Annotated in this window: 48 protein-coding genes and 1 tRNA gene (2 of these 49 running past the window's edge); 16 read left to right on the forward strand and 33 right to left on the reverse strand. The window is 72.3% G+C overall.

What is annotated here, in order from left to right; genetic code table 11:
* Positions 1–718, forward strand: partial view of a glycoside hydrolase family 16 protein gene (locus tag ABZU32_RS02720; RefSeq protein ID WP_354916186.1) — the 3' portion only. 707 nt of this gene lie to the left of the window's left edge; the window shows 718 of its 1,425 coding nt (coding positions 708–1,425); its start codon lies beyond the left edge, outside the window; its stop codon occupies positions 716–718.
* Between the two features lie 244 nt (positions 719–962).
* Entirely contained in the window at positions 963–1,604 is a 642-nt protein-coding gene (locus ABZU32_RS02725) for a YbhB/YbcL family Raf kinase inhibitor-like protein (protein ID WP_354916189.1), read from the forward strand.
* Between the two features lie 97 nt (positions 1,605–1,701).
* Here ABZU32_RS02725 and ABZU32_RS02730 read toward each other — a convergent pair whose 3' ends face one another.
* Both ABZU32_RS02730 and ABZU32_RS02735 read right to left on the reverse strand, forming a co-directional pair.
* On the reverse strand, positions 1,702–2,331 hold the full coding sequence (locus tag ABZU32_RS02730; protein ID WP_354916192.1) for a LysE family translocator: 630 nt from the start codon (positions 2,329–2,331) through the stop codon (positions 1,702–1,704).
* A gap of 392 nt (positions 2,332–2,723) precedes the next feature.
* Positions 2,724–3,581, reverse strand: coding sequence for a PHP domain-containing protein (locus tag ABZU32_RS02735; protein ID WP_354916195.1), 858 nt, complete (start codon positions 3,579–3,581; stop codon positions 2,724–2,726).
* Positions 3,582–3,807: 226 nt separating this feature from the next.
* On the opposite strand from ABZU32_RS02735, the gene ABZU32_RS02740 reads away from it, so the two are divergent.
* Positions 3,808–6,783, forward strand: coding sequence for an AAA family ATPase (locus tag ABZU32_RS02740; protein WP_354916198.1), 2,976 nt, complete (start codon positions 3,808–3,810; stop codon positions 6,781–6,783).
* A gap of 298 nt (positions 6,784–7,081) precedes the next feature.
* On the opposite strand, the gene ABZU32_RS02745 is transcribed toward ABZU32_RS02740, so the two are convergent.
* The gene (locus ABZU32_RS02745) at positions 7,082–7,480 is read right to left on the reverse strand and encodes a response regulator (RefSeq protein WP_354836616.1); all 399 of its coding nucleotides are present in this window, start codon (positions 7,478–7,480) and stop codon (positions 7,082–7,084) included.
* 814 nt (positions 7,481–8,294) lie between these two features.
* Here ABZU32_RS02745 and ABZU32_RS02750 point away from each other — a divergent pair.
* On the forward strand, positions 8,295–9,161 hold the full coding sequence (locus ABZU32_RS02750) for an NlpC/P60 family protein (protein WP_354916201.1): 867 nt from the start codon (positions 8,295–8,297) through the stop codon (positions 9,159–9,161).
* A gap of 637 nt (positions 9,162–9,798) precedes the next feature.
* A tRNA-Arg gene (locus ABZU32_RS02755) sits at positions 9,799–9,870 on the forward strand.
* Between the two features lie 381 nt (positions 9,871–10,251).
* Here ABZU32_RS02755 and ABZU32_RS02760 read toward each other — a convergent pair.
* From ABZU32_RS02760 to ABZU32_RS02800, 9 genes are all read right to left on the reverse strand, one after another.
* Positions 10,252–11,253 (reverse strand): GlxA family transcriptional regulator, encoded by a 1,002-nt coding sequence (locus ABZU32_RS02760; RefSeq protein WP_354916204.1) that lies wholly within the window; start codon positions 11,251–11,253, stop codon positions 10,252–10,254.
* Positions 11,254–11,371: 118 nt separating this feature from the next.
* Positions 11,372–12,586 carry a YbfB/YjiJ family MFS transporter gene (locus ABZU32_RS02765; protein ID WP_354916207.1) on the reverse strand — a complete coding sequence of 405 codons (1,215 nt, stop codon included), beginning with the start codon at positions 12,584–12,586 and terminating at the stop codon, positions 11,372–11,374.
* A gap of 403 nt (positions 12,587–12,989) precedes the next feature.
* Complete coding sequence (locus ABZU32_RS02770; protein WP_354916210.1) at positions 12,990–14,450, reverse strand: hypothetical protein; 1,461 nt, start codon at positions 14,448–14,450, stop codon at positions 12,990–12,992.
* A 15-nt stretch (positions 14,451–14,465) separates the two neighbouring features.
* The gene (locus ABZU32_RS02775) at positions 14,466–15,275 is read right to left on the reverse strand and encodes a hypothetical protein (RefSeq protein WP_354916213.1); all 810 of its coding nucleotides are present in this window, start codon (positions 15,273–15,275) and stop codon (positions 14,466–14,468) included.
* The gene (locus ABZU32_RS02780) at positions 15,272–15,979 is read right to left on the reverse strand and encodes a hypothetical protein (protein ID WP_354916216.1); all 708 of its coding nucleotides are present in this window, start codon (positions 15,977–15,979) and stop codon (positions 15,272–15,274) included. The genes ABZU32_RS02775 and ABZU32_RS02780 overlap by 4 nt, the downstream gene beginning before the upstream one ends.
* A complete protein-coding gene (locus tag ABZU32_RS02785; RefSeq protein WP_354916219.1) occupies positions 15,979–16,869 on the reverse strand; it encodes a hypothetical protein in 891 nt (296 codons plus the stop codon). The genes ABZU32_RS02780 and ABZU32_RS02785 overlap by 1 nt, the downstream gene beginning before the upstream one ends.
* Positions 16,866–17,702 (reverse strand): hypothetical protein, encoded by an 837-nt coding sequence (locus ABZU32_RS02790; RefSeq protein WP_354916222.1) that lies wholly within the window; start codon positions 17,700–17,702, stop codon positions 16,866–16,868. Before ABZU32_RS02790 ends, ABZU32_RS02785 begins: the two co-directional genes overlap by 4 nt.
* Positions 17,692–18,258: a hypothetical protein gene (locus ABZU32_RS02795; protein ID WP_354916225.1), complete on the reverse strand. Its 567-nt coding sequence runs from the start codon at positions 18,256–18,258 to the stop codon at positions 17,692–17,694. The genes ABZU32_RS02790 and ABZU32_RS02795 overlap by 11 nt, the downstream gene beginning before the upstream one ends.
* Entirely contained in the window at positions 18,258–19,145 is an 888-nt protein-coding gene (locus tag ABZU32_RS02800; RefSeq protein WP_354916228.1) for an LLM class flavin-dependent oxidoreductase, read from the reverse strand. Before ABZU32_RS02800 ends, ABZU32_RS02795 begins: the two co-directional genes overlap by 1 nt.
* A gap of 548 nt (positions 19,146–19,693) precedes the next feature.
* Between ABZU32_RS02800 and ABZU32_RS02805 the strand changes: the two genes are divergently transcribed.
* Positions 19,694–21,127 (forward strand): endo-1,4-beta-xylanase, encoded by a 1,434-nt coding sequence (locus ABZU32_RS02805; protein WP_354916231.1) that lies wholly within the window; start codon positions 19,694–19,696, stop codon positions 21,125–21,127.
* 182 nt (positions 21,128–21,309) lie between these two features.
* Here ABZU32_RS02805 and ABZU32_RS02810 read toward each other — a convergent pair whose 3' ends face one another.
* The 4 genes from ABZU32_RS02810 to ABZU32_RS02825 form a co-directional block, all read right to left on the reverse strand.
* Positions 21,310–24,771: a BTAD domain-containing putative transcriptional regulator gene (locus tag ABZU32_RS02810; RefSeq protein ID WP_354916233.1), complete on the reverse strand. Its 3,462-nt coding sequence runs from the start codon at positions 24,769–24,771 to the stop codon at positions 21,310–21,312.
* Between the two features lie 76 nt (positions 24,772–24,847).
* On the reverse strand, positions 24,848–25,990 hold the full coding sequence (locus ABZU32_RS02815) for a serine hydrolase domain-containing protein (RefSeq protein ID WP_354916236.1): 1,143 nt from the start codon (positions 25,988–25,990) through the stop codon (positions 24,848–24,850).
* A gap of 71 nt (positions 25,991–26,061) precedes the next feature.
* Entirely contained in the window at positions 26,062–26,649 is a 588-nt protein-coding gene (locus tag ABZU32_RS02820) for an NAD(P)H-dependent oxidoreductase (protein ID WP_354916239.1), read from the reverse strand.
* A gap of 275 nt (positions 26,650–26,924) precedes the next feature.
* Positions 26,925–29,063: an ATP-dependent RecD-like DNA helicase gene (locus tag ABZU32_RS02825; RefSeq protein ID WP_354916242.1), complete on the reverse strand. Its 2,139-nt coding sequence runs from the start codon at positions 29,061–29,063 to the stop codon at positions 26,925–26,927.
* Positions 29,064–29,143: 80 nt separating this feature from the next.
* Here ABZU32_RS02825 and ABZU32_RS02830 point away from each other — a divergent pair, with 80 nt between their 5' ends.
* Entirely contained in the window at positions 29,144–29,665 is a 522-nt protein-coding gene (locus ABZU32_RS02830) for an NUDIX domain-containing protein (RefSeq protein WP_354916245.1), read from the forward strand.
* Between the two features lie 115 nt (positions 29,666–29,780).
* On the opposite strand, the gene ABZU32_RS02835 is transcribed toward ABZU32_RS02830, so the two are convergent.
* Both ABZU32_RS02835 and ABZU32_RS02840 read right to left on the reverse strand, forming a co-directional pair.
* Positions 29,781–30,167, reverse strand: coding sequence for a YciI family protein (locus ABZU32_RS02835; protein ID WP_354841536.1), 387 nt, complete (start codon positions 30,165–30,167; stop codon positions 29,781–29,783).
* Between the two features lie 222 nt (positions 30,168–30,389).
* Positions 30,390–31,445: a ParB N-terminal domain-containing protein gene (locus tag ABZU32_RS02840; RefSeq protein ID WP_354916248.1), complete on the reverse strand. Its 1,056-nt coding sequence runs from the start codon at positions 31,443–31,445 to the stop codon at positions 30,390–30,392.
* Between the two features lie 519 nt (positions 31,446–31,964).
* Here ABZU32_RS02840 and ABZU32_RS02845 point away from each other — a divergent pair.
* Together ABZU32_RS02845 and ABZU32_RS02850 are read left to right on the forward strand one after the other, a co-directional pair.
* A complete protein-coding gene (locus ABZU32_RS02845) occupies positions 31,965–33,143 on the forward strand; it encodes an MFS transporter (RefSeq protein ID WP_354916251.1) in 1,179 nt (392 codons plus the stop codon).
* A gap of 64 nt (positions 33,144–33,207) precedes the next feature.
* Complete coding sequence (locus ABZU32_RS02850; RefSeq protein WP_354916253.1) at positions 33,208–33,993, forward strand: SDR family oxidoreductase; 786 nt, start codon at positions 33,208–33,210, stop codon at positions 33,991–33,993.
* Here ABZU32_RS02850 and ABZU32_RS02855 read toward each other — a convergent pair.
* A complete protein-coding gene (locus ABZU32_RS02855; protein ID WP_354916256.1) occupies positions 33,990–34,979 on the reverse strand; it encodes an FAD-dependent oxidoreductase in 990 nt (329 codons plus the stop codon). The genes ABZU32_RS02850 and ABZU32_RS02855 overlap by 4 nt on opposite strands.
* A gap of 359 nt (positions 34,980–35,338) precedes the next feature.
* Here ABZU32_RS02855 and tsaA point away from each other — a divergent pair, with 359 nt between their 5' ends.
* Positions 35,339–35,809 (forward strand): tRNA (N6-threonylcarbamoyladenosine(37)-N6)-methyltransferase TrmO, encoded by a 471-nt coding sequence (gene tsaA / locus ABZU32_RS02860; RefSeq protein WP_354841550.1) that lies wholly within the window; start codon positions 35,339–35,341, stop codon positions 35,807–35,809.
* A 162-nt stretch (positions 35,810–35,971) separates the two neighbouring features.
* Here the strand turns inward: tsaA and ABZU32_RS02865 are convergent, their stop codons facing one another.
* The 11 genes from ABZU32_RS02865 to ABZU32_RS02915 all read right to left on the reverse strand — a co-directional run bounded on the left by ABZU32_RS02865 (position 35,972) and on the right by ABZU32_RS02915 (position 48,385).
* On the reverse strand, positions 35,972–37,354 hold the full coding sequence (locus ABZU32_RS02865) for an aldehyde dehydrogenase family protein (protein ID WP_354916259.1): 1,383 nt from the start codon (positions 37,352–37,354) through the stop codon (positions 35,972–35,974).
* Entirely contained in the window at positions 37,354–38,463 is a 1,110-nt protein-coding gene (locus ABZU32_RS02870) for a phenazine biosynthesis protein (RefSeq protein WP_354841556.1), read from the reverse strand. The genes ABZU32_RS02865 and ABZU32_RS02870 overlap by 1 nt, the downstream gene beginning before the upstream one ends.
* 83 nt (positions 38,464–38,546) lie before the next feature.
* On the reverse strand, positions 38,547–39,242 hold the full coding sequence (locus tag ABZU32_RS02875; protein ID WP_354916262.1) for an FmdE family protein: 696 nt from the start codon (positions 39,240–39,242) through the stop codon (positions 38,547–38,549).
* Positions 39,239–39,853: a hypothetical protein gene (locus ABZU32_RS02880; protein ID WP_354916265.1), complete on the reverse strand. Its 615-nt coding sequence runs from the start codon at positions 39,851–39,853 to the stop codon at positions 39,239–39,241. The genes ABZU32_RS02875 and ABZU32_RS02880 overlap by 4 nt, the downstream gene beginning before the upstream one ends.
* Positions 39,840–41,276 (reverse strand): adenylosuccinate lyase family protein, encoded by a 1,437-nt coding sequence (locus tag ABZU32_RS02885; protein ID WP_354841565.1) that lies wholly within the window; start codon positions 41,274–41,276, stop codon positions 39,840–39,842. The genes ABZU32_RS02880 and ABZU32_RS02885 overlap by 14 nt, the downstream gene beginning before the upstream one ends.
* Positions 41,273–42,457, reverse strand: a complete 1,185-nt coding sequence (locus tag ABZU32_RS02890; protein WP_354841568.1) for a Glu/Leu/Phe/Val dehydrogenase dimerization domain-containing protein — start codon at positions 42,455–42,457, stop codon at positions 41,273–41,275. Before ABZU32_RS02890 ends, ABZU32_RS02885 begins: the two co-directional genes overlap by 4 nt.
* 591 nt (positions 42,458–43,048) lie before the next feature.
* Positions 43,049–43,660: a carboxymuconolactone decarboxylase family protein gene (locus ABZU32_RS02895; protein WP_354916268.1), complete on the reverse strand. Its 612-nt coding sequence runs from the start codon at positions 43,658–43,660 to the stop codon at positions 43,049–43,051.
* Between the two features lie 153 nt (positions 43,661–43,813).
* Positions 43,814–44,722: a carbohydrate ABC transporter permease gene (locus ABZU32_RS02900; RefSeq protein ID WP_354916271.1), complete on the reverse strand. Its 909-nt coding sequence runs from the start codon at positions 44,720–44,722 to the stop codon at positions 43,814–43,816.
* A 52-nt stretch (positions 44,723–44,774) separates the two neighbouring features.
* A complete protein-coding gene (locus ABZU32_RS02905; RefSeq protein WP_354916274.1) occupies positions 44,775–45,686 on the reverse strand; it encodes a sugar ABC transporter permease in 912 nt (303 codons plus the stop codon).
* A 200-nt stretch (positions 45,687–45,886) separates the two neighbouring features.
* Entirely contained in the window at positions 45,887–47,233 is a 1,347-nt protein-coding gene (locus ABZU32_RS02910) for an extracellular solute-binding protein (RefSeq protein ID WP_354916277.1), read from the reverse strand.
* A 198-nt stretch (positions 47,234–47,431) separates the two neighbouring features.
* The gene (locus tag ABZU32_RS02915; RefSeq protein ID WP_354916279.1) at positions 47,432–48,385 is read right to left on the reverse strand and encodes an LLM class F420-dependent oxidoreductase; all 954 of its coding nucleotides are present in this window, start codon (positions 48,383–48,385) and stop codon (positions 47,432–47,434) included.
* Between the two features lie 273 nt (positions 48,386–48,658).
* Here ABZU32_RS02915 and ABZU32_RS02920 point away from each other — a divergent pair, with 273 nt between their 5' ends.
* Complete coding sequence (locus ABZU32_RS02920) at positions 48,659–49,330, forward strand: pyridoxamine 5'-phosphate oxidase family protein (RefSeq protein WP_354916282.1); 672 nt, start codon at positions 48,659–48,661, stop codon at positions 49,328–49,330.
* A gap of 4 nt (positions 49,331–49,334) precedes the next feature.
* Positions 49,335–50,465, forward strand: coding sequence for a globin domain-containing protein (locus ABZU32_RS02925; RefSeq protein ID WP_354841588.1), 1,131 nt, complete (start codon positions 49,335–49,337; stop codon positions 50,463–50,465).
* 9 nt (positions 50,466–50,474) lie between these two features.
* On the opposite strand, the gene ABZU32_RS02930 is transcribed toward ABZU32_RS02925, so the two are convergent.
* Positions 50,475–51,551, reverse strand: a complete 1,077-nt coding sequence (locus ABZU32_RS02930) for an FUSC family protein (protein WP_354916285.1) — start codon at positions 51,549–51,551, stop codon at positions 50,475–50,477.
* Between the two features lie 120 nt (positions 51,552–51,671).
* Between ABZU32_RS02930 and ABZU32_RS02935 the strand changes: the two genes are divergently transcribed.
* Complete coding sequence (locus ABZU32_RS02935; protein WP_354916288.1) at positions 51,672–52,163, forward strand: MarR family transcriptional regulator; 492 nt, start codon at positions 51,672–51,674, stop codon at positions 52,161–52,163.
* Positions 52,164–52,220: 57 nt separating this feature from the next.
* Here ABZU32_RS02935 and ABZU32_RS02940 read toward each other — a convergent pair whose 3' ends face one another.
* Both ABZU32_RS02940 and ABZU32_RS02945 read right to left on the reverse strand, forming a co-directional pair.
* Positions 52,221–53,114, reverse strand: a complete 894-nt coding sequence (locus tag ABZU32_RS02940; RefSeq protein ID WP_354841595.1) for a serine/threonine-protein kinase — start codon at positions 53,112–53,114, stop codon at positions 52,221–52,223.
* A gap of 38 nt (positions 53,115–53,152) precedes the next feature.
* Positions 53,153–55,189 carry an N-6 DNA methylase gene (locus tag ABZU32_RS02945; RefSeq protein WP_354916291.1) on the reverse strand — a complete coding sequence of 679 codons (2,037 nt, stop codon included), beginning with the start codon at positions 55,187–55,189 and terminating at the stop codon, positions 53,153–53,155.
* Positions 55,190–55,315: 126 nt separating this feature from the next.
* Here ABZU32_RS02945 and ABZU32_RS02950 point away from each other — a divergent pair, with 126 nt between their 5' ends.
* The 3 genes from ABZU32_RS02950 to ABZU32_RS02960 form a co-directional block, all read left to right on the forward strand.
* On the forward strand, positions 55,316–56,053 hold the full coding sequence (locus ABZU32_RS02950; protein ID WP_354916294.1) for a PP2C family serine/threonine-protein phosphatase: 738 nt from the start codon (positions 55,316–55,318) through the stop codon (positions 56,051–56,053).
* Positions 56,054–56,210: 157 nt separating this feature from the next.
* Positions 56,211–57,083, forward strand: coding sequence for a diacylglycerol kinase family protein (locus tag ABZU32_RS02955; protein ID WP_354916297.1), 873 nt, complete (start codon positions 56,211–56,213; stop codon positions 57,081–57,083).
* 3 nt (positions 57,084–57,086) lie between these two features.
* On the forward strand, positions 57,087–57,671 hold the 5' portion of the coding sequence (locus ABZU32_RS02960; RefSeq protein WP_354916301.1) for a YihY/virulence factor BrkB family protein. The gene runs 420 nt beyond the window's last position; 585 of the gene's 1,005 nt are visible here — the first part of the coding sequence; its start codon is at positions 57,087–57,089; its stop codon lies off the right edge, out of view.

A 57,671-nucleotide genomic window follows, 5' to 3' on the forward strand; every position in this document is an offset into this window, starting at 1 on the left:
GGACCGTTCGGTCACCCCCAACCAGCTGCGCTGGTACGTCGACGGGCAGCAGTTCCACAGCGTCAGCCAGAGCCAGCTGGACGCCACCACGTGGAACAACATGACCGGCCACGGCGGATACTTCCTGCTGCTCAACGTGGCGATGGGCGGCGCGTTCCCCAACGGGGTCGCCGGCCGCTCCACCCCGACCTCGGCCACCGTGTCCGGACGCCCCATGGTGGTCGACTACGTGGCGGTCTGGCAGAGCGGCGGCACCACCACACCGCCCCCGAGCTCGCCGCCGCCCAGCTCGCCGCCGCCGGGTGGCGTCGACGCCCGCTCCACCATCCAGGCCGAGCGGTACCAGGCGCAGTCCGGCACCCAGCTGGAGACCACCACCGACAGCGGCGGCGGCCAGAACGTCTCCTACATCGCCAACGGCGACTGGCTCCGCTTCGACGGGGTGAACTTCGGCTCCACCGCCGCCCGGCAGTTCGTGGCCCGCGTCGCCTCCGGAGCCCCCGGCGGCGTCAGCGGCCTGATCCAGGTTCGGCTCGACAGCCTCACCGCCGCACCCGTCGGCGACTTCGCCGTCGGCAACACCGGCGGCTGGCAGAGCTGGCGCACCGTCCCGGCCAACATCTCCGGCGTCACCGGAACCCACACCGTCTACCTCACCTTCGGAAGCGGCCAACCCGCGGACTTCGCCAACCTCAACTGGTTCACCTTCACCAGCTGACCCCGCCACCCCGAGCCTCGACCGGTCCCGGTCCGCCGAGGCTCGGGGTGGCGCATGCCCCTGCAGTGACCACAGTCCTTCATCAGGTCGAGCTCTGTACCGGGTTCGTGCAGGATGTGATCGGCGCCGGGGCGGCGGGTCGTGGTGCGGCGATGACGGCGCCGTCGTGCGGCGGGTGGCCGGCCTGCGCCGAGTGGTGGCGTCGTTACCCGGCTGGCGTTGGTGGCGTCGTTATGCTGGGTCGATGAAGATCCGGATGGTGGGCGCGGTCAGCGGCGCCCTGCCGGCGGCGCTGGCGTTGACCCTGGCCGCCGGGTGCGCCACGTCGGAGGGCGCGTCGCCGCGGGCGTCCGGCGGGGCTTCGCCCGCGACGTCCGAGGGAGCCTCTTCCGCCGTCGAGGTGGCCTCGCCGGCGGCGTCCGAGGCGGCGTCGCGCGTGGCGGGCCTGCGGGTGAGCAGCCCGGCGTTCGGGGACGGCGCGGCCATTCCGCGCAAGCACGCCTGCGCCGCCCAGGGAGGCAAGGACATCTCGCCCCCGCTGGCCTGGTCCGGCGTCCCGTCCGAGGCGCGCGAGCTGGCGGTCGTCGTGGACGACCCGGACGCGCCCGGCGGCTCGTACATCCACTGGATCGTGACCGGCCTGCCCGCCTCGCTGACCGGCCTCGGCCAGGGAGCGACGGAGGGAAAGACGCTGCCCGGCAGCGGCGGCGCTCCTTCGTACGCCGGCCCGTGCCCGCCGGGCGGCACGCATCACTACCACTTCACCGTGTACGCGCTGCGCGACCGGTTCCAGCCGGTCGGCGACCCGCGGGCCGTGTACGCCCGGCTCAAGAAGGCCGCCATCGCCTCCGGCGAGACGGTCGGCACCTGGACCCGGCGCCCCTGACCGAACATCCGCCCGCTCGGGGCGCGCGGTCAGAACGGTGGACGGCGTCCGTGCGGCTGGACGCGCCGTCGAGTCGCCCGAGGATCGGCCCGGGCGGTCAGCGGGAGCGGGCGCCGCTTCCGGCGAGCGCGGTGGCGACGCCCAGTCCGAGGTAGACGCAGCCGCTGACGTACCGCAGCGCCCTGTGCCTGCGGCGCAGCAGCCCGCTCAGCGTGCCCGCGCCGAGGGCGTACACCATGTCGGCGGCGATGCCGAACATCAGCAGGGTCAGCCCGAGAACCACGATCTGCAGGGCGGGAGACCCGGCCGCGGGGTCGACGAACTGGGGGAGGAAGGCCAGGAAGAACAGGATGACCTTCGGGTTGAGCACGTTGACGATCACGCCCTCGAGGAAGACCTTGCGCAGCGGCTGGGTGGCCGCCGCGCGCGCCGCGGCGCCGTCCCTCGAGGCCAGTGTGCGGATGCCGAGGTAGACCAGATACAGGGCGCCCGCCCACTTGACGGCCGTGAACGCCGCCGCCGAGCGCGCGATCAGATACGAGAGCCCGGCCGCCGCCGCGGCGATGTGCAGCAGCGTTCCCGTCTCCACCCCGACGGCCGAGGCCACCGCGGCAGCCCGTCCCTGCGCGATGCCGCGCGCGGTGATGTACAGGTTGTTCGGGCCGGGAACGACGACCAGCACCAGCGCGGCCACCGAGAAGACCACCAACGTCGAGGCAGAGACCATGCCCGCGACCCTAACCTCCACCGGACCAGCAGAAGTGGTCCATAACCATCCCTTCCTCTCAGTCCAAAGCCTGCTTGACGACGAGCGGCACCGTCGCCGAACGACGGGTCCGATCACCGGCACTCACCTCAGTCCAGGTCCGGGGTGCTTCGACGGGAGGTCCGCGACCTCGGTCGCCTGCTGCCACGGCCGGCCGAGGTCGCGGAGGGCGTCGGTTGCAGATAAAGCTGTCGGTGTCCGCGTTGTTGTCGGTGCTCGTGTCGGTGTTCAGCTTGAGGTGTCGGCCGTCGATATCTGGAAAAGCCAACGCACCCCAAGCCGGTTCACCGACAACAGACCTGACGACGCCACGGGGCTGCCGACGCTGTGTTTGAGATTCCAGACACTTACCGTCAGTCCACACGCGCCCAGAAATCGTACGGGTCCTGCCCAGGGCGGAATCCGTGCGCCTCTGCCATGTCTGCCGCCTCTCGGAACTCGTGAGCTACGAGGGATGGGTCGTGGGCGTCGCTGCCGAAGCTGACCGCCGGTCCGCCTTCCTGGTGCCACCATCGCAGGATCACCGGTGACAGCGGCAACCTCGTGTTGATCTCCAGGGCCCGCCCCGACGAGGCGGTCGCCCGCAGCGCATGCCGGAACTCCTCCTCGAAGGCCAGCGGATCGAAAGGCCCAGCCTCCGTAGGCCAGGACCGCACTGGGTAGTCGATGTGGGCAAGCACGGAGAACACATCGCTCCCTGCCGCCAGTCCGGCAACCTCGGCCAGGTACTCCCGGATGACCTCGGCCGCAATCCGGTGGTCGTACAGCCCCCACGGTTCCGCGAACCCGTCGCCGTCGGGCAGGCAGTGCAGAGAGCCCAGGATCCTGTCGAACCGCCCGGCCGCGAGTACCTTCGCCACGGCCTCGGCGTGCCAGTGTGGCTCCCCGACCTCCAGCCCACTCAGGATCCGTAGCCCGGAAAAGCGCTCGCGACACCGCTCGATCGAGTCCAGATACCCGTCCACATCGAACGCCGGAGGACTCAACACCCCCTCCGGCGAGCTCAGCGACAGCAGATGAGCGTCATCCGCGGAACCGATGTTCAACGACGTGTGGTCAAGGTGTTCGGTGAAGGCGATCGCCGGGAGCCCAAGCTCCACCGCCCGCGCGCAAGCGTTCTCCATCGAGGCATTCGGGGCGTCCCAGGACCACTCGCTGTGCACGTGACTGTCTACAGGCAACATCACAAAAGCACCGTAGTGGACGATCACGGGAAGTGGCCTTGAAGGGGAGGACACGCCGGTCAGTTCACCGACAACAAGACCTGAACGACTCCACCCGAACCTGTCCGCATCAACATGTCGGACTACGGGTCATGCGTGTCCGCTTCGACAACATCACTTGGAAGGGACAGAGGGGAAGGCAGGGCATGGGCGGGTTGTGGCGGCTCTGCGGCGATTCCGGGTTCTGTCGGGCGGGCGTGCGATACTCCCCAACGTGGTGTGGCGGGAGGCGGGCAGCGCTCTTGTGGGGCGGTCGAGTGAGCTCGGTCGCCTCGTCGGGGTGCTCGACGCCGCCGCCTCGGGGCACGCGGGGGTGGCCGTCGTCAGCGGCGACGCCGGCATCGGCAAGAGCCGCCTGGTCGCCGAGCTCGTCGCCCTGGCCCGGGCCCAGGGTTTCGCCGTGCTGACCGGCCAGTGCGCCGAGCTGGGTGACGCCCTGCCCTACCTCCCCCTCGCCGATGCCCTTCGCGGCGCGGCCGGCGACTCCGGCCTGGCGCAGGCCATCGAGGCGCGTCCGATGCTGCGCAGGCTGACGCCCGGCGCCTGGCTCGACTCCCAGCCCGCGGCCGGTTCGGGGCTCACCCAGCAGCAGCTCTTCGGCTCGACGCTCGACTTCCTCGCCGAGGCCGCGGCCGGAAGGCCGGTCCTCTTCGTGCTCGAAGACCTCCACTGGGCCGACCGGTCCACCCGTGACCTGCTGGTCTTCCTCAGCCGCATGTTGCAGCACGAGCGGGTGTGCCTGCTCGGCACCTACCGCACCGATGACCTGCACCGGCGCCACCCGCTCCGCCCCCTGCTGGCCGAGCTGCAGCGCCTCCCGTCGGTCACCGCGGTGCGCCTCGGCCCGCTGGACGCCGACGCGCTGTCCGACCACCTGGTGGCCCTCGGCGGCGCCGACGCCAGGGCGATCGGCGACATCATCACGCGCGCCGAGGGCAACCCCTTCTACGCCGAAGAACTGCTCGCCGCCGAGGGCCTGCCGTACAACGTGGCCAACCTGCTGCTCGCGCGCGTCGAACGGCTGTCGGAGCCCGCGCAGAGCGTGCTGCGGGCCGCCGCGGTCGCCGGCCGGCGCATCGACCACGACCTGCTGCAGAAGGTCTCCGGCCTGCAGGACATCGAGCTGGAGGAGGCCATCCGCGAGATCGCCTCCCGAGGGCTGATGCTCCCCGACGGCGACTACGGCTACGCGTTCCGCCACGCCCTGCTCCAGGAGGCCGTCTACACCGATCTGCTCCCCGGAGAGCGCGCGCGGCTGCACAGCCGCTTCACCCGTCTGCTCGACTCGCCGGCCGAGCTCGCCTACCACTACCTGGCCGGTCACGATCTGCCCGGCGCCCTGGCCGCGTCCGTGGCGGCCGGACGGCGAGCCGACCGGCTGGGCGCGCCCGTCGAGGCCCACGACCACTACGATCGGGCTCTCGCGCTGTGGCAGCGCGTCCCCGACGCCGAGCAGGTGGCGGGCATCGACCGCGTGCGGCTGGCGCTGCTGTCCGCCGCCGCGGCCGAAGAGAGCGGAGCCACCCACCGGGCCGTCGCCCAGATACGGGAGGTCCTGGCCGTCGAGCGGCCGACGGCCGAGATCTGGGAGCGGCTCGCGTACTACCTGATCGACGCAGGGGACGACGCCGGCGCCGTCGAAGCCGCCAAGACCGCCGTCCACCTGGCCACCGAGGCCGCGGACGAGGAAGATGACCACGGTCCGGCGGACGACCAGGCCGAACGGCGTCAGGTCAAGAACTGCCGGGCCGCTCTGCTGGCCAGATCCCTGGCGACGTACGCGCGTGCCCTGGTCTGGAGTCCCCAGCACGGCGAGGTCGAGCAGCTCGCCGGCCGCGCGCTCGAAGCCGCGCGCGCGTCGGGCGTGCGCGACGCCGAGGCCAGCGCGTTGATCACCCTGGCCGTCGTCGCCGACATCGGCGGCGACCGGCAGCGGGCCGAGGACGTGCTGACCACCGCGGCCGCGGGCGTGCCCTCCGGCAATCTCTCCATCGACCTGCGTGCCATCTTCAGCCTCGCCAGGGTGCAGTACGACCGCGGTAACCTCGCCGATGCCGCCGCCACCGCCGACCGCGGCGTCGACCTGGCCCGCGAGACCGGCCTGACCTGGAGCAACTACGGCACCGACCTGCGCTTCCTGCGGCTGCTCATCCACTACACGGCCGGAGAGTGGGAGCAGGCGGGTGAGCTGGCCGCGGGGTTCGCGGCGCGGGTGGGCAGGCTTCCCGAGGCATGGTTGTCGGGGTACGCGCTGTTTGTGGAGGTCGCGCGCGGCGACCCGATCGTCGAGGAACGCATGGTCTGGCTCAGGCCGTTCTGGCGCGACCCGCTGGTCAGCTACATCTCCCGGACTCTGGCCGCCGAGCACGCGCTGTGGAACGGCGACCCGCGCTCCGCCATGGAGCACATCGACGCGGTGATCGCGGTGCTCGAGCCCTTCGACCCCGGCATGATCCGCGTCTGCGCCACCGGCCTGTGGGCGCTGGCCGAGCTCGGGCAGCACCCGCCACGCGCCGACGACCAGGCGAAGGCCGACGACCTGCTGCGGCGCGCCCACCAGGCGGCGACCCTCGGGCCCGGCTCGGGCACCCGGGGCGCCATGGGGGTCGAAGGCCGGGCATGGCTGGCCAAGGCCGAGGCCGAACGGCGGCGAGCCGGCGGCGACGCCGATCCCGCGGCCTGGCGGGCGGTCGTGGACGCCTTCGACTTCGGGTCGGTCTACGAGGTCGCACGCGCGCGCTGGCGCCTCGCCGAGGCCCTGCTCGCCACGGCGGACCGCGACGAGGCGTACGCGCAGTGGCGGCAGGCCGTCGACACGGCCGCCGCGCTCGGCGCCGCGCCGCTCCACCGTGCGCTCACCGACCTCGGCCGCAGGGCCCGCTTCCCTTCCCCGTCCAAGCAGGACACCACGGACGCCGCGTCTTCGACGGCGACGTCATCGCCCTCGTCTTCCGCCGCCCTGGCCGCACCGCCGGCCGACCACGGCGGTCCCGCGGTCTCCCTGACCGGCCGTGAGCAGGAGGTTCTCGCCCTGGTCGCCGCCGGCCTGTCCAACCGCGAGATCGCCGAGCGGCTCTTCATCACGCACAAGACCGTGAGCGTGCACGTCTCGAACATCCTCGCCAAGCTGGGCGTCTCCTCCCGCACCCAGGCCGCCGCCTACGCCCACCAGCGCGGCCTGCTCCCCTGAGGGCGCCACTCGCCTCGCCCAATGTCCGGTCGGCGCGGTTCCAGCCCTACTCCAGGATGCGCAAGCGGCACTCCCGCAAGCGGCACTCCCGCAAGCGGTGCCTCGGAGGGAACGCTCACAGGAGAATGCTCCGGAAGACACGGAAGAATGCTCCGGGAGACGGTGCCGGCGGCGGTAAGGGGCCGCCGGAACGCGGCTGCCGGGCATGATTCCGAGAGAGGGCGCCCCATTGAGACGTTCCCCTTCGGACGATCCTCAGGCGACGGTCACCCTGGGAACGGTGCTGTCTCGGGGTCCTTCATGAAGGACCGCTCTCCGAAGGAGTGAGGACCAGGTCGCGGACGATCTGGATCAGCTCCGCCGGGTCGAACGGCTTGGTGAGGTAGGCGTCCACCCCGATGCCGAGGCCGCGCTTCTTGTCCTCTTCCTGGGCCCTGGCCGTGATCATCATGATCTTGATGTGGCGCAGGCTCTCGTCGGCACGCAGCTTGGTGGCGGTCATCCAGCCGTCCAGGCGCGGCATCATCACGTCCAGCGTGATCACATCGGGTTGGACGGACGCCACGCGATCAAGGCAGTCCTGCCCGTCCGTCGCCGTCTCCACCTGGAACCCCTCCAGGCTGAGATTCACGGCGATGAGCTGCCGGATGACCTCGTCGTCGTCCACGACCAACACGCGTCCCAGAACCTCTTCCACGGCCGCGAGGCTAACCCCTGAAAGCCCTCCCCGCGACCTTTTCCCCCAACTCAACCCCCACGGCCACGCGATCAGACACCGCCCTTCCCCGACAGGCAGGGCAGAACGCTCACCCCGGCCACGCAACGCCCGGACCAACCGCTCACCTCCCGAGACGAACCGCTCATCCCTCGCGACGACCCACGCTCTCCGGGCCGTCGCGCCCCTCGTTCCGAAGCCCGTGACCTCACATCGACGCCGCCTCCTCCCCGCCTCTTCCGCAGCGATGCCACGCCGGAAGGGAACCCGCCGGCATCGCCGACCCACCTCTCATGAACCGATTCCCCATGCCGCTTGTCCACAGCCTGACGCTCCAAAGCCCCCGCCGTGCTGAATCGCCGCAGCTCATTGGCTACGTCAGTCGCATTCACCGCTGAGTGGCCATCGCCCTTCGTCCACAGAACGCCGTTCGGCCCAACGGCCGGCAGCTCTCGAAAATCACCCTTGGGCTTGATTCGCCATCGAGCCCAAGGAGGGCACCGTGATCACGATGCTCGTCACCACCGTCCTCATCACGGGGACGGCACTTCCCCTCGTCGCTTCGGCCGCTCCCCGCCCCCCGCTGACCCGATGCACGCAGATCCGCCGGCTGCCCACTCTCCACCACCTCACGGCCCCACCTGCCCGTCGATCGTCCCGCGTTCTCACGGCATGCGTCGGCGAGAGCCCGGGAGGCCTTCCTGTAGCCCGGTCGTCGCTCCATGACCGCCCGTGGCCGCCTCACCGCCAGATCGACCCCTACGGCACACCGGCCGCTCGGCTGTGGACCTGGCCGGTGCGTGACCTCCTGCCGGAAGAGATCGACATGAACACGCCGGGCGAGGGGCACCTCGCGCGGCAGCAGGTCGGCGCCCGCACCGACGGAGGCCTTCTGCTGCGCATCCACCAGCCGGCGCTCGTCGACCGCCGTGGCCCGCACGCCGGTTCACCCGAGGCCGCCGAGTCCGGTCAGCCGCCCGGCGCCGATCGTCCAGCGCGAAGTCTTCCCGTGTACCGACGCTCTCCCCGTGTGCCCGACCGAGACCGGTCTCGGTCGGCGCCTGACGGCGGCGGACGCCGGCATCGGGAGGCCCCCGACCCGGCGTTCCCCAGATCGACGCCAGACGACGCGGCCGGAGCAGCCCGTTCCCAGCGCCCAGGCGGGGCGGCCCGCTCCCAGCGCCCAGGCGGTGCCGCGCCGACGGCCGGCCGGCCGGTCCCCACCTCCCGCCGTCCTGCCGGCGATCGGTCGGCGTCCCGCTCGCGGCAGGTCACTGCCGGGGCCATCGCCGCGCGAGCGGCCGTCAAGAAGATCGGCACCCCGTACGTCTGGGGAGGAGGGTCACGGAACGGGGCCACGAAGGGCGGGTTCGACTGCTCGGGTCTGGCGCTGTACGCCTGGTCCCGGGCCGGGGTCTCCCTGCCTCACTACACGGGCAGCCAGTTCACCAGAGGCAGCAGGATCCCCCTCTCCCGGCTCAAGGAGGGTGACCTGGTGTTCTTCGGAGGAGGCGCCGGAGACCCCACTCATGTCGGCATCTACCTCAAGAACGGAATGATGGTCCACGCCCCGAAGTCCGGTGACGTCGTGCGCACCGTCGACTTCGCCCACTCGGCCTACTACCGGGCGCGCTACCGAGGCGCCATCCGCCCCGGCAAGTAAGTCCTTTCGTCCGCACCCACGATGTCGCACCAGGCGATCCACCCCGGTCCCAGCACGGTGGCCCGGCAGACCCACTGCCACGATCCACGCCACCCACGCGAAAACCGTCTCCAAGCCCCGAGCAGCACAGGCCGACCCCGCCGATCCGGCACACCACGACGATTCGCGAGGTCACAACCAGGCCCAAGCCACCCGGAGCTCCCACGACGGACCGGGGCACCCGCCACAGCGAGACCGACAGCCGAGCGGTTCACCTGGTCACAGCAGCCCCAGTCACCTCCAGTAGCCCCACGACGAGACAGGCGACTGCCAGGACAAGCCACAAGCTCGGCGGCGGGACGGTTTGGACTTCCCGTCCGCTCCAGGGCCCGAGCGGCGAGGTGGGGCGGCTGCTGGCACAAGCTCGGCGGCGGGACGGGTTGGACCTCCCGCTCTCTCCAGGGCCCAGCGGCGAGGCAGGCGGCTGGCGGGACAAGACTAGGAGCGAGACGGTTTCGATTTTCCGCCCTGGGGCGGCGCCGTCGGGGTGGGGCCTTCTCGGTGGCTTCGCGGGGCTGGTCGCGGGGCATGGTTCGGCTGGAGCGGGTTTCTGAGTAACGGAAGACCGCCAGATGCTGGTAGCCTTACCACTCGTTGAGCCCCCTTAGCTCAGGGGATAGAGCACCGGCCTCCGGAGCCGGGAGCGCAAGTTCGAATCTTGCAGGGGGCACACGATCTTGACCAGCGGATCCATCCGCTGAGCAGGGCGAACAGCACGGCAACGGGCGGGTCTCCAGTCTCACGGAGTCCCGCCCGTTCTCATTGACGCCGCTGGTTGTGGACCAGTTGTGGACCACACGCGTGCTTCCGTAGTGATCTCCGTGTGGGGATGAGTCAACGCTCGGTCCTTGGTGTTGTGCATGTGTGGTCAATACCGATCGTCCTCTCTTGTCGTACATGCCTGGTCCATCTCGATAGCCCGAGGCGATCAGGGGCATGGATCACGAACGGGGGTGCGGAGTGACCGGCCGGCCAGGTCACGACACAGGGTGCGGGGGCAGCCGACCGGTGGGGCACGGCACAGAGATGCGGGGCGAGCAGGCGGGGTGGATCAGGAGCCGGTGCGCGGGGCCGGTGCGCGGGTGGTGCGGAAGCGGGCACGGTAGGCCGTGGGCGGCACGCCCAGTTCGCGGACGAACGCCCGCCGCATCGTCTCCGGAGAGCCGAACCCGATGCGGCGGGCCACGACGTCGAGCGGCCTGTCACTGGTCTCCAGCATGTTGCGGGCGCTCTCCAGGCGGGCCAGCTCGACGTACCGGGCCGGGCTGAGCCCGGTCTCCTGCCGGAACAGGCGGGTGAGCTGCCGCACGCTGAGTCCGGCGCGCGCGGCCATGGAGGCCAGGCCGTGGTCGCTGGCCGGGTCGACGGCCACGGCGTCCAGCACCGGGCGCAGCGGCGCGCACCGCTCGCCGCCGGCGAGCAGGCGGACGCTGAACTGCGACTGGCCGCCGGGCCGCTGCATGAACACGACCAGGTGCTTGGCGACGGTGCGGGCGAGGTCGGCGCCGTAGTCCTGCTCAACCAGCCCGAGCGCCAGGTCGATGCCCGAGCTCACCCCCGCCGAGGTGACGATGTCGCCGTCCCGGACGAAGATCGCGTCCCGGTCCACCTCGATGCCCGGGTACGCCCCGGCGAGCCGCTCGGCCAGCTCCCAGTGCGTGGCCGCGCGGCGGCCGTCCAGCAGCCCGGTGGCGGCCAGGACGAACGCGCCGGCGCAGACCGAGGCGGTGTGCCGGGCGCGGCCGGACAGCCGCCGCACCTGGTCCAGCAGCGGCCGGTCGGCGGATGCCGCGTCCACGTCGGGGCTGCCCGGCACGAGCAGGATGTGCCCGCCGTCGCCGAGCTCTTCAAGGGCCACGTCGACGCCCAGCCGGATGCCTCCGCTGGTCCTGATGTCCCGTCCGCCGAGTGAGGCGATGAGCGGCCGGTAGCCGGCGCCGTGCTCGACGGCCATGGTGAACACCTCCAGCGGCCCGGTCACGTCCAGCAGGCGGACGCCGTCGTACACGACGACGACCACGGTGCGTCCCTCATGCTCGTGCGGCGTGGCCATGGCTTCAGTCTGCTCCCCGCCTCGGACGACCCGCGGCACCGCGGTGTGCGTGGTCTCGTGCCCCACCAGCGGAGCCGCCGATCGTGACGGGTGTGTCGCCGAACATGGTTCCTCCGTATCAGGACGCGGCGTGCTCGCGCTGGAAGAGCGCGGTGAGCGCCGCGATGACCAGCAGGCCCGCCGACAGCCACAACCCCCGCGCGATGCCGCCGTCTCCGTCGGACAGCAGGCCCGATGCCAGCGGGCCCGCGGCCTGCCCGACGGAGAAGGCGACCGTCAGCAGGGCGATGCCCGCCGTCCAGCCGGTCGGCGGCAGCATGCGCCGGGCGATGAGGGTGGCCGCGGTCGGTCCCGCCATGAACCCGGCGCCGAAGACCACCGCCGACAGCAGGGCCGAGAACGGGCCGGGCGTCATGAGCAGCACGGGCAGTACGCCCGCGAACACCAACGCCGCGACGAGTGCCGTCGCCCGGCCGCCGCGCAGCCGTCCGGCCAGGCGGCTCCAGACGACCAGCGTGGTGACCGCCGAGGAGAGCCCGAGCACGACGAAGAACAGCGCGGTCATCGAGGCGCCGAGCCCCTGAGTCCTCAGCAACGCGATCACGAAGGTCATGTAGCTGACATATCCGGCGCCGAACAGGACGTACCACGCGAAGGTCGGGCCGAGGCGGCGCAACTGGTGACGGGCCAGGACGGCGGCTTGCGTGCCGGCGGAGTCGGGGACGCGCCTCGCGCCGAGCCAGGCGGGCAGCAGCGCGACCACGGCGGCGGCGCCCATGAGCAGCCAGCCCAGCCGCCAGCCGTCGTCGCCGGCCGACAGCGCGGCGGGCACGACGAGCCCGGAGATGACCACCCCCACGCCGACGCCCGCCATGTACACCGCGACCGGCAGTGCGGAGCGGCGTCGCGGGGCGCCCGCGGCGACGCGGGAGACCAGCGCCGAGCCGATGACGAAGGTGACGGCCGTGGCCAGCCCTCCGACGAACCGCAACGCCAGCAGCGCGGAGAAATCCGCCCACGCGGCGGTGGCGAGCAGTGCGAGCGCGCTGAGGGCCAGGCTCCACAGGAACGCGGCGCGGTCGCCGAGCCTGCGCGCCCAATGGACGGCGGACGCGGCGCCCAGGATGTACCCGGCGGCGTTGGCGGTGTTCATGCCGCCGGCCTGCGCGTAGGTCCACCCGAGGGTGTGGTGCATGGAAGGCAGCAGCAGGGCGTAGGCGAAGCGGGTGAAGCCGAGCGCGACCACCGGCCCGGTGGCCAGGCCGAGCGCGATCAGCACCTGCCGGGCGACGCCCGCGCGCTGATCCTGGGGCGAAGAGGTGACCGCGGTCATGTACGGCCTCGGCCGCGCGTGAGCCACATGGTGATCGTCCTTCCGGTCGGTTTCGAGGCCATCGATGCCTCAAGGCGCCGGAGAGCACCACCCATGGCCGTCGATCCGGCCATCCGTCCCTCGGATCAGGCCATCGGCCCCAGCGGAACGGCCGACGTGGACCAGGCCCTCACCGGAGGTGCGAAGAACGCCCGCGGGCCCCCGACGAGAGCGGGTATCCACGTGGACCGACCGCGATGCGAGTGGTGAGCTGGACGAGCGGGCCTGGGGGGACATGCAGGCACTTTTGAGCGCGAGGACCGGCCGCACCTGTCCGTCGATCGTGCGTTGGCGTAGGCACCGGATACCCCGCCGGTCATGGGGGTGTCGGCATGGGCCTTCGCGGGGGAGCGGGGCGGGGACCTCAGGTGTTCTGGCGGCTGAGGGTGCGGGTGATGGTCGGCAGGACGGCGATGGACAGGGCCCAGCCGAGTGCCTTCAGGGCGATGGACATGGCCAGGCCGGGGCCGTGGGGGGAGAAATGCTCCTCCAGGCCGAATGGAGAGCTCGGCAACAGGACGTCGAGGCTGAAGAGCGCGGCGTTCACCACATGGTCGGTACTCGGGATCGGCACCGCCTGGAAGATGAAGACCGCGGTCCCGGTGGCCCATGCCGCGATGAGCCAGCAGAGAGCGCGCAGCGGCACGTAGCCGTACCCCGCTATGGCGTCGTAGAGCCAGCCGATGGTCCTGCGGGGCCAGACCAGCCGGCGACGACGGTCCCGGTTCTTGGCGAGCAGCACGATGCGCGCGTCCCGGTCGTGTCCGAGGCCGCGGTAGTACCGCGCGAGCTGCTCGTACGGCTGAGGGTGGTACCGCTGTGGACTGCGCCGCAGCCAGGCGATCCTCTCCGCGACCGGCGGCTCGGGATCCGGGTCGAGGTCGTCGTAGACCAGGCCGTTGAGGCGCGTCGGGGTGTCCAGCAGCGTGCTCAGGGTGCTCAGCCGCGCGTTGGTGAGGTTGACCTCGCCGGTGATCGTCGAGAGCAGGACCAGTGTGTCGATCCGGGCGCGCTCGCACGTCACCGCCCGCCCGCCGGGGTTGGCGAGTTCGGCGCCGGTGAAGTCGGCCGTGCCCGAGATCTGCGCGCCCTGCAGACGGATTCCGCCCTGGGCGGTGAACCCGCCGCGGAAGAACAGGTCCTGATCGACCGTCAGCCGTTGACCGCTGAGCGCGGCCCCGCCGGGGTTGCGGATGGTGGCGCCGTTGAAGGAGATCTGCCCGTGGATGTGCGCCCCGGGGAGCTTCACCTCGCCAGAGGTCGTGAATCCGTTCTCGCAGAACATGTTGAGTTCGACGACCATGCCGGCGGCGGAGAGCGCCGGCCGGTCGTGAACGGTGATGTTGCTGCCGCCCAGATCGAGGGTGCCGCCGATGTGAGCGCCGGCCAGCCGTATCGCGCCGAGGCGGCATGAGTTCAGCCCCAGCGGTCCGTCGGTCCGAAGGCGGTTGGCGTCAAGCGAGGGAATCCGGCAGGCGGAGACGAACAGCCGGCGAATGCGCGCGTCCTCCATGTCGATCGGCTCGTCGAACCAGCAGCGCCGCAGGATGATCTCCGCGGCGATCTCGCCGCCGTTGAGGTCGAGCGCGCCGGTGATATGGGCGCCGCGAACAGCGAGCCTGGCCGGGCCGCCGCGCTCGGCGCCGCGGCCTTCGAGCAGCAGGGCGCTGATGACCTCCGCGCGAATCCGCCGGTCGGGGGTGAACTCGTCCGGGTCGAACCCCTCGGCCGTGGGGTCGATCGTGCCGAGATCGAGCCGTTCCCCCTCCGGGAACGCCTTCCAGAGCCGTCGCTCCGCGTCCGTGCGCAGGTCGTTCGGGTGCACCGTCTCTTCCTTCTGTCAGAACCGGCAGTGCAGGGGATCGGTGAACACGGGAGGAGGGCCGGTCAGGGCCGCGCGGATCGACTGTTCCAGGATCGAGTACGGCGAGCCGTCCGCCCGGTCGAGGCGGAGAGGTTCGCGCAGACCGGTCTCGGTGTTGCTGATGAAGCGGGGTGGGCCGGTGTGCTTGTAGCCGCGGGTGTGGAACAGCAAGGGATGACCGAGGACGACGTCGCCGGCCGAACCGGTGATCTCGCGGAAGTTGCCGATCGGCTCGGCCAGCACCGCGTCGAACAGCTCCAGGTGGGTCATGCCCTCGGGGTGGGCGGCGAGCACTCTCGCGGCGCGGCGGTGGGAGCCCTCGGACACGATGGTGCCGCCGCCGCGCGGCTCGATGTCGGAGAACAGGCCGATCAGCAGCAGTCCCTGCCGGGGCGCGTCGATCGTGTGGCGGAACCAGTTGCCGTCCACGTGCCACCCGTACGGGGGTACGCCGTACGGCCGGTCGGCGCCGTGCGCGAAGTTGACCGGCCAGAAACCCCAGCTCCGCTCGCCGCGCCAGCGTCCGGGGCCGAGCAGTTCTTCGACGGCCGCCGCCACCTGGCCGGTGAAGCAGGCGAGCACCTCGGGCGTGTCCAGGCGCTCTTCGATGTCGTACCCGGGCGGCCACGTGGCGGGGTCGTCGCGCAGGATGCCGGCCTTCTCCGCCATCCGCCGCCAGACCCGGTCGCGGGCGGCGGCCGCCTGCCGCGCCGTGAACGCGCCCGGAAGGACGCACAGGCCCCGCTCCACGAAGCTCTCGATGCGCGCCCGGCCCAGCATGGTCACCAGTACAGCAGCCAGCGGCCGTCGCACCACACCCCGTGTCCCTGCAGGGTGAGCCGCTCGTCGTCGGGTTCCACCTGGCCGACGGGGGCGACCTGGTGCAGGATGTGGCCCGAGTGCACGGCCATCGTGCCCACCGTGTACGGGACGTAGGTGCGGGTGTGGAACCGCAGCAGATCGGTGGCGCCCTCGACCCAGCCCCGCCGCCGTGCGAGCTGGAACTGCTCGTAGGTCGCGTCCCACACGTTCAGCCCGCCGCCGGCGACGGGCAGCCGGATCGGCAGCGTGAACGACAGCAGCCGTTCGAGGTCGGTGCCCGGGGGCCAGTCGAAGGCCCGGTACTGCAGGTCGAAGTGGATCGGCGCCCGGGGTTTGGTGAACACCGCCGCGGCCAGCCAGACGTGGAAGCCGGGCAGTGCCAGGTCCTCGGGGTAGCACACCGGCGACCCGAGATGCTCGCCCAGCACTTCGGCCAGGCGCTCGTACAGCCAGCCGAACCGCTCCCACAGCACCGGCCGCGCGGCCCGTGCCCGCGCCCGGTACTCTCCCGCCCGCGGGTCCTGGGCCAGGTCGAGGTAGCTGGGCGGCCCCAGGGTGAAGAACGCGGTGGGCTCGGGTCCCCGGGGCAGCCAGTGATCTCGCAGGTCGTGCACGGTGTCGCGGACGGCGGCGCTCTGCTCGCCGGTCAGGACCGGGACCGATTCCACTATGCGGCCCCCTCTTCCAGCAGGGTCAGCAGCGACCTGGTCACGGCGCCGCCCAGCCTGCGGTCGTACCAGTCGTATCCGGGCATCGGATTGACCTCCAGACACCAGTGGGTGCCGTCGTCGGCCACCTTGAGGTCCCACCCGGCGAACGCCAGCCCGAAGTCGCGGGTGCACGCGGTCATCCGGTCGGCCAGCGGGCCGGGCAGTTCGCACAGGCTGAAGCCGACCTCCCCGGCGGGAGCCGCGCGGTAGTCCACGACGGGAGAGATGATCCGCTCGGCGTGCACGCGGTCGCCCACGACGTGCGCCCGTACGTCGGCGCCGGTGACGTAACGCTGCACGTGCACGGGCCCCTGCCGGGAGTCGAACCCGGCGAAGTCGCCCGGGCCGACGAGCCTGCTCGTCGCCCGCACTCCGGACACGGCCTTGACGATCGTCGGTCCCGCCGCGGCGAACGCGCCGAGACGGGCCCCGTCGGAGCTGGTCAGGCTCTCGGGCACGGCGAAGCCCGCCTGTGCGATGGACCACTCGTGCAGGGGCTTGGCGCCGTTGTCGGACCCCGCCCGGTTCACCACCAGGCCGGGGATGTGGTCGAGCCAGGCCGTCAGGCCGGTCACCAGGCTCTGCCAGGCCACGGCGTGACGGGGGTCGTCCTGGAGAGCGGCCAGGTCGATCAGCCGGCAGAAGTAGGACGCGCGCGGGTCGAGTTCGTGCCTCCCGCTCGGGGTCGGCAGGACGCTGTGGCCGTCGTCGGGGATGGCCAGCCGCCAGCCCCGTTCGGCCACCACCTCCCGCAGGTCGATCGCCACGACGGGCGCACCGGCCCGCTCGGCCTCGGCCACGAAGTGGGTGAACGTGGCGTCGCCGCCGACGCCGATGGCGTAGATCATGGGAACAGCGCTTTCACCAGATGAGGGCCGAGTCCCAGCCAGACCATGCGGAGCTGCTCCAGGGCGGGGAACGGCTCCACGTTCACCAGCCGGGCGGACGCCAGGTCGGGGGCGAGCCGCCAGGTCACCGCGGCCAGGTCGAGGCCGAGCCGGGCGACGATGCCGATGCTGCGCTCGGTCAGGTCCAGATCGTCCAGGTCGGCGGTGGTGCACCGCCAGGCGTTCCCGCCCAGCACCACGACGCCTTCGAAGACCGGATCGGCGTCCGACCACCGTGCCCGGAACGGGCCCTCGGCCGTCATCGCGTTGGTCCACGGCGCGGTGGCCCCGGTGCCCTCGTCCCGCACCCACCAGGTGGCCTCCGCGTCCTCGCCCGCCGGTGGAGGCGCAGGCGCGGGCGGTGCCCCCGCGAAGACCTCCACGGAGCCGCCGGAGACCCCCGCGCGGAGCTCGGTCAGGGCGGCCGAGACCGAGACGCGGCTGCCGAGCCCCTGCGGGGTGGGGCGGTTGATCACCGGGGCGGGGGTGAGCGCGGCCACCCCCCACAGCTGGGCCAGGCACTCGCCGTACTGGAACTCCGCGTCGAAGCTGACGCGGAGCGGCGGGGGAGGGGGGAGGCGCAGGAGCATGGGGCATTCGGGCGTCACGGTGGCCACACCGTCGCGGACCGAGACGGTGAACATCTGGGCCGCGTCGAACACGTCCAGGACGCGTGCCTTATGCCCGCTCTCGGTGACGAATTCCGCCACCTCGATCGCGACCTCGTCTTCGGGGTCGGCGACGATGATCAGTTCTGGGTCGGCGGTCCCGGATGGCGCGGGCTCAGATGACAAGGCCGTTCCTCCTCAGGAACCGGTTGAACCGGGACGCGCGGAGCGCCGCGATGGTCTCGTCCTGTTCGCCGGACGGTGACGCGGGGGACGTCGTCATCCCCGCCTCCGGGCCCGCCGGGGATCGCCCGGGCGGCGGCGCGTACGCCTTCGGTCCGCCGGTGGGCGTGGGCCAGTCCCGGCCGTCCTTGCCGTCCTTCCAGTCCTTGGTGTCCTTGCCGTCTTTGGTGTCCTTCCAGTCCTTCAGGTCTTTGCTGTCCTTGTAGTCCTTCAGATCCTTGTAGTCCTTGTTCTCCTTGCTGTCCTTTCCGTCCTTCGAGTCTTTGCTGTCCTTATAGTCCTTGGAGTCTTTCGAGTCCTTGCTGTCCTTGGAGTCTTTGCTGTCCTTGAAGTCCTTGAACTTGGCGACGCCCGGCCGGGCGAGAGGCGGCACGGAACCGGCGGGTTCCGGGAAGGCGCGCCCGCCCGCGGGCAGCCGCCACAGCGCCGCGGTGACGTCCCTTCGTTCGGACGCCGCCAGGAACGGCATCACCCGCGACTCGTCCACCGTCCATGCCATCAGCCCGTTCTCCCCGTCCTTGATTCGAGTCGATCGTGATAGCCGCGCAACGCCGTCGCCAGCCGTCGCTGGGACGCCCTGTCGTGCGGGTTGAGGTTGCAGACCAGGTGGTCCACGCCGAGGTCGCGGTACGCCAGCAGGCCCTCGGCCACCTGCTCGGGCGACCCGGCCAGCACGGGATGGTCCTGCGGCCCGGGCTCGCCCACGGAGATGTTGACGCCGAGGGTGACGCCCAGCGTGCCGGGGGCGCGGCCCACCTCCGCCGATGCCTCTTTGAGCCGGGACAGCGCCTCACCGGCGGTCTCCGGCGGGCCGAACCAGCAGCCGTTCCACAGGTCGGCGTGCTCGGCGGCCAGGCGCAGCATGCGAGGACCCCGGGCGGCCACCAGGACGGGAGGACCGCCCGGCCGCGGCCCGCGTGGCCGCAGCTCCCCGCCGCGGACCCAGTGGTGCCGCCCCTCGTACCGGTCCAGTTCGCCGGTGCGGAGCAGCGGCAGGATGATTCCGAGCGCCTCCTCGAACCGGTCCACCCGGTGGTCGAAGGGGATGCCGAAGGCGTCGAACTCCGGCTGGTGCCAGCCGCAGCCGAGGCCGAGGATCAGCCGCCCCCCGCTGACCTCGTCCAGGGTGACGGCCATCTTCGCCAGCACCGCCGGGTTGCGGAAGGCCGTGCACAGCACGAGGGTGCCCAGCTCGACCCGTTCGGTGGCCTCGGCCAGCGCCGCCAGCACCGTCCAGGCCTCCCAGATGCCCTCGGTGGGCAGGCCGGGCTCGCGGAAGAGCAGGTGATCGTAGACCCAGACCGAGTCGAACCCGGAGTCCTCCGCCCGCAGGGCGAGATCACGGATCTCGACGTAGGACGGCTGCTTCCACGGGTACTCCGCCACTGGCAGGACAAGGCCGATCTTCAACGCCCCTCGCATTCACGACCGCACGACGTGAACACCCCCGAACCAAGCGTCACTATATGCCGGAAAGCGGCCGCCGGGAATGGCCGCGGGCCGGTCCGAATGGTCGCGGACCTCCGATCGCCGCAGCGGTGACGGCCGGCGCGTTACGTCCAGGATCGGCCGGCCTCGAATTCGAGCGTGGCGTCACATGGAGGGACGAGCTGAAAATTTCAGGTCGAAGTTTCGTGCGTGATTCGGCGCGGGTTCGAGGAGTTTCCGCAGGCCGTATCGGGTGCCGGGGTGTGTAGAAGGAAGCACTTAAGTCAGGGGTTTCTCGAAAGTTTCATGATGGCCTTGACACATTTCGGAGGCGTTTCCACACTGAGTCCCCGAGGTGGTCGCTCCCTGCCTGCTGATGGTCCGGCGGCGGAGAACGCCCGTCTCCGACGTCCTCGTGGTGTGCGTTCCCGGTTATGGGGTGGCGTCGATCCCACAGGACGTCGCGCGATTCCGCTGTTCCGTGACTCAGTTGTGGAGGCTCAGGCATGAGCACAAACGCCACCCCCTCAGATGGACGTCGGCGGCCACGCGGCGCACGCCGCGCCCTGATCGCCGGCGCTCTGGGCGTCATCGGTCTGACCACCGTGCTGATCGCGCCGGGTACCGCCGGCGCCGCCGAGAGCACGCTGGGTGCGGCGGCCGCGCAGAGCGGGCGGTACTTCGGTACGGCCATCAGCTCGGGCAAGTTGGGCGACTCGCAGTACACCACCATCGCGAACCGTGAGTTCAACATGGTGACGGCCGAGAACGAGATGAAGATCGACGCCACCGAGCCCAACCAGAACCAGTTCAACTTCAGCGCCGGTGACCGGGTCTACAACTGGGCCGTCCAGAACGGCAAGCGAGTACGCGGCCACACCCTCGCCTGGCACAACCAGCAGCCCGGCTGGATGCAGTCCATGTCGGGCAGCAACCTGCGCAACGCCATGATCAACCACATCAACGGCGTGATGGGCCACTACAAGGGCAAGATCGCCTACTGGGACGTCGTCAACGAGGCCTTCGACGACAACAACGGCGGCCGCCGCGACTCCAACCTCCAGCGCACCGGCAACGACTGGATCGAGGTCGCCTTCCGCACCGCGCGGGCCGCCGACCCGGCCGCCAAGCTCTGCTACAACGACTACAACATCGACAACTGGTCGTGGGCGAAGACGCAGGGCGTCTACAACATGGTCAAGGACTTCAAGTCGCGCGGCGTGCCGATCGACTGTGTGGGCCTGCAGTCGCACTTCAACAGCCAGAGCGCCTACAACTCCAACTACCGCACCACCATCTCCAGCTTCGCCGCCCTCGGCGTGGACGTGGCGATCACCGAGCTGGACATCCAGGGCGGTTCCGCGCAGACCTACCAGTCGGTGACCAACGACTGCCTTGCGGTGTCGCGATGTGTCGGCATCACCGTGTGGGGCGTACGCGACAGCGACTCCTGGCTCGGCGCCAACACCAGCCCCCTGCTGTTCGACACAAGTGGCAACAAGAAGGCCGCCTACACCTCGGTCCTCAACGCCCTCAACTCGGCCACTCCCAACCCCACCCCCACGCCGACCCCCACTCCCACGGTGACTCCCACCCCGAACCCCACTCCGACCCCGACCCCGACCCCGACGCCCACGCCGGGCACCGGGGCGTGCTCGGCGACGTTGAGCACGGTCAGCAGCTGGCCGGGCGGCTTCCAGACGACGGTGACGGTCACCGCGGGCTCCTCGGCGGTCAACGGGTGGACCGTGCAGTGGACCTGGCCGAGCGGGCAGAGCTTCAGCAGCGTGTGGAGCGGAACACCCACCGTCTCCGGCTCCAACGTGTCGGTGAAGAACGCCGCTTACAACGGGTCCATCCCGGCGAACGGGTCCACGACCTTCGGCTTCACCGCCAACGGCTCCGCGGCCACCCCCACCGCCACCTGCACCAGCCCCTGACCGGCAGGTAGGTGGGTCCGGCCGGTGTCCGCACCGGCCGGACTCGGGAGCGCCACGGCGTGGCGGCCATGACAGAGCAGCGGCCGGCGGACCGGCCGGGCCGGTTCCGCCGGGTTCGGGCCGGGTGGTGGAGACACCACCCGGCCCGAACTCATTGTGCGCGGCTCACCCGTCCCACGGACTCAGGCGACGGTGGCGGTGCCGACGAGGGCGCGGGCCTGCCCGGGGCTGAGCGTGCGACCCTGGGCGAACAGGTCGGTGAACAGGCCATCGCCGAGCGCGGCCCGCGCCATGCCGGTGGCGCGCTGGGCGTCGCCCTCCTCCGCGGGCGTGACGGTCAGGCTCGCCGACTCCCGGACGGCCGCCGCCGCGCCGAGCAGTCGAGCGGCGAGAGCGGGGCGTCCGCCGAGCGCGCACGCGCCCGCCATGCCGGCCAGCGCCAGCGCGATGTCCCCGGAGGCGCCCAGGTCCATCGCGATCGTGAACGCCTCCCCATGCCTGGCGAGTGCCGCGTCCGCGTCCCCGCGCAGCTCGGCGACGTAGCCCAGTTCGACGAGCACGCTCGGCGCGTACAGCGGTCGTCCCGGCCCGGTGCCCTGCCGGTCGGCGGCGCCGGCGAGGTTGCGCAGGTGCGCCTCGGCGACGTCCAGATCGCCCTGCCTGCGTGCGGCGAAGGCGAGGCCCATCTCGGCGAACACCGCGCCCAGAGGAGACGCCTGCTCGGTGGCCAGCTCCAGCCCTTCCTCGCAGTAGGCGCGCGCCGCCGGGTGGTCGCCGCACTGCATCGCGATCCAGCCGAGCCAGGACAGGCGGCCGGAGACGTCGGTCCAGAGCCCGAGGTCGGAGGCGATGCGCAGCCCCTCCAGGTGCAGGTGGTTGGCCCGTTCGTGGTCGCCGGTGAGGCCCGCGTGCGCGCCCAGCCACTCGGTGGCCTGCAGCAGGCCCCACCGGTCGCCGAGCTCGCGAAACAGCGCCGCGCTGCGGGCGCCGTCCCGTTCCAGCGCGGCCGTGTCTCCTCGCACATGCGCGTGCTTGGCCCGCAGGCCGAGCGCCGCCGCCACGCCCCACGCGTCCCCGCCGGCCTCGAAGGCGTCCAGGGCCCGGGCGATCGAGGCGCCCGTGGCGGCCACGTCGCCGAGGTCGATCTCGGCGAACGCGAGAAACCACTCGGCCCTGGCTCGTGCCCCTGGGTCGTCCACGCCGTCGTAGGCGCGCAGCGCCTCCTCGTGGCGGGCCGGCCAGTCCGCGATGTCGCCCAGCAGGAACGAGATCCCGGTGTGCCAGGCCGTCGCCCGCGCCCGAGCGCCTCGCAGCCCCCCGGCACCCGCCGTCCCCGGCATCGTCGCGGCCGGTTCGCCGGACGCTCCCGACAGCGCGCGTGAGTCGGCCGCTGTCGGCGCCGGCGGCGACTCGGCGGTCGCGGCCAGCGCCGCCCGGAGGGAGCGGCGGGCCTCGTCCAGGCGGCCGCGCAGGAACCAGTACCAGGTCAGCGCGTTGACCAGGCGCAGTGCCACGCCCGCGTCGCCTTCGCACAGCGCGTTGTCGAGCGCGGCGCGCAGGTTGGCGGCCTCGGCGTCCAGGCGCCGCAGCCACCGTCCCTGCTCGGGGCCGTACAGGTGCGGTTCGGCGCTCTCGGCCAGAGCGGTGTAGTACCGGCGGTGCCGCCCGGCCATCCGCCGCGACTCGGCCGCCTCGTCCATGCGGTCGGCGCAGTAGGCGGCCACCGACTCCAGCAGGCGGTAGCGCGGGGCGTCGTCCCCCCGGTCGGTCATCACGACGAGCGAGCGGTCCACCAGCCGCGCCAGCACCTCGCCGGTGTCGTCGTCCCCCGCGCGGACGGCGTGGGCGGCCTCCAAGGTGCAGCCGTCCGCGTGGACGGCCAGGCGGCGCAGGACCGTGCGCTCGGCCGGGGTGAGGAGCTGCCAGCTCCAGTCGATCATGGCCATGAGCGTCTGCTGGCGCGGCGGCGCGCCGCGGTGCCCGGTCGCCAGCAGCCGGAACCGGTCGTCCAGCCCCGCGACCAGGCCGCGGATCCCGAGCGCCCGCACTCGCGTGGCCGCCAGCTCAAGGGCGAGCGGGATGCCGTCCAGCCGCCGGCACAGCAGCGCGACGGCCTCGGCGTTCTCGGGGGTCAGCGTGAACCCGCGCGCCGCGGCGCCCGCCCGGTCCACGAACAGGCGGACCGCGCTGAAGTGCTCCAGCGTCGCCGGGTCGGCGCGCCCGGCCGGGCCGGGGACCTCGAGCGGCGGGACGGGCCACACCACCTCACCGGCCAGGCCCAGGGGCTCACGGCTGGTTGCCAGCACGCGCAGCCCCGGCGCGGCGCGCAGCAGTGAGGCCGCCAGCTCGGCCGCCTCCTCGATCACATGCTCGCAGTTGTCGAGCACCAGGAGCATGCGGCGGGTGCGAATCGCGCGGGCCAGCCGCTCGACCGGCCCGGCTGGCTCGCGGGGCCCGGCGACGTCGCGGACGTCCAGGACGGCCATCACCATGTCGGTGAGCGACTCCAGCGCGTCGCGGGCTCCGGCCCGGTCGAACGCGCCCAGCTCGGCGAGCCAGGCTCCGTCGGGACAGGACTCGGCCAGCGGGGCGGCGGCCTCCATCGCCAGCCGGGTCTTGCCCACCCCGCCGGAGCCGGTCAGCGTGACCAGCCTGGCGTGCTGGAGTGACGCGCGCACCTCGGCCACCGCGTCCTCGCGGCCGATGAGCCCGGCGATCGCCGTGGGCAGGTTCGACCTCGGCCGCGCCACCGCCCCCGCGCCGGCCGGGTCGTCGCCCGCGTGGCCGTCCCTCGCCGGTCCGAGCCTTCCCGAGCCGTCGCCTCCCGCGTGGCCGTCTGGCGCCGGTCCGGACATGCCGGGGTAGGCGAATCGGGCCGCCGCGTCCAGAGGGACGGTCAGCGCCGGGTCCTGAGAAAGGATCGACCGGTGGAGGGCGGCGATCTCGCGGCCGGGGTCCAGCCCCAGTTCCTCCGCCAGGTGGGTTCGCAGGCGCTCGTAGCTCTCCAGCGCCTCGGCCTGCCGTCCGTCCCGGTACAGGGCGAGCATGTGCAGGGCGCGCGGCCGTTCCCGTAGCGGGTGGCGGGCCACGTGGTCGCCGAGGTCGTCGGCGACCACGGCGTGCAGGCCGAGCGCCAGCCGCGTCTCGGCGAGGTCCTCCAGCGCGGTGAGCCGTCGCTCCTCCAGCGTGGCGACGCTCGCCTGGAGGAACGGCTCGTCGGCGAAGTCGGCGAACGCCGGCCCCCGCCACAGCGCCAGGGCGCCGGACAGCAGGCCGGCCCTGGCCCGCGGGTCGCCGGTCTCGCGCGCCTGGGCCGTCATCGCCGCGAACCGCCGGGCGTCGACCGCGGCGGCCTCCGCCCGCAGCACATATCCGGGCGGAGGTGACACGACCAGGTCGCGGCCGCCCGGCTCGGCGTCCTCCAGCGCTCGGCGCAGCTGGGAGACCTTGGCCGACAACGTGCCGGACGGGTTGCCCGGCGGCCGGTCGCCCCACAGGTGCTCGACGAGCCGATCGGCGGACACCGGCCGTCCTTCGTACATCAGCAACGCCGCCAGCAGGGCGCGGACCTTCAGGCCGGGCACCGTGACGGGGACGCCGTCACCGGTCCACACCGCCACCGGTCCGAGGACCCCGAAACGCATGGCCTTCACGATAACGCGCCCCGGACCCACCCCACCGCCCCGCGCGCCGAACCGGTCTCCGGTGGGGTGCGGCGGGTCAACGGGGGGTGAGGGCCTTGGCGATCAGGGCGCTGATCTGGTGGTAGGCGGTGTAGTCGCCGGGGGAGACGGTGGTCTTGGCCAGGGCGGTCACGACTCCACTGGCGGTGTCGGCGTAGGCGGCGGTGCCGCCGCTGCCGGCCATGCCGAACCGGGTGGGGGCGTCCAGCGGACCGGAGAAGCCGATGTCGTAGCCCAGGCCCCGGGTGGCCGGGAACCCGATGACCTCGTCGACGCCGGTCACCGCGGCGGTGGTGATCTCCCGCAGCCGGTCCGGGGAGACCAGGCGCACCCCGTCCACCTCGTCCATGAGGGCGGCGTACACGCGCGCGATGGCGCGGGCGGTCATCACGCCGCCGGCCGGGATGTCGGCGGTGAGCACGTCGGGCCGGTTGCAGAACGCCGCCGTCGGCATCGCCGCCGGCGGCGCCGCGGTCCAGCCGTCCACCACTCTGAAGAACGGCACCTGCTCGGCCATCGCCGCCATCATCTCGGGGGTCATCTCCATGGCCCCGCCCGCCGGGTCCGCGAGGCGGGCGACGCGGCCGAGCTCGGCCGACGGGACGCCGAAGTACAGCTCGTCGGCGACGCCCAGCGGCGCCGCCACCTCCTGGCGGAGCACCTGCGAGATCGGCGTGCCGGTGACGCGCCGGACGATCTCGCCGACGATGTACCCGTACGACTGCGGGTGGTAGCCCGTCTTGGCGCCCGGCTCCCACCACGGGACGGCTCCGGCGATCGTCGCGCACATCTTGTGCCAGTCGATGAGGTCCTCCGGCGTGGTGTCCACCGGCAGGGCGGGCACGCCCGTGGAGTGCGTCAGGGCGTGCCGCACGGTCGCGCCCTGCTTGCCGTGCGCGCCGAACTCCGGCCACAGTTCCACAATGGGCGTGTCGTAGGACAGCGCGCCGCGTTCGGTCAGGACGTGCACGACGGCCGAGGCCGCCCCCTTGCCGGTCGAGGTGACGTGGAAGGGCGTGTCCTGCGTGACCGGCCTGCCGGTCGCCGCGTCGGCCGTGCCCGCGACGGCGTCGACGACGAGCTCGCCGCGCCGGTACACGGCGACCTGGAGGCCGAGCTCCGCACCGGAGGCGACGAGCCCGTCGATGGCGTCCTGGACCTGCTGCTGAACGTCCTTCATGAGTGTTCCTTCCAGATGGTGGGGTGAGGTCGGGAGGCCGGCGCACGGGTGATGACGACGGCTCTGGTGAGTCAGTGAGTGAAGGGGCGTCTGGTCCGCGCGTCGCGTAGTGCGTGGGCCCACCAGGTCAGCTCGTCCAGCACCGTCTTGACCGTCGTGTTGCAGGTGGCGGTGGCCTTGGGCCAGGTGCCGTCGGAGGCGTACTGCTCCCAGTAGCACGGCAGGCTGACCGCGCCGCGGATGGCCACCGCGTGCAGCTCGGCGAAGATCTCGCGCAGGTGGGCGGTGGCGTGCAGGCCGCCCGACTCGCGGCCGTAGGCGACGAAGGTGACCGGCTTGGCCCGCCACTCGTCGTAGAACCAGTCGATGGCGGTCTTGAGCGGCGCGGGGAAGCTCCGGTTGTACTCCGGCGTGACCACCGCGAACGCGTCGGCGGCGCCCAGCCGGGGGCCGAGAGCCCGCACCTGGTCGGGGAGGGTCTCGTCGTGGTCGCGGAGGGTGTCGGGCAGCCGGGCCTCGGCCAGGTCCACCAGGTCGACCTCCAGGTCGCGGCGTTTGCGGGCCTGCGCCGCGAACCACGCGGCGGCGGTGGGCCCGAACCGGCCCTTGCGGGTGCTGCCGACGATGACCGCCAGCCTCAGCGGTCCGCTGTCCGTCATTTCCGGCCTCCCTCGGGTCGTCTCGGCGCCGTGGTCTCGACTGTGCCGGGAGGCGTTTACGGTTTGCTTTCGAGCACCCGTCAACAGACCGCAAGGCGCGGCGCGCACTGGGGAACGACCGGCGCGGACCGGCGCGGGCCCGGCGGGCCCGGCGGGCCCGGGCGGGCCCGGGCGGGCCAGCGTGGCCGGGTGCGGCGGCCGTCCACCGGCCACCCACCGGCCGTCCACCGGCCGCCCGCGCGCGCCGGCGACCCGGCGCGAAGGATCGGACGGGCTCAGGGGGAGGCGCGCAGCGTGAGGGACAGGCGCGGGGCCAGGGTGGTGTTGCGGCGGTGGCCGAGGCGGTGGACGGCCAGCTCGAGCGCGTCGCGGGACCCGACGAGGACCACCCACAAGCGGGCCCGGGTGACCAGGGTGTAGAGGAGCCTGCGCTGCAGCATGACCCCGCCGTACTCGGCGACGAGCGGGGCGACCACGATGGGGTACTCGCTGCCCTGTGAGCGGTGCACGCTGATGGCGTACGCGTGCGTCAGCTCGTCGAGCCGGTCGAAGCCGTAGGTCACCGGGCCACCGTCGTCGATGTGGATCTCCACCAGGCGCTCGGCCACGTCGATCGCGGTGATCGTGCCCGTCTCGCCGTTGAAGACGCCCTTGTCGTAGTTGTTGCGGATCGGCATCACCCGGTCGCCGACGCGGAAGACGGTGTCGCCCGACCAGTGCTCGGCCTTGCCCTCGCCGGCCGGGTTGAGCCGCTCCTGCAGGACCCGGCCGATGGCGGCGGTGCCCGCGGCGCCCTTGCGCATCGGGCACAGCACCTGCACCTGGTCGGCCGGCACGTTCTGCTTGCGCGGGATCGCCTCGGTCGCCAGATGGACCACCCGCTTGGCGACCTGCTCGGGGTCGTCCAGCTCCTCGAACCAGAAGCCGCCGCCGCCCGGCAGCGCGGGCACCTCGCCCGCCCGGACGCGGTGGGCGGCGCGGATGATGGCGCTGCCGCCGGCCTGGCGGAAGACGTGGGTCAGCCGGACCCGGGGGATCTCCTCCACGCGCAGCAGGTCGGCCAGGACGCTGCCCGGGCCGATGCTCGGGAGCTGATCGCCGTCGCCGACCAGCAGCAGGTGGCTGCCCGGGGTGAGGGCCGAGGTGAGCCGGGTGGCCAGGTGCAGGTCGAGCATGGACGCCTCGTCCACCACGATGAGATCGGCCTGCGCGGGCGTTTGCTCGAACAGCGTTCCGGAGCCGGGGTCGGGCTGGTGGGCCAGCATGCGGTGGATCGTCGTGGCGGGCAGGCCGGTGAGCTCCGACAGCCGCTTGGCCGCCTTGCCGGTGGGCGCGGTGAGGGTGACCGAGCCGCCCATCGCCCGCACCGTCGCGGCGATCACCCGTACGGTGTGGCTCTTGCCGCAGCCTGGGCCGCCGGTGAGGACCGAGACCGTGCTGGTCAGCGCCGTGGTGACCGCCGCGCGCTGGTCGTCGTTGAGGCCGGGGTCCTCCTGGAACGGGCGCATGGGCAGGGTGGAACGCGCGTGGTGCAGGCGGGCCAGGTTGGCCGCCAGCCGCACTTCGCGGGCATGCTGCTCCTTGGCGTACACCGCGGTCTGGCGGGCGTCGGTGAGGGACGCCTCGACGACCACCCGCCGCTCGGCCGCCAGGGCGTCCACCATCTGCCGGACCAGCTCGTCGTCCTGGCCGAGCAGGTCGGCGGCCTGGGCGAGCAGGGTGGGCAGCGGCAGGAAGCAGTGCCCCGAGCCGGCGGCCGCGGCCTCCAGCCGGTCGATGATCGCGGCCTGGACGCGCTGCGGGCTGCGCTCCGGCACCCCGGACCGCAGGGCGATCTTGTCGGCGGTGGTGAACGCGATGCCGCGCACCCGGCCGATGAGGCGGTACGGATCGCGGGTCAGGATGTCGGCCGACTCGGCGCCGAACGCCTGGTACACCTTGGCCGCGAGCAGCGGGCTGACCCCGAAGCCCTGCAGCACGACCATCAGCGCGGCGACGGCCTTCTGCTCGGCCCACGCCTCGACGATCTGCGCCTGGCGCACCGGGCCGATGTTGACGACCTCCCTGAGCCGGTCGGGCTCGGTGTCGATGACGGTCAGGCTGGACTCGCCGAAGTGGCTGACGATCGCGTGGGCCAGCCGGGGGCCGATGCCGCGGATCAGCCCCGAGCCGAGGTACACCCGGATGGCGCGGACCGTGGACGGCGCCACCCGCTCGCACGCGGTGACCGTCATGCGGCGGCCGTGGCGCGGATGATCCTCCCACTCGCCGGTGAGCCGCAGCGTCTCTCCGGGCTGCACGCCCGCGAGGACGCGGCCCGCGGCGACGAACCCGGGCGCATCCTCGGCGCTCATGCGGGCGACCGTGTACTCGTCCTCGCGGACGTACACGAGATGCTCGACGGAGACCTCCACGAGACAGATACAACCATCCAGCACCGACACCGGCGGTAATCCCGTCGCGGCGGCCGCGCGCGGATCCTAGGCTCTACGCTGTGCGCAAGCCCATCCTGCGTCCCACGGCGCGCGTCCTGGTGGCCGACGAAGCCGACCGGCTGCTGCTGCTCCACTTCCACGACGCCACCTGGCTGACGCCGGGCGGCGGCATCGACCCGGGCGAGACGGTGGAGGTCGCCGCGGCCCGCGAGCTGCGGGAGGAGACCGGCCACCGCGTCACGCCCGACCTGCTCGGGCCGGTGGTCGCCACCACGGCCGGTCACTGGCGCGGCGGCTGGGACGGCAAGATGTACTACTCGGTCGAGACCTTCTTCTTCCTCCGGGTGGCCGAGCTCGTCATGGACACCTCCGGTCTCATGGAGTACGAGCGGCGCGACATGGTCGGGCACCACTGGTGGACGCTGCCCGACCTGCGGGTCACCGAGGAACGCGTCCGCCCGCTGGGGCTGGCGGGCCTGCTGGAGCGGCTGTACGCGGGCGAGGTGCCGGACGAGCCGGTGGCCCTGCCCTGGCACCATCCCGAGTTCGCGCACCTGCCTGTCCCGCCGCCCCGCCGCTGAACGGCGGGGACGGCCGGCGACGCCGGGCCGCCCCGGTCACCGGGGCGAAGCCCTGTCTCCGAGGTCACCCCGGTCACCCGAGTCACCCCCGCGCCGGCACGGGCGCCCCCGGGGGTCAGCCGGCGAACGGCGGCGGGCTGTCGGCGCCGAAGATCTGGCGAACCTCCGACTCGCCCGCCCAGCCCGGCCAGTGCTGCTTGTGCAGGTCCATGAACGTGGTCGAGAACTCCACGGCCGCTTCCTTGGAGGCCGCCTCGATCATCGCGTAGCTGGCGATGACCTCCTTGGCCTCGGTGAAAGGCCCGTCGGTCACGGTGACCTCGCCGGAGGAGGCGACCCGGATGCGGGTGGCCATCACGGTCGGGGCCAGGCCGCCGGTGTCCAGGAGCACGCCGGCCTTGGCCATCTCCTCCCCGTAGCGGAAGATGGCGTCCATCAGCTCCTTGGGGGGCATGCCCGCCGGCGAGTTCTCTTCGGTCTTCAGAAGAAGCATGTAGCGCATGGTGGTGCTCCTTGTACGTGCGTGGGTCCGGGGAGGACGAGCCGCGTGTCTCGCGGCCTCTGCTCACGCGTCGACCGGGAGAAGGCGCATTCGACACGACCGGCGAATCTTTTTCCACCGATTTCGCGCTGCCTCGGGCGCGGCCCGTGGTGCCCCATCATGCACGCAGGCGGCACCCGCGTCCTCGGTGTCGCCGGCGACCGCAGCGATCGGCGGGCGGCCTCAGGCCGTCGTCTCGGCGCGCCGGCGGACGTGCTCGGCGAATTCCAGCCACTCCTCGGCGACCGCGCACGCCAGGTCGGCGATCATGTAGGCGCAGTGCGAGGGCATGGTCCCGCTGAGGTCCTCCCAGCCGCGCACCCCGGCCGTGTGCTCGTTGAGCCAGCGCAGCAGCGTGCGCCCGGAGTCGGTGAAGCGCACCGAGGGGTCCCGCTGGAGCTGGTGGAGGATCGCCGCCGGGTCCTTGGGCCGGTCCGCGCGCCCGGCCGCGGCGACCCGCCGCAGCCGGCGCTCGGCGCCGGCGGGCTCGCGGCGCTCGTCCCGGGCGCGCTGCTGCGGCGGGATGGGGTCCTCGCCGCGCATCATGCGGTTGCGCACGTCGCGGGCCGTGCCGAGCGAGATGCCGGCCTGCTCGGCCACCTGGCGCAGCGACGCGTCCGGGCGGGCGGTGAACAGCTCGCAGGCGCGGCGCCGGCCCTCGGCGCTGGTGAGCGGCCGGACGCGGCCGTCGCGCCCGATACGGCTGAGCGGCTGCGGCACGCCCGGCGTGGCAGCGCGGCGGATGGTGTCGACGGTCTTGGCCGACAGGCCGGTGACCGAGGCGATCGCCCGGTCCGACCAGTGGGGGCGCGAGACGACGATGCGGGCGGCGGCCGCCTCGCGGTCGGCGAGCGACAGCGGCAGACCGTGGGCGGTGTTCGCCTCCACGGCCATGACGAACGCGGTCTCCTCGTCCCCGTCGAAGAGCCGCACCTTGATCTTCTCGTCGCCGCGCAGCAGGGCGGCGCGCAACCGGTGCATCCCGTCGATGACGCGCATGGTGCCGCGGTGCACGAGGATGGGCGGCAGGTCGTCGTCGGACTCGGCGAGCAGGCGGGTGTGCCCGGCGTCCTCGCCGGAAAGGCGCGGCGAGTCGCCGGGCGCCAATGCGCTGATCGCCATTATCTCGTAGTCGCCGGCGTCGTTGGTAACCGCCGAGAGAAGCATCCCGCACGGCGTGACGCGCCGGTCGGCGAGCGCGTTCGTCTCACCTGCGGTCGTGATGTCTGCGGCCGGCATCAGGACACCTCTCCCCGTGTTCCGTCGGCGCCACGCGTTCATGCGCACGCCTGGCCATAGGCGGCTGATCCGCGACATGCCGGATGCGTGAAATCGGTGAACGGTGATCGAGCCCTATCGTCATGCGCCGGGGCGAACGCCGCATCTTCCCTGTTGCTGTCCTGCGCGAGAACGTGGCCGCGGCCCGGTCGTGACCGGTGTACCGAGGCTGTGGAATAACACGAAAAAGTGGAACTCTGGGGTTGCGCGGCGGCCGGGAAACGGGTATCGGAGATGCCGGGCGCGGCGGACCACCCCAGAATTCCCCGCCATTAACGCCGCCCCGCTTGCCCTGCGCATGCCGGCTCTCCAGAATTTCTCTGGTAACCGTTCCGCTTTTCTTCGCCAGCGAGAACCCGGGCCGCGTGACGGGGAATTCGCGCGGCGGCGATCTCACGGAAGGCGCGCGCCCGCGAGACGGCGACCCCGGTCCATGGCACGCCGGAGCCTGATCGGGTTCCGGCCCGAGTGAGGAATGCGATGGCTCAGCAGACGCTCGAGAAGAACGGCATGGCGATCCCGTACGCCGGATGGTTCCTCGTCCAAGCCAACGTGATCATGATCACTCCGCTGCTCGTCCCGGTGGCGAACCACTTCCACGTCGGCCTGGCCGCGGTCACGCTCGCGCTGACCGCCTACCTGCTGCTGTTCGGCGTCATGCAGCCGTTCTACGGGCTCCTGTCGGACTCCGCCGGGCGGGTGCGCGTCATGCGCCTCGGGCTCGCCGGGGTGTCGTTGGGCAACCTCATCGCGGCGCTGGCCCCCAACGTCGCGCTGCTGATCACCGGCCGGGCCGTGGCCGGGGCGTTCGCCGCCGCGCTGGCGCCGGTGACCGTGGCCTACATCGGCGACCGGGTGCCGCCGGGACGGCGCCAGCGGGTGATGGCCGGCCTGATGTCGGTCGCGGCGATCGGCACCGCCACCGGCACCATCAGCGCCGGCGTGCTGAACGATCTGATCAACTGGCGGGCCGCCATCTTCCTCGTCGCGGCGGGGGCGGCGGTGCTCGCGGCGCTGTACGGCAGGCTGCCGGAGACGCTGGCCGTCAAGACCAGCGGCCGGGACGCGCTCAGGCGGCTCGGCCAGGTCTTCCGCGGCGGGTGGTTCCGCTTCCTGACGATCTTCGCCTTCTTCGAGGGCGCGGCGATGGTCGGGTTCTACAACTTCTTCAGCTCCGCGCTTCAGGTGCACGGCAAGAACGCGGCGATCGCCGGCATCGTCACCGGCTCCTACGGCCTCGGCGCCGTGGTCGGCGGAGTGATCGTGCGTTCGATCGACTCGCGCGTGACCGCCGCCGGGCTGTTCGGCGGCGGCTGCACGCTGCTGTTCGTGGGCTTCCTGGCCGCGGCCTTCAGCCAGACCATTCCGGCGATCCTGGCGGCCGGCCTGCTGGCGGGAATGGCCCTGGCCATCGCGCAGTCGACCATCCAGACCTGGATGATCGAGGCGTCGCCCCCCGACGTGCGCGGCACGGCCGCGGCCGTGGTCGCCTCCGCGGTGTTCACCGGGGCCGCTCTGAGCACGGCCGCCGTCGGCGGGCTCGCGGCCGGCGGCCAGTTCCGCCTGCTGTTCGGCATCGCGGCGCTGGTGACCCTGCCCGTCACGATCGTCGGCGCGCTCGCCCGGGCCCGGTTCTCCCGCGCCACCGTCCCCGCCTGACCCCGGCGCCGCCGCGCGCCGCGAAGCCACACCAGACCTACGAACCGAACTGGAGATACCCGACATGACACGGACGGTTGTTGTCACCGGAGGGGGCACGGGCATCGGCTACGCCGTCGCCGCGGCCTTCGCCGAGCAGGGCGCGCACGTCTACATCACCGGGCGGCGCGAGCCGGTCCTGGCCGAGGCGCGTTCGCGGCTCGGAGACGGCGTGAGCACCGTCGTCTGCGACGCCACCGACCCCGATCAGATCGAGGCGCTGCGCGACCAGCTGCCCACGACGGTGGACGTGCTGGTCAACAACGCCGGCGGCAACCGCGACCTGGACGGCCCCGGCCCCGGCGCCGGCGCCCCGCAGCTCGGCGCGGTCGGGCTGAGCGGGCAGGGGCCGCGCACGCCGGACAACCTGCACGCCCTGGCCGCGGCGTGGCGGGCGAACCTGGAGGGCAACCTGGTCAGCGCGGTGCTGATGACGGCCGCCCTGGACAAGCAGCTCGCCCCCGGCGGCGCGGTCGTCCACATCGGGTCCTTCGCCGCCGACCGGGGCGCGGGCTCCTACGGCGCGGCCAAGGCCGGGCTGAACTCCTGGAACCTGTTCCTAGCGCGTCAGCTCGGCGCCCGCGACATCACCTCGAACGTGGTCTCGCCCGGGTACATCGCCGACACCGAGTTCTTCCGCGACCGCAACGGGCAGCAGTTCCACGACGCGCGGGTGGCCGAGACGATGAACGGGCGCGCCGGATACCCCGAGGACATCGCCGGAGCGGTCGTCTTCCTGGCCTCCCCGGCGGCCCGGCACGTCACCGGTCAGGTGCTCAACGTCAACGGCGGCGCGCTCACGACCCGCTAGGCGACGCGGCCGGTGCGCTGGACGAGCCGTCCGACCTCGTGCGCGCATCCCCAGGACAGGCCGACCCCGGCGCCCGCGTGCCCGTAGTTGTGGATGACGCGGGCGCCGCCGGCCGTGTCCTCCTCGAGCCGGACGCGGGGACGGCCGGCGCGCAGGCCGGTCTCCACGCCGAGGACGCGCGCGCCGGCGATGCGCGGGTCGACGGCGGCGCAGCGGGCGATGATCTCCTCGGTCTGCACGGGGTCGGGCTCACGGCTCCAGTCGTCCCTGGTGGCGGTGCCGCCGCAGACGAGCCGGTCGCCGTGCGGCATGAACGCCGTCAGCTTGGGGCCCTTGCTGAACTCGTAGAAGTAGTCGGTGACGCCGGGGTTCTCGACGATCACGTGCTGGCCGCGCATCGGACGGACCTCGGGGTCGCCGGCCAGGCGCTGGGCGTAGGCGCCGGTGCAGTTGACGACGACCGGCGCCTCGGCGGCGGCCTCGTCCAGGGACGCCACCGAGCCGATCTCCAGGGCGCCTCCGGCGGCCACCAGCCGTTCCGTCAGGTGCTCGAAGTAGACCGGCATGTCCACGATGGGCACCGTCATCCGGAAGGCCAGGGCGAAGCCGGGGTGCTCCTCGGGCGCGCAGGGCTCGTAGCCGGGCAGCCGGTGGATCCAGGAGGCGTCGGCGATCTCGGTGCGGCTCGCCCACCGGCCGGGGGTGACCCGCACGCCCGTGCCGGGCTGCCCGGCGAGCCCGGCGAAGGTGTCCAGGCCCAGGCGGTGCCAGGCGGCGACGGTCTCGTACGGCTCCCAGCTCGCGGTGTCGGCGGGGTCGGACAGCAGGGGACCGCTCAGCACGGCCATGGCGGCCGCGGAGGTCGTCTCGCGCGGCGGCTGGTCGCCGCGCAGCCGCACCGCCAGGCCCTGTTCGGCCAGGTGCACGGCCGTGGTGAGCCCGATGACGCCGGCGCCGACGACCAGAACATCTGTGCGCTCTGTCACGCGTTCACTCCTTGGTCACTGAAAATCGGTCACAGGAAAGCGGCCGCCGCTCCTCGGTCACGAGAGAGGGCCGCCGCGGAAGGACGGGGGGCGTGACGGAATGCCGGACGGCATGAATCCCCCCATGGTCCTGGAAATCACTGAGCCTGCATTGTCGGGTGGCTCCGCGTGCCGGAGCAAGGGTGCCACCGCCCGTAGGGGGCACCCGAAAACACCCATAAAAGGGATGAAGAATCCTATTTCGCAATACCTGCGCACGCGGCCGCATGGAGCGCCGATGTGGGATATTCGCAGGTGCCCCGTACGATCCGACGAGCATCCGCGCGTGGATGCCTTTCCCGTGAATCGAGGTCGATGACGTGCCCGAGCAGACCGCCGACCCCGGCGTCCAGCAGCCGGTCCAGGTCAGCCCGATCGGTTACGTGGTGACCGGCTACGCCCGGCCGCAGGACGCCCCGGCGCAGGCCACGGAGAACTACGGCGAGCCCGGCAAGGTGGTCGTCTACGACCGGTTCGCCGACGGGCTGGCCGGCCTGGAGCGATGGTCGCACATCTGGCTGCTGACCTGGCTGCACTCCCAGGACGACGACGAGGCCGGAGCGCTGAAGTGCGTCCCGCGCGGCGGGGCGAGGGGCGGCGGGCACCGGGGGGTGTTCTCCACCCGCTCTCCGAACCGGCCGAGCCGTCTCGGGATGAGCCTCGTGCGCGTGCTGCGCGTCGAGGACGGCGTCGTCCACTTCCAGGGCGTCGACCTGGTCGACGGCACCCCGGTCCTGGACATCAAACCCTGGGTCCGCGGCACCGACATCCCCCCGGACCTCCCACGCTGACCACCTCGCGCGTGCCATCACCCGGAAGGTCGGGGAGAGCACGGGCACACGGCGAAGGGCCCGCGACCGGGGGGTCGTGGGCCCTTCTCGTCCAGTCAGGCGGCGCGTACGCGGTCCGCAGCCGGTGCGCCGCCCGTGTTCGTCGTGCCGGCGGTGCCGCCGTCAGGGGCGGGGGGCGACGCCGTAGGCGCGCACCTCCATGAGGTCGCCGCTGAGGTAGCCGTCGTGGGGGCTGGTGGGCCCGGCCGCGTGGGTCGGCAGGCCGCCGACGACGACCTTGCGGATCGACGGTTCGCGCAGCAGGGTCAGCGCCAGCTCCTCGTCGTCGCTCACGACCGACAGCGCCAGCGTGTCCTTCAGCGGCGTGACCGGGTCGCGCCGGCTCCACGGCAGCACCCACACGCACGCGAACGGCAGCTCGATGCCGCCGCCCGGGTGGTCGGGGCGGTCGCACACCAGCACGGCCGGCCGCAGCGCCGCCGACCCGTCGCCGAGGTCGGCCACCCCGCCGTCCTGGTACAGCGGAGCGGTGACCTCCACCGCCCCGGCCAGCCGGGACGACAGGTGCGCGCGCATCGCCCGCGCCTGCTCGATCGGCATGACCGGAAGCTGCGCCTCGCTGGTCTGGGGCGGAGCGGCGACCAGGGCGGCGAGCCGTCGGGCGATGGCCTGCCCGAGCTCCATCGGGTCGCCGTCGGTGAACACGGCGCTGGCGTTGGTGCACCGCAGCCCCGCGTCGTAGGCCACCGAGTCGCAGATCACCTCCAGCGCCCGGTCGGTGATCGGGCCGGTGTGCAGAAGCTTGGACCTGCCCGGCCCGCGCGGCACCAGGCCGGGGTTGTCGGCGTAGCGCCGGATGGCCGCGTCACCGCCGAAGACCAGGCTCAGGTCGGCCGCCTTGACCAGCGCGTCCGCCGTGGCGTGCCCGCCGGGCAGCAGCGACAGGCGCGAGGGCTCCATCCCCGCCTCCAGCGCCGCGGCGATCAGCCGCGACGGGGTGAACGGGTCCCGGGTGCCCGGTCGCACGAGCAACTGGTAGCCGTAGGCCAGCGCGTGCACCCACTGGGTGTGGGTGCCCGGGTTGTTGCTCGGCGCGATCACCGACAGGGTGTCGCCGCGCCGCAGCCACACGGCCCTGATCTCCCCGGCCCCCACGGTCGTCGCGGCGCCGGCCGGACGCTCGGCGGCCACGCGCAGCGGGGCGTTCGCGCAGGTCTCGGCCATGTCGGTGACCGAGCGCCGCGCCACGGAGATCGGCACGCCGGCGCTGCGCGACTGCATCTCGCAGTAGTCGGCCGGCGTGAGCCCGTTGAGCGTGGCCGTCCCGAACAGCTCGCCCATGCGGCGGAAGGTCTCGGCGGACGGCGCCTCGCCGACGGGGCGGCGCCGCAGCTCCGCGACCGTCAGCGTGGCGGCCAGCGGCGGCGCCATGTCCACGTCGGCCAGATGCGTGCCGTCGACGCCGCGCAGCGGCACCGTCTCGGCCGACTTGGCGGCGACGCCCGCCCGGATGAGCGGGACCTTGTACGCCGTTGCCACGGCCATCAGTAGACCCCCTCGATGATGGTCTCCTTGGCGGTCTCGTTCGGCCGCACGTCGGAGACCTCGACGCCGGGGTGGTCGTCCAGCGGCGCGCGCAGCGTGACCATGTCGCGCTCGACGGTGGGCGGCATGAACAGGTCGCGGGTCAGCGACGTGATCTTGACGACGCCGCGGGTGTCGACCGGCACCGTCGTGGTGAGGTCGACGGGGTCGACGACGTCGACCACCGTGTAGGGGTAGAACGGACGGAAGACGCACGGCGACGGGTCGCCCTCGACGCGGGTGCGCTGCGGGGCCATGCCCATCATCGTGTTGCCGTACGCCCCGGCGAACTTGGCCCCGGGGAAGGCCTCGTTCTCCAGCAGGCTCAGCGTCTCGGCGTCGATGCTGGTGCCGCCCCAGATGAAGCCGCGCGCCTTCTCGCGCAGCGGCTCGTACACGTCGGGCCGGGCGACGATGCGCTCCAGGATGCGGGGGGTGCTGGAGACGGCCTGGATGTCCTGCGACAGCAGCACGTCCCTGACCTGGTCGAGGATGTGGTCGATGTAGCGGTCGGACTCGTCCTGGCGGCCGGTGGCGATGCACCGCTTGACCCAGCGCGGGTCCAGGTCGACGAAGTAGGCCAGGAAGCCGCGCAGCTCGGTCAGGTTGCCGATGTTCTTGGCCATCACGTGCGGGCCGGTCGGCCCGATGTGCAGCCATCCGGCCTGCTTGCCGCCGGTCGGGAAGCCCTGCTCGTCCAGGAACATGCTCTGGTACTCGATGTTGCGCCTGCGCGAGGTGGCGTCGACGATGCGCTTGGGCGCGCCGGTGGTGCCACCCGACTCGTACACGCCGAAGCGCCCGGGCCGGTCGAGGCAGCCGCGGGGGACGAGCGTGTGGGCGGGGATCGTGCTCCAGTCGATCTTCACGTCGGCGAAGAGCCGCTGGAGGTCGTCGTAGGTCTTGACGTCCGACAGTGGGTCGAACCCGAACGAGGCGGCCTGCTCGATCCAGAACCGGCTGCCGGTCGAGGGCGAGAAGTGCCACGTCATCGTCGCCACGACCAGCTCGTCGAGGTCGGGTGCCTGGTCGACGGGCGCCTCGAAGACGGCGGCGAAGTCATCGGACATGAAATTCCCTTTCTCGGATCGCCAGCGGGGCCCGCGGCGCGGCGTGGTGCCGGCCGCGGGCCGGGGCGGACCGCCGGCGCGGGTCAGTTGTGCTGGAGATGGCCATGGCCGTGCTTGTGCTCGGCCTGGTGACCGTGGCCGTGGCCATGGCCGTGGCCCGCGTGGTCGGGGGGCAGCACGCCGCCGTGCGCGGCGAGGTGGCAGGGCGGGCAGAGCAGACGGCCGCGGTGGTCGTGCAGCACGGCGGTGCTGGTGAGCTCCTCGCACCCGTCACAGGGGGCGTGCGGCCGGGACTTCTTGGCCGCGGGGGCCTCGTCGGCGACCGGCTCGATGAGCAGGATCTCGTCGACCGGGGCGGCGAGGATCCGCTGGATGCGCTCGGCCTGCGCCTGGGAGAAGCGGGCGCGCTCCTCGCCGGTGGCCGTGCCGCCCTCCACCTTGTGGGCCAGCGCCCACAGCTCCTCGCCGCGGAACGCCTCGCTGCCGGGCTTGGCGGTGACCCGCAGTCCGGCTCCGTCGGAGACGCGCCAGAAGGTGAAGGCCACCTTGCCGTTGTCCTGCAGGATCATGTGGCGGTTGCCGACGGTGCATCCGGTGAGCACCTGGACGGCGTCTATGGCGCACCCGTCGGTCTCGCCGACAGCGACGACCTCGTTGTCGGCGCCGTGCCGGCCGAGGTGGGAGATGGCGACGTGCGCGATGCGCAGGCCGACGGCCGACCCCGGGCACTTGTGACCGTGGAAGCCGGTGACCTGCGTGTAGTCCTCTATATAACTCATCGATGGCTCTTCCTGTCGATGGATATGGCGTGGGGGGCGGCCGGCAGCAGCCGGACGTCCGCCTCGCGGTCGTTCTGTCCCTCGTAGAAGGCGCGCACCGTGATGCGGTGCAGGTCGGTGGCCGAGACGATGAACACCCACTGGCCGGACTCCTCGGCGAGCAGCCGGTCCAGCCGGGTGCAGGTGTCGCGGCGCGGGTCCTGCGGCCAGGGGACGCGGTGGGTGTGGTAGTTGCCGACCACCGCGAGGCCGTGCTCGTCGCAGAAGTCCTCGGCGTCCATCAGCTCGCGGGGGTGGGCGATCCACCCCCGCTGGTCGTTGGGCGTCTCCGAGGGGATGGCGTACTGGTCGACCAGTTCGTCCATGTCGTCGGCGATGTCCGGGTCCCTGCGCATGTTGGCCAGCAGGGGGAGCACGGCCGCCACGTGCAGGGTCGTCCCCGCCTGGCGGCCGAGCAGCAGGCCGAACGCCTTGCGCTCGGACACCTCCCCCTCGATGTAGTGCCCGGTGAGCTTGCGGACGACGTGTCCGGCGATGCCGGCGAACAGCGGGCGCGGCAGCGTGATCTCGCGGACGTCGGCCAGCGTGGCCCGGACCTCAGTGGTGGGCAAGAGCGGTCTCCTTCACCGGCTTGCCCAGCAGGCGCCTGGTCTCCGCCGCCCACGCGCGGGCCTGCGCGACGGTGTACATGGTGAGCTCGGAGGAGTGGCCGAGGTAGGAGGAGACGTCGAAGATTCCGGCCAGCTCCTCCTCGCTGAGGTGCTGCGCGACGCCGTTCTGGCGGATCAGGTCCTCCAGCGGCGTGCCGGTGCTGCGGGACTCCTGGCTCAGCTCGTAGACGTGCTCGTGGGCGGTCTGCTTGCCGATGTGCTTGCCCAGGGCGAGCATGAGCCGCTCGGTCACGATCTGCCCGGCGACGACCTTGGTGTTCTCCAGCAGCCGGTCGGGGTGGATCTTCAGACCGTCGACGATGAGACGCGTGATGTCGCAGGCCGCGAGGGTGTAGTGCGACACCTCCGGCACGCACGCCCACTCAAGGCGCAGCGACCGGGAGTCGCGCTCGTGGTCGCCGCTCATCGCGGCCAGCGCCACGCCGACCGTGCCGGCGGACAGGCGCGACAGCATGACGGTCTGCTCGCACGCCTCGGGGTTGCGCTTGTGCGGCATCGTGCTGCTGCCGACCCGGCCGAGCCGCCACTCCTCCTCCACCTCGCCGAACTCCGGCCGCGCCAGCAGGCGGACCTCGTCGGCGATGCGGCCCATGGTCCCGGCGACGATCGCCAGGGTGGAGACGAACTCGGCGATGCGGTCGCGGGCGACGTGCCAGGCCAGCGGCGCGGCGCTGAGACCGAGGCGGGCGGAGAAGCCGCGCAGCAGGTCGATCGCCTGGTCGCCGAAGCCGGCCATCGTGCCGACGCCGCCGAACAGCTCGGCGGTCAGCACGCGCGGGCGCAGGGCGCGCAGCCGCTCGCCGCTGCGCAGGATCTCGTCCATCCAGCCGGCGATCTTCAGGCCGAAGCCGATGGGCAGCGCCGGCTGGGCGTGCGTGCGGCCGAGCGCGACGGTCTCGGCGTGCGTCTCGGCCAGGTCGGCCAGCCGGGTGACGATCGCGAGCAGCTCGTGCTCCATCGCGTCCACGACGTCGCGCATCTCCAGCGACTGGGCGGTGTCCTGGATGTCCTGGGTGGTCGCGCCGTAGTGCACGAACTCACCGGCGCCGTCCGGGACGGAGGCCTGGAACACCCGCAGCAGGCCGACCAGCGAGTGGCTGGTGCGCCGGATCTCGGCCCGGACGGCGCCGAGGTCCAGCCGCTCGACCTTCGCCGCGGCGGCGATCTTCTGGGCGGCGTCGGCCGGGATGATGCCGAGGGCGGCCTGCTCCAGCGCCAGCGCGGCCTCCACGTCGAGCCAGCGCTGGAAGCGGCAGCGGTCGCAGAAGATGCGGCGGCTGGCGGCGGTGCTGTAGCGGTGGCCGTAGAAGGCGGAGTCGACGATGTGGCTGCGCTCGTGGCGGCACGGTTGGTCGGTGCTCATAGGTTCTCTCCTGAGGCGATGAGGCCACTGCGGCGGGACGCAGAGGTCGCGACCCGGTTGCCCTTCGGACGCCGGCTCGCGCGGGCGTAGGGGCTGTGGCCGTACGGGGGCTGGTCGGGGTGGACGGGGGCGTTCGCCGCGATGTCGAGCGCGACCTGCCGCGGTGACATCCCTCGCGTGCGGGAGCCGGCGATGACGTCGATCACCAGTTCGCGCGTGAGGAAGGCGACGTTGTCCAGCACCTCGTGCGGCTCGGGCAGCGTGGCGGGTCCGAAGAGCGTCTCCATCGAGGCCGACCCGCCGATGCCGCCGATGAAGTCGGGCACGACCAGCACGCCGCGCTCGTTGAGCACTTGCTCGGCGGCCTCGCTGAGGCCGCAGTTGGCGCCGACGACCACGACGGGCGCCTGCAGGGCCTCGGCCTGCTCGACGGTGATGGCGTTCTCGACGGCGGCGAGGATCAGCACGTCCACCGGCAGGTCGAACAGCGTCTCGCCGGGCAGCCACGCCAGCCGGGAGGTCTGCTCCGACACCGGCCGCGACTGGTCGTGCTCCAGCATCGCGGTGACGTCCAGGCCGCGCGGGTGCACCGCGCAGCCGTAGGCGTCGGCGACGGCGACGATGGCGGCGCCCTCGGCGACCAGCGACTCGGCGGCGGCCCTGCCGAGGTTGCCGAAGCCCTGGATGGCGACGTGCAGCCCGGTCGCCAGGTACCCGGCGCTGTCGGCGGCGGCCAGGGCGGAGTGCGCCACCACGTGTCCGGCGCGCCGCTGCCCCACGGTGCGCCGGCCGACGGAGGCGTCAAGCAGGCCCATGCGCGCGAAGTACTCCTCGTCGGAGAAGCCCTGGGCGTTCTTGACCGCGTACTTCACCGACCGCAGCCCGACGCCGGCCGCGAGGCGCTCCAGGTCCTCGAACCGGGTGCCCATGTCGCAGCCCATGCTGTAGCGGGTGGTGAGCTCGCCTGAGACGAACGACAGGAAGCGCGAGATCACCTCTTCGGCGTCGGCCGCCATGGGGTCGTAGGCGAGCCCCGACTTGGCGCCGTCGACGTTGATGCCGAGCACGCGCTGCTTGAGCGTCATGCGCTCGGCCAGGTCGATGAGGGTCTGGACCTTCAGCCCCGGCTGGACGCGGAACCCGCCGGCGGCCAGACGGCAATCTTCCCGGTCATATACCAAATAGCCCGGGCAACCATGTACAGGGTCGGTGTATTCGATGACACGTGGCATGTGCAACCCCCCCAGGGATCTCCAGATCGGGGCGAATCTGTGAGTGTTCGTGATGGTGCACATCGGCCATATCGATCGTCAACGAACGCGGTATTCACTTGTACGGGGGGGTGGGGCGCCGCGCTTTCCGGGTGGCCGCCCAACACTGGGGTCGGTTGCGGGGGCGGGTAGGGGGTGGCTCGCGCGCCGGAATGCGGGGGAGATGTCGCGTGGCCGGGATCACCTGGGCGGGCGCGCGGCCGCGCGGCCGTTCGCCGGGCCGGCGGCAGCGTGCGGGACGGGCTTACGGACTGCCCCGTCCCGCTTTTCCGTGCCGCCGGATATCGCTGATCATCGCAAGGGCGTACAACTGCTCAAAGCCCGCACTTGTCCGCGGAACCGACAGAAGCGACTCTGGGCAATTTGCCGTATATGTACGACGGCATCCTTATCTCGGGGATGGGAGGCGGTGCCGCCGAAGGCATTTTATCGATAATGAGAAAAGTTTGGCAGGTGCGAATCAATCGCATTTACCGCCTGCCGCCGCCCGGCGGCGCGGGGTCAGGCCACCTCCTCCTCCCACGCGAAGGCCTGGAGCGCCGGGTCCACGGGGGCGCCCGTGAGCCGGTTGGCGTAGGTGGAGATGGTGTAGGCGCCGACGCCGAGGACGACCTCCAAGGCGTTGCGCGGCGTGTGCCCGGCGGAAAGGAAGGCGCGCGTCTCCTGCTCGGGGACGGCGCCGAGGTGGTCCATCACGGCGAGGGTGAAGCGCCGCAGCGCCTCCAGGCGGGCATCCGGCAGCGGCGCCCGCGTCCGCAGCGCCTCGACCAGCTCGGGCGCGGCCTCCAGCCGGGACAGCGCCGCGGTGTGCATCGCCACGCAGACGTGGCAGGCGTTGCGGGTGACGACGGTCATGACGACGACCTCCCGGTCGAGCGGGGCCAGGGTGGTCCGCTCGAACAGGGCGTTCGCCCCCAGGAACCCCTTGAGCGCCTCGGGAGAGGCGGCCATCCGCGCCACCGCGGCCGGGAGGTGGCCGAGCTTCTCGCGCGCGCCCTCCATGGCGGCGCGGGCGCCGGCGGGCGCGGACTCGGGAGTCAGATCGGGGAAGACGTCGGCGGACGTACCGGTAGATGAGCCGGTAAATGTGCCGAGGGACGTGCTGGGGGACATGGGGCCTCTTTCCGTACGCGGCGGCGTCGCCGCAAAAGGTCAACCTGGTTGCCCATATAGTAAACATGGTTGTCCGATCGCCGCAACGAGGAGTCCGCCGTGGAACTAGGAGGAGGGCCCGACCGACCCCGGTGGGACGCGCCGGCGCCGGGCTCAGCCCCGGCGGCCGGTGGTGGCGATGCCCTGGACGAAGTAGCGCTGGCCGAGGAAGAAGACCACCACCAGGGGAAGCGTGGTGACCACGCTCGCCGCGAGGACGATCTCCCACTTCGGATCGCCGCCCTGGTAGAACTGGTCGACGATGGCCTTCAGCCCGCGCGGCAGCGTGAACAGCGCGGGGTCCTGCAGGTAGATGAGCGGCCGCATCAGGTCGAACCAGCTCGCCTTCAGCTCGAAGACGAAGGCGATGATCAGCGCCGGCCGCGACAGCGGCAGCGCGATGCGCCAGAACAGGTCGAAGTACGACGCCCCGTCCACCCGGGCGGCCTCGAAGACGTAGCGCGGCACGCCCAGCAGGAACTGGCGCAGCAGGAAGATGTAGAAGGCCGAGCCGAACACGTTGCCCGCCCACAGCGGCACCTGGGTCCCGGTCAGCCCGAGGCCGTTCCAGATCAGGTACGTCGGCACCAGCGTGACCACCGCCGGCAGCATCATGGTCGCCAGCACGCTGCCGAACAGCAGGTTGCGGCCGGGAAAGCGGAAGTAGGCGAACCCGAAGGCGACGAACGCGCTGGACAGCGTGACGGTCGCCGCGGCGGCGACCCCGACGACCAGCGAGTTGACCAGCCAGCTCAGCACCGGCGCCGCGTCCCACGCCGCCAGGTAGTTCTGCGGCGCGAACGGCCGCGGCCACGGCAGGAACGGGTCGGCGAACGTGCGGTCGCGCGGCTTGAGCGAGGCGACGACCAGCCAGACGAACGGGTACAGGAACACCGCGGAGGAGGCGGCCAGGATCGTGTAGAAGAAGACCTTCCGCGTGCCGCGGCCGGCGGTGTCGGCGGCGGGCCCTCCCGTCTCGGCGGGCGCCGCCACCGCGGCGGCCCGGTGGTCGACGGCGGTCATCCCGCGTGCCCCTCGGGCGCCGCCACCGTGGTGGCGGGGTGGTGGGCGGCGGTCATCCGGCGTGCTCCTCGGCCTCGTAGTACACCAGCCTGCGGCCCACCCTCACCTGGACCAGGGTGATCACCGCGATGACCGCGAACAGCAGCCACGCCAGCGCGGAGGCGTAGCCCATGTGGAGGAACTGGAACCCCTGCTGGAACAGGTAGACGACGTAGAACAGGGCGGCGTCGCCGTAGGACTGCTGGGCGATCTGGTTGCCGAAGAACATCGTGTACACCTGGTCGAACATCTGCAGCGAGGTGATGGTGTTGATGATCACCACGAAGAACAGCGCCGAGCTGATCATCGGCAGCGTGACCGCGCGCAGCCGCTGCCAGGGTCCCGCGCCGTCGATCATCGCGGCCTCGGTGAGCTCCTTCGGCACGTTGCGCAGCGCCGCGAACAGGATGATCGTGGTGGACCCGAGGTTCCACAGGGACATCAGGACGATGCCCGGCAGCACCCAGTCGGGGTCGGTGGTCCACTGCGGTCCCTGTACTCCGAACAGTCCGAGGAACTGGTTCACCATGCCGGCCTGGCCGTTGAGCAGGAACAGGAACAGCACGCCGACCGCCACGTACGGCGTCATGGACGGCAGGTAGAAGATCGTGCGGAAGACCCCGGCGGCGCGGCCGGTGACCCGGTTCAGCACCAGGGCGAGGGCCAGGGCCAGTACGATGGCCAGCGGCACGTGCGACAGCGTGTACAGCACGGTGTTGCCGACCGCGCGGGCGACCTTCGGGTCCTGCGCCATCTTCGCGTAGTTGCCGAGGCCGGCGAAGCGCGGGCTGTCGATCAGGTCGTAGTCGGTGAACGACAGCACGAGGCTGGCCACCATGGGCCCGGCCTGGAAGACCACCAGGCCGATGAGCCACGGCAGCAGGAAGACGTACGCCCACCGTGTCTCGGCGCGCGGCCTTCTCACCTTCGCGGCCCGCGCTCGCCGGCCGCCGGAGGGTGCTCTCCGGTCACTCCCACCCGATCCTGGACCACAGGGCGACCATGCTGTCGTCCTCCATGGTGTCGCCCTCGCGGGTCGCGGGGATGTGGTCGGTCATGTTCTCCACCTTCCTTTCGTGTGGTTCCTCGTCGCCGGCCGCGACCGCCCGGGCCGCGGCGCCGTCGTCAGTGGTTCACGTCGTCGAGGGCGCGCTGCGCCTCCTGCTGGGCCTGCTTCAGCGCCGGCCCGGCCTTCTGCCTGCCAAGTAGCACGCGGGCCCCCGCGTCCTGCCACGCCTTGGTGAACTCGGCGGCGGCTCCGGACTGCGGCACCACGAACCCGGCCCGCTGGACCGAGCGGATGGTCGTGACGGCCTGGTCGTAGGGGCGGTGCCCGCTCGGCTTCACGACCTGCGAGAAGATCACCTCGTCGGCCTTCATGTTGCCGGTGTAGGTGCCGATGTTGACCTTGCCCTCCTCGGCCCGCTTGTCCGCGCGCGCCTTGGCGGCGGCGATCCAGGTGTCGGCCGAGGTCATGGTCTTCATCCACGCGCAGGCGGCGTCGGGGTTCCCGGCGCCCTTGGGCACCACCCACGCGTTGCCGCCGACGTTGTTCACCGGGTCGCCGTGGCGGTCCTTGAACGGCAGGACGGTGATGCCGGCGCCGGGGTTGGTGCCGGCCATCGAGCTGACCAGGAACTGCTCGGTGAGCATCGCGCCGATCTGGTCCTTGGCGAAGGGGTTCTCCGCGCCGAAGTAGTCGAAGGTGTCGGTGAACGCCTTGAGGCGCGTCCAGCCGCCCTGCGCCTGGACCAGGCCGGAGACGTACTCCAGCGCCTCCACCACCTTGGGGTCGTCCAGGTGGGCGGTGCGCCCGTCGGGCGAGAGCAGGTCGGCGCCGTTGGCCTTGGCCCACAGCGGCAGGAACTCCGGCAGCTTGGGGTAGAAGCCGAACCGCTCGATCTTCCCGCCGCTGCTCTTGGTCATCTTCGTGGCGAGGCGGGCCAGACCGTCCCAGTCGGAGGTGTCGATGGACGCGGGGTCGACCCCGGCGTCCTTGGCCGCCTTGTCGTTCACCAGCAGGATGATCGAGTTGTAGAACTCGGGGATGCCGTACCACTTGCCCGCGTACCGCACCTGCTGCTGGGCGGCCGGGTAGTAGTCGCCCGTCGGGATCTTCTGGGTGGAGACGCAGGTGTCCAGCGGCTGGATGGCGCCGCGGGCGGCGTAGCCGCCGATGCGCTCGCGCGGCATGTACACGACGTCCGGCGGGTCGCCCGCCGCGACGGCGGACAGGAACGCCTGCTCGTCGAACTGGCCCTGGTTGATCTGCACGGTGGTGTCCGGATGGGCCTTCTTGAAGGCGTCGACGCGCACGGTGGCGATCTCGTCGGGCAGGCCGAACCCCATCGTGGTCAGCGTCCCGGATCCGCCGCCGCGCCCGCCGCCCGCCGCTCCGCCCGTCTTGGCGCCCACCCCGCCGCACGCGGCGAGGGCTGCGGCCATGACGGCCACCGCGGCCGTGCGGCTCACGCGCGAACCGTCCAACGACGCACCCCTTTCGCCCGGCACCCGGGCGTCTCACACTGAGCTCCAGGTGAAGTGCGGTCTTCCCGTACAACGGCGCCTAAACGTGAACGCCGCTTTTCCAGGGGTCGAGTCCGTGGAAAGGGCTCACGCGCCGGGGCCGGCGGCCGCGCGGAGGCGATCGCCGGCCGGGGAGCGGCGCCGTCAGCGGAGGCGGGGGAGGACCTCCTTGGCGTAGAAGTCGAAGAACGCCTCCTGGTCGGGGCCGATCTGGCTGATGTAGACCTCGTCGAAGCCCGCGTCGATGTACTTCTTGATCGCCTCGACGTGCTCGTCGGGGTCCGGGCCGCAGGGGGTGGAGGCGGTCGCGTCCTGCTCGCTCACCATCTCGGCGAGCTGCTCGAAGTGGCGGGGCAGCGGCAGCAGCTGGGACGCCTCGCCCTGGATGCCCTGCGTGGGCCACAGGCGGTGGACGGTCTTGCGGGCCTGTGCGGCGTCCTCGGCGTAGCAGACCTTCAGCCCGCCCTGCACCGGCTTGCCCTTGCCGCCGGCGGCGTGGAACTTCTCCACCAGCTCGGCGGCCGGACCGGTGCAGATGTAGCCGTCGCCGATGCGCCCGGCCAGCTCGACCGACTTGTCGCCGAAACCGGAGATGTAGACCGGCGGCGGCTGGTCGGGCAGCGTGTAGAGGCGGGCCGTGTCGACCTTGTAGTGGGTCCCGCGGTGGGTGACCAGCTCGCCGGTCCACAGCCTGCGCATCACCTCGACGGCCTCTTCCAGCATCTCCAGCCGTTCGGCGGCCGGGGGCCACCGGGTGTCGAGGATGTGCTCGTTGAGCGCCTCGCCGGTGCCGACGCCGAGCCGGAACCGCCCCTGGCTGATCGCCGCGCTGGTGGCGGCCGCCTGGGCGATGACCGCCGGGTGGATGCGGACCAGCGGGCAGGTGACCGCGGTCGTGACGGGCAGGGAGGTGGCCTGGGCGATGGCGCCGATCACCGACCAGACGAACGGGCTCTGGCCCTGCTCGTCCAGCCACGGGTGGTAGTGGTCGGAGATCCACAGGTTCTCGAACCCGGCCCGTTCGGCCAGCTCGGCCTGGCGGACGAGCTCTCTCGGCCCGTGCTCCTCGCTGGACAGAAAGTATCCGAAGGTGGTCATCGTCGCCTCCTCATCGCTTCTCGGTCTCGAGCTCAGCCCTACCCAGGTGGCCCGGGTCAAACGGCCCGCCGGCGCCCATGCTCGCCCGCCCAGGTGCGAGCCCGGCTCACATGACAGGAAAAGTCAGGAATATTGCGGGTGGCCGTCGCCATGTCTCCGGATCGCCGCTAATGTGACACGAGTTGTCCATGAGGTTTCTGTGGCTTTGTCAGGGGCAAAGCGTGGTGATGGCCGCGCCGGCTGTCGGCGGTCGGGACGGTGATGGGAGCATTGATGGGCCAACACGGGCCGTATGACGGCCTGGGGGACGAACACCTCCCCGGGTCGAGAGGCGAGCACGTCCTCCAGGGGTTGTTCTCCACCCGAGAGCGGGCGCTTCGCTTCTACAACCGGCAGGTGTCGGACCATCTCACTGCCGAGATGCGGGAGTTCGTCGCCCGTCAGGAGATGGTCTTCGTCGGCACCTCCGACTCCCGGGGCAACTGCGACACCTCCTTCCGCGCGGGCCCTCCCGGGTTCGTCCGGGTGCTCGAGCCGTCCCGGCTGATCTACCCGGAGTTCCGCGGCAACGGCGTGTTCGCCAGCATGGGCAACATCATGGAGAACCCCCACGTCAGCCTGCTGTTCGTGGACTTCTTCGAAGACCGCGTGGGGCTGCACGTCAACGGCTCGGCCAGCATCACGACGGCCTACGACGCGGCGCGCCGCCACGGGCTCGTCGACGAGGACCAGACGGCGCCCGGCCGCCGTGCCGACCGCTGGGTCGTGGTCGAGGTCGAGGAGGCCTACATCCACTGCTCCAAGCACATCCCCCTGCTGGCCAGGCAGGATCGCAGGACCCTCGACGGGCAGGCCCGCAGGCCCGCGGGCGACGACCACTTCGGCGTCTCCCGCATGCGGTCGCTGGGGAAGGAGCGAGAAGGAGCGGGCCGGTCGGCTGAGTGACGCCATGAACATCGACATCGGACTGATCCGCCAGAGCTGGGCTCTGGTCGAGCCGGTGGCCGACAAGGTCACCATGCACTTCTACGCCAAGCTGTTCGCCGACTATCCGAGCGTGCGCGAGATGTTCCCGCCCGCCATGGACGTCCAGCGCGACCGGCTCCTTCAGGCGCTCACCCGCGTCGTGCTGAACCTCGATGACGCGGACGGGGTGGTGGACTACCTCGGCCAGCTCGCCCGCGACCACCGCAAGTACGGGGTGCAGCCCGAGCACTACCCGGCCGTCGGCCGCTGCCTGGTCATCGCGATGCGGGCCAACGCGGGCGGCGCCTGGCGCTCGGTGTACGACACGGCGTGGATCGACGCCTACCAGTTCATCGCCGACGTGATGATCAAGGCGGCCGAGCAGGAGGCCGCCTACGTTCCCCCGGCGTGGAACGGCGTCGTGGTCGGGCACGAGATGCGCACGCGCGAGATCGCGGTGATCACCGTCGAGCCCACGCAGCCGTACGCGTTCAAGGCCGGCCAGTACGCGACCGTGCAGACGCCCCACTGGCCCAAGGTGTGGCGGCCGTACTCCATCGCCAACGCGCCGCGCCGCGACAACCGGCTGACCTTCCACGTGCGGGTGGTCTCGGGCGGCTGGGTCAGCACCGCGCTCGCCCACCACACCCGGGTCGGCGACACCGTGCTCCTCGGGCCGCCGCGCGGGTCGCTGTTGCTCGAGCGGGCCAGCACCCCGCACCTCATCTTCATCGCGGGCGGCACGGGGCTCGCCCCGCTCAAGGCGCTCATCGAGGAGTCGATGTGGCTGCCCGAGCGGCCGAGCATCGACCTGTTCCACGGCGTCCGCCACCACGGGGACGCCTACGACCTGCGTGATCTGCGTGACCTGCGCACCCATCACCGGCGCCTGCGGGTGGTGCAGGCGGTCTCCGACGAGCCCGACGAGTGGCGGCGGGAGAACGCGGTGGACGCGCTGCTCAACCACCGCGTCTCGCTGGACGGCGACGTCTTCGTCTGCGGGTCGCCGGACATGGTGCAGGTGACGGCGTCCCGGCTGCTGCACATCGGCGTGCCCGCGCACTACATCCACACCGAGTTCACTCCCGGGGCGCCGACCCTGGTGTACTCCTGACCGGCGCCGTCAGGCCGTGACGGGCGGCATGGCGGCGGTGGCGGTCTCGCGGTCGGTGCCGGTGGCCATCAGCAGGTCCACGGTGATCGAGCGGAGCTGCGCGGTGACCACCCGGGTGGAGAACCCGGCCGCCTCCTCGCCGGAGGCGCGCACGCCGTCGGCCACGGCCAGGGCCGCGCGCCGGGCCCGCACCGGCTCGACCCCCTCGGCCAGTTCGTCCCGCAGCAGCCGGACGACCTCCGCCAGGCTGTGCAGGCGCTCCGGGAGGGCGCCGGGCATGGGCTCGCGGTCGCGGAGGGCGGCCAGGGTGCGGCGCAGCATCACCCTGGTGTTGCGCAGCGCGAGGTCGATGGGGGCCGCCGCGGCCTGGTAGCGGGCGAGCCGGGAGCGCGAGCGCCAGCGCAGCGGGCTGAGCAGGGCGATCTCCCGGCCGGTCTGCAGGGCGGAGGCCAGTTGCTCCACGGCCCTGTGCGAGCCGCGGGCCTTCTCCAGCGAGTCGGCGGCCAGCGGCAGGTCGGCGGCGGCGATCGCCTCCGCGGCGCCCTCCAGTGCCTCGGCCAGCTCGTTCAGGACCACCCGCCCGTGCCGGTGGGCCAGCGCGAGCGGGTCGATGGGGAACAGGCCGACGGCGGCGATGCCCACGACGCCGCCGACGAGCGCGTCGAGCATGCGCGCGGTCCCGCCGGAGCCGCTGGGCGGCAGCAGGGTGGCGACCAGGACGGCCGACGAGCCGGCCTGCAGGGCGATGACCGGGCCGCTGTCGAGCAGGACGGCGCAGGCCATGGCGAGCGCCACCACCAGGGCGATCTGCCAGGGTCCCGAGCCGATCCAGGCGACCAGCAGGTCGCCGACGCCCACGCCGAGGCTGACCCCGACCACCATCTCGAGCATGCGGCGCACCCGGCGGCCCATGGAGACGCCGATGCAGACGACGACCGCGACGGGGGCGAAGAACGGCGCGGGATGGCCGAGCAGGTCCTTGGCGACGATCCACGCCACGGCGGCGGCGACCGAGCACTGCAGGATGGAGGGAGTTCGCGCGGCCAGCCGCCGCAGCCTGCGGCGCACGGTCGGTCCTACTGTCATGGTCCGCATCCTGAGTAGGTTACGGTCACCCGGCATCATATCCGTCAAATCCCTGGCTGGAGCTGCGGTGATCTGGCCCTTCGCAGATTTGAGCGCTCAACCGAACGGTAGGCTGGTGCGGTGGGCGATACGCGGTGGCTGGACGACGACGAGCAGCGGACCTGGCGCACCTACCTGTGGGCCTCCCGCCTGCTGTACGAGTCGCTCGACCGGCAGTTGCAGCGCGAGGCCGGCATGCCGCACACCTATTACATGATCCTGGCCATGCTGTCCGAGGCGTCCGAACGCACCATGACGATGACCGAGCTGGCCCAGCTGGTGCGCTCGTCGGCGAGCAGGCTCTCGCACGCCGTGGCCAAGCTGGAGGACCAGGGCTGGGTGAGCCGGTGCAAGCGCCCCGGCGATGCCCGCACGACCCTGGCCACGCTCACCGGCGAGGGGTTCGCGGCCCTGGTGGAGGCGGCCCCCGGCCACGTCGAGCACGTGCGGCGGGTGCTGTTCGACCGCCTCACCCCTGAGCAGACGCGCCAGCTCCACGAGATCTCCGGCGCCCTGCTGGGCGGCCTCAACGCCCCGGCCGTCGCCGACCTCGGCATGCCCGGCGGCCGCTGACCATCCACGCCGCCCGGCGCCCGCTGACCATTCACGCCGCGAGGCGCCCGCCCGCGATCAGGGGAGCACCCGGCCGACCATGCGCGCGTACATGCGCCCCGGGCTCGGGACCGACGGCGGGGCCAGGAAGCCGGGCAGCATGGGCAGGTCGACCGCGAAGGGCTGCAGGCGGTCGTACAGCGCGACGGCGTCGGCCGGACGGTCCTCGGGCCTCTTCTCCAGCAGGCCGGCGATCAGCCGGTCGAGCTCCCCGGGCACGCCCGGCACGCCGGGCGGCCGCTCGTTCACCTGCTTCTCGAACACGGCGTACTCCGTGGGACCGACGAACAACTGCCGTCCGGTGAGCATCTCGTGCAGGACGCAGCCGAGGGAGTACAGGTCGCTGCGCGGGCTCGCCACCCCGCTCTGGATCTGCTCGGGCGACATGTACGCCGGGGTGCCGAGGATCTGGCCGATGCGGGTGAACTGCGCGACGTCGGCCTCGCGCAGCATCGCCAGGCCGAAGTCCAGCACCTTGACGCTCCCGTCCGGGCACAGCATGAGGTTGGTCGGCTTGAGGTCGCGGTGGCAGATGGACAGGGCGTGGGCGGCCGACAGCACGGCGCACGCCTGGGCGGCGATGGCGGCGGCCCAGGGCACCGGCAGCGGGCCGTGCTCGCTCACCAGGTCGGCCACGGTGACGCCCTCGATGAACTGCATGACCTGGAACAGGCGGTGCTCGAAGGTGCCGAAGTCGTAGAGGATCGGCGCGCCCGCGTGCTCCAGCCGGGCCAGGATGCGGGCCTCGCGCATGAACCGCTGCTCGAGCTCGTCGTCGTGCCCGCCGGGAAAGCGCAGGAGCTTGACGGCGACCTTGCGGTCCAGGCGCCGGTCGTGGCCGCCGTAGACCGCCCCCATGCCGCCCTGGCCGAGAGGCAGGTCGTCAAGCACGTACCGGTCGCCGATGACCATTCGCCCCTCCTGATGATCTATCGGGGAAAAATACACCCTCAGCCCTCGGGGCGCAGATGACCGCCGGCCAGCCCGTCAAAGCCTAGCCGGACGAGCCTCTCGCCAAGGGCGGCCGTCGCCCGCAGGCGGTCCTCCAGGGCGAGCAGTTCGCGAAAGGCCCTGCCGTACGCGCGCTGCTCGGCCAGGGAGAGCAGCGGGACGCGCACCCGGCGCGCGTCGACCCTGCTCACGCCGGAGTAGGGCCGGGCGGCCGAGGCGCCGGCATGGCGCAGGTGCCCGGCCAGGAAGTCGGGGTCGAGCCGGTCGCGGTCGAGGCGGTAGAGGTGGAGCTGGGGCCCGAGCACGGCGCCCGGCTCGGCGACCACGCGGGCGGCGCCGTCCCCGGTCGCGACCGTCGCCACCACGTCCCCCGCCGCGAGGACGACGTGGCCGGCGCCGGCCGGCGCGCGCCCGGACGGCGGGCCGCCGGCGACCACGTCGGCGGCGGTGAGCACCGGCACCTCGCCGGCGTCGGTGGTCATCTTCGGCGGGCCCGGATGGATCGTGACGATGCCCGCCCTGACCAGCTCGCCGATGGTCGTCGTGGGCAGTTCCCGCGCCCGTCCCGGCGGCGCGACGCCCGGCAGCGCGCCGGTCAGCGAGGCCGCCGCGTCCGCGAAGCGCTCGCGCACCCGCCCGAACTCCGCCACCGCGTCCGGCTCGTCCGGCGGCCGGCGGTGGCGCGCCGGGCTGAGGTCCACCTCGTCGTCCAGCAGGTCGATGATGCGCACCGCGCGGCCGGGGGCCGGCGGCTCGCCCTCGGGGTCGGCGGCGAAGGCGCGCCAGGCGGCCTCCACGCCGGTCAGGCCGTCGGAGGCGTCCAGCATGAGCACCTGCGAGGGCGGACGCTCGCCGACCTCGGGGCGGCGCAGCAGCCACAGGTCGGGGCCGCCGGCGGCGAGCGTCAGCACCGCGCGCAGCGCCCCGCCGCGCAGCAGGTTGCCCCGGATACGCTTACCCGGACGGCGGCTGGCCGCGGCGGCCGGCATCAGGATGGCGACCAGGCCCCCGGGGCGGACGCGGGCCAGGCAGTGTTGCACCCAGGCGAGCTCGGACTCGCCGCGCGGCGGCAGGCCGTACTCCCAGCGGGGGTCGCCGGTGAGCTCCTCGTGACCCCAGGCGCGCTCGTTGAAGGGCGGATCGCAGACCACGACGTCGGCGCGCAGTTCGGGGAAGCCGTCCTGCCGCAGGGAGTCGCCGGCGACCAGGTCGGCGCGGACGCCGCGCAGCAGCAGCCGCACGGCCGCCAGCAGCGCCGCCGTTTCGCCGCTCTCCTGGCCGAGCACGCGCGCCCCGGTGAAGGGAAGCAGCAGGGCGCCCACCCCGCAGGCCGGGTCGAACACGGTCGCGGGGCCGCCGGTCGGGTCTCCTGCGACCCCGGCGGACCCCTCCGCCCCCTCGGAGGAGCCTTCCGCGGGCTCGGAGGAGCCTTCCGCGGGCTCGGCGCGGGAGCGTGGTGCCGGGCGGGCGCCGGCGAGCCGGGCCATCAGCTCGGCGTGGTCGGCCCGCGTGACCGACAGGCGGCGCGAGTGGGCCTCGACGTAACGCTCGCAGAGCAGTTCGAAGGCGTCCGCCGGCCCCTGTTCGGCGGCCAGGTCGGCGAGCAGGCGGTACAGCCGGATGTCGACCAGGCTCCAGTCGACCGGCACGGGCAGGTCGGCCGTGGCCGCGGCGGCGGCCTGGTGCAGCCGCTTGGCGGGCTCCTGGCTGCGGGTGACGGCCTTCCAGCCGCCCGGGTCGCGCCGCAGGTACAGCAGGAACGCGCCCGCGCAGGCCACCAGGTCGCCCAGGCGCAGGTCGTCACCGGCGGCTCGTAACCGCTGCCACGCGCGGTCGCCGAGCGACATCTCATACGATTTGCCGTTACGGCGCAGCCAATCCTCGACCTCGGGAAGGGAGAAGAGCGGGCTCGCGGCCGTGCCGCCCACAGGCTGGGGGAAGTCGTCGTAGCGACGCCGCCAGTTGCTCACCGCCGCGCGGCCGACATCGGCGAGCCGGGCGATGTCGCCCGCGTTCAACGTGGCGTCGTGTCCCATAAGCGTCGCCCCTTCCTGCTCGCCTACCGGTACCTTGGCGGCTCAGGGTCAGATTAGTCCACCTTGCCGCTCCAATCCACAGAATATGTGCTTGTGAAGTGTTTCAACCAATGATTTACTGAGGACATGTCAAACAACGCGTCGTTCACGTTGCGCTACGCGGCCCGCACCGACGTCGGCCTGCGCCGGGAGCAGAACGAGGACTCGGTGTACGCCGGCCCCCGCCTGCTCGCCGTCGCCGACGGCATGGGCGGGCACAGTCATGGCGAGGTCGCCAGCGCCACCGTCATCGCCGCGCTGTCCGTCCTGGACGGCGATCCGCCGAGCGGCGACCTGCTCGGAGCGATGGAGTCCGCCATCACCGAGGCCGTCCGGCGCCTGAAGGACATGGCCGACCGCGACCCCAAGCTCACCGGCATGGGCACCACGCTCACCGCCATGCTCTGGGACGGCGGCCGCTTCGCCCTGGCCCACATCGGCGACTCCCGCGCGTACATGCTGCGCGAGGGCATGCTGTACCAGATCACGCGCGACCACACCCTCGTGCAGTCGCTCGTGGACGACGGTCAGATGACCCCCGAGCAGGCCGCCGCGCATCCGCGCAGGTCGCTGCTCATGCGGGCGCTCGGCGGCAGCGGCTCGGTCGAGCCCGACCTGTCCCTGCGCGAGGCGCGCCCGGGCGACCGCTACCTGCTGTGCTCGGACGGGCTGAGCGGCGTCGTGGGCCCGCAGGCGCTGCACGAGACGCTGACCTCCCTGGGGGACCTGGGCGAGGCGGCCGACCGGCTGATCGCCCTGGCCAGGGACGGCGGCGGTCCCGACAACATCAGTTGCGTGGTGTGCGAGATCGGCGGCGGGGCCTGAGCGCGGTGCGCGCCAGGCGATCGGACGGGCGGCGGTAAAGGACCGTAACCGCGTCTATCTGCCGAAACAGGACGTACGGCGTTGATGTCACCGCACCCCTGTTCAAAGCGGGGTTATCGGGGTAGCACGCACTGCCGTGCCTCGAGCTGCCGTGATTATGAACCCGCTCCGGGTGGCCGACCCGGACCGCCACCGTGCCGACGTGACCGCCGAAATGGCGCGGCACGGCTGGGACGAGCCGTTGTGGTACGAGACCACCGCCGAGGACCCCGGCGCGGGCGTGACCGCCAAGGCCCTGGCCGAGGGCGTCGACGTGGTCTTCGCCTCCGGAGGGGACGGCACCGTCCGCGGATGCGCCGAGGGCCTGATGGGCACCGGCGTGCCGCTGGCCATCCTGCCCGCCGGCACGGGAAACCTGCTGGCCCGCAACCTCGGCATGCCCACCGCGCTGCCCGAGGCCGTCCGCGTAGGAGTCGCCGGGCGCACCAGGGCCATCGACCTCGGCGTCCTGGACGGGCGTCCCTTCGTCGTCATGGCCGGCATCGGGCTGGACGCCGCCATGGCCGACAGCACCAGCGAGGACGCCAAGAACCGCATCGGCTGGCTCGCCTACGTGAGCGGCGTGGTCAAGCACATCACCGACCGCCCCTTCCGCGTCACGCTGCGCCTGGACGGGCGCACCACCATCCGCCGGCGGGCGGTCATGGTGCTCGTCGGGAACGTCGGCCGCCTCCAGGGCGGGCTGGAGCTCCTGCCCGAGGCGCGCCCGGACGACGGGCTGCTCGACATCCTCATCCTGGCTCCCCGCACCCCGACGGACTGGCTCCACGTGGCCTGGCACGTGCTCACCCGCTCGCGGCGCCACGACCGGCGCGCCGAGCGGTACACCGCCTCCCGTGCCCTCATCACGGTGGACCCGCCCGTGCTGCACGAATGCGACGGTGACCCGATCGGCCACGCCACCACCATGTCCGTCGAGACACGCCCGAAGGCGCTGCTGCTACGCACGCCCCGCGGAACGGAGAGCTGACCCATGGGAACGGCGACCGCGGTACCGCAGACCAGGTCCATGAGCGGCGAGGAGCTCGGCGCCGACGACGCCTGGGCGACGCTGCGCCACTACGGCGGATGGCACCTGGTCCGCGACTCCTTCGTCCGGTTCCGCTACGCGGACGGCTTCAGTCACTCCCGCGCCCTGGCCTTCCAGATCTGCCTGGCGGTGATCCCCGGCGCCATCGCCGTCGTCGGGCTCAGCACCGTGCTGCACCAGGAGCGGATCGGCCAGGTCGTGCAGCTCGCCATCCGCCGGTTCGTCCCCGGCGACGGGGCCGAGGTGGTCAACGACGCCCTCGCGGTCAGCCGCCACCACGCCGGCGCCGGCGGCGCCATCGCGCTCTGGCTCGGCCTGGTCACCGCGCTGGTCGGCCTGACCACCGCCATGGCCCAGGTCGAACGGGGCGCCAACCGCATCTACGGCGTGGAGCGGGACAGCCCCTTCCGCCGCAAGTACACCAAGGCCGTGCTGATGGCGGTCAGCGCCGGCTCCTTCATGACCCTCGGCTTCGCGACCATGGTGGGCGGCCAGGCCATCGGCCGCTCGCTCGCCCAGGTGTACCAC

Origin of the sequence: Sphaerisporangium sp. NPDC005288 (assembly GCF_040607475.1) — a bacterium.
Taxonomy (GTDB): Bacteria; Actinomycetota; Actinomycetes; order Streptosporangiales; family Streptosporangiaceae; genus Sphaerisporangium; species Sphaerisporangium rhizosphaerae.

What these genes read in the sequence shown, in the direction of transcription:
- ABZU32_RS02795 (WP_354916225.1), bottom strand. Translation starts at nt 18,258, where the DNA reads ATGGCATGGACGGTGGACGAGTCGCGGGTGATGCCGTTCCTGGCGGCG.
- ABZU32_RS02765 (WP_354916207.1), bottom strand. Translation starts at nt 12,586, where the DNA reads ATGACCGCGGTCACCTCTTCGCCCCAGGATCAGCGCGCGGGCGTCGCC.
- ABZU32_RS02870 (WP_354841556.1), bottom strand. Translation starts at nt 38,463, where the DNA reads ATGTCCGATGACTTCGCCGCCGTCTTCGAGGCGCCCGTCGACCAGGCA.
- ABZU32_RS02760 (WP_354916204.1), bottom strand. Translation starts at nt 11,253, where the DNA reads ATGGCCACGCCGCACGAGCATGAGGGACGCACCGTGGTCGTCGTCGTG.
- ABZU32_RS02810 (WP_354916233.1), bottom strand. Translation starts at nt 24,771, where the DNA reads ATGCGTTTCGGGGTCCTCGGACCGGTGGCGGTGTGGACCGGTGACGGC.
- ABZU32_RS02840 (WP_354916248.1), bottom strand. Translation starts at nt 31,445, where the DNA reads ATGCCGGCCGCAGACATCACGACCGCAGGTGAGACGAACGCGCTCGCC.
- ABZU32_RS02845 (WP_354916251.1), top strand. Translation starts at nt 31,965, where the DNA reads ATGGCTCAGCAGACGCTCGAGAAGAACGGCATGGCGATCCCGTACGCC.
- ABZU32_RS02950 (WP_354916294.1), top strand. Translation starts at nt 55,316, where the DNA reads ATGTCAAACAACGCGTCGTTCACGTTGCGCTACGCGGCCCGCACCGAC.
- ABZU32_RS02815 (WP_354916236.1), bottom strand. Translation starts at nt 25,990, where the DNA reads ATGAAGGACGTTCAGCAGCAGGTCCAGGACGCCATCGACGGGCTCGTC.
- ABZU32_RS02915 (WP_354916279.1), bottom strand. Translation starts at nt 48,385, where the DNA reads ATGACCACCTTCGGATACTTTCTGTCCAGCGAGGAGCACGGGCCGAGA.
- ABZU32_RS02835 (WP_354841536.1), bottom strand. Translation starts at nt 30,167, where the DNA reads ATGCGCTACATGCTTCTTCTGAAGACCGAAGAGAACTCGCCGGCGGGC.
- ABZU32_RS02925 (WP_354841588.1), top strand. Translation starts at nt 49,335, where the DNA reads ATGAACATCGACATCGGACTGATCCGCCAGAGCTGGGCTCTGGTCGAG.
- ABZU32_RS02885 (WP_354841565.1), bottom strand. Translation starts at nt 41,276, where the DNA reads ATGAGCACCGACCAACCGTGCCGCCACGAGCGCAGCCACATCGTCGAC.
- ABZU32_RS02875 (WP_354916262.1), bottom strand. Translation starts at nt 39,242, where the DNA reads ATGAGTTATATAGAGGACTACACGCAGGTCACCGGCTTCCACGGTCAC.
- ABZU32_RS02805 (WP_354916231.1), top strand. Translation starts at nt 19,694, where the DNA reads ATGAGCACAAACGCCACCCCCTCAGATGGACGTCGGCGGCCACGCGGC.
- ABZU32_RS02850 (WP_354916253.1), top strand. Translation starts at nt 33,208, where the DNA reads ATGACACGGACGGTTGTTGTCACCGGAGGGGGCACGGGCATCGGCTAC.
- ABZU32_RS02895 (WP_354916268.1), bottom strand. Translation starts at nt 43,660, where the DNA reads ATGTCCCCCAGCACGTCCCTCGGCACATTTACCGGCTCATCTACCGGT.
- ABZU32_RS02930 (WP_354916285.1), bottom strand. Translation starts at nt 51,551, where the DNA reads ATGACAGTAGGACCGACCGTGCGCCGCAGGCTGCGGCGGCTGGCCGCG.
- ABZU32_RS02940 (WP_354841595.1), bottom strand. Translation starts at nt 53,114, where the DNA reads ATGGTCATCGGCGACCGGTACGTGCTTGACGACCTGCCTCTCGGCCAG.
- ABZU32_RS02820 (WP_354916239.1), bottom strand. Translation starts at nt 26,649, where the DNA reads ATGACGGACAGCGGACCGCTGAGGCTGGCGGTCATCGTCGGCAGCACC.
- ABZU32_RS02955 (WP_354916297.1), top strand. Translation starts at nt 56,211, where the DNA reads ATGAACCCGCTCCGGGTGGCCGACCCGGACCGCCACCGTGCCGACGTG.
- ABZU32_RS02920 (WP_354916282.1), top strand. Translation starts at nt 48,659, where the DNA reads ATGGGCCAACACGGGCCGTATGACGGCCTGGGGGACGAACACCTCCCC.
- ABZU32_RS02730 (WP_354916192.1), bottom strand. Translation starts at nt 2,331, where the DNA reads ATGGTCTCTGCCTCGACGTTGGTGGTCTTCTCGGTGGCCGCGCTGGTG.
- ABZU32_RS02785 (WP_354916219.1), bottom strand. Translation starts at nt 16,869, where the DNA reads ATGATCTACGCCATCGGCGTCGGCGGCGACGCCACGTTCACCCACTTC.
- ABZU32_RS02945 (WP_354916291.1), bottom strand. Translation starts at nt 55,189, where the DNA reads ATGGGACACGACGCCACGTTGAACGCGGGCGACATCGCCCGGCTCGCC.
- ABZU32_RS02865 (WP_354916259.1), bottom strand. Translation starts at nt 37,354, where the DNA reads ATGGCCGTGGCAACGGCGTACAAGGTCCCGCTCATCCGGGCGGGCGTC.
- ABZU32_RS02900 (WP_354916271.1), bottom strand. Translation starts at nt 44,722, where the DNA reads ATGACCGCCGTCGACCACCGGGCCGCCGCGGTGGCGGCGCCCGCCGAG.
- ABZU32_RS02725 (WP_354916189.1), top strand. Translation starts at nt 963, where the DNA reads ATGAAGATCCGGATGGTGGGCGCGGTCAGCGGCGCCCTGCCGGCGGCG.